Below are 49,468 nucleotides of genomic sequence, written 5' to 3'. Positions count from 1 at the left end.
GCTGTGCTTGTCCGGGGGACGACCCCCGGGCCCCCGGCCGGGTGGGTGTTGAGCTAGCCGTTGGCCAGCGCCACCACCCGGTCCAGCGCCCCGTTGCTGTGCTTGTCCGGGGGACGACCCCCGGGCCCCCGGCCGGGTGGGTGTTGAGCTAGCCGTTGGCCAGCGCCACCACCCGGTCCAGCGCCCCGTTGAACTTGTCGTGGTCCCCGACGGTCGGGCCGGAGGAGGTGTACTGCCACATCGTGTAGTACGACCAGCCCGCCGGGAGCGTCCCCGGGTCCGAGGCGTAGCGGGCGATCCACAGAGGGTTGTTCACGGCGAAGCCGCCGTAGTTGCCGGTGCACTGGGTCCACCAGCTGGTGGCCGTGTAGATCACGGCGTCCCGGCCCGTCCGCGCCTTGTAGGTGTTCAGGAAGTCGGCGATCCAGCCGACCATCGCGCTGGTGGACTTGCCGTAGCAGGCGGCGCCGTACGGGTTCCACTCGATGTCGAGCGCCCCGGGCAGGGTCTTGCCGTCGCGGGACCAGCCGCCGCCGTGGTCGACGAAGTAGTTCGCCTGGGTGGCGCCGCTCGTGGTGTCCGGGGTCGCGAAGTGGTACGCGCCGCGGATCATGCCGACGTTGTACGAGCCGTTGTACTGCTGCGCGAAGTAGGGGTTCGTGTAGTACGTGCCCTCCGTGGCCTTGGTGTAGGCCCAGCGGACGCCGCTGTTCCACAGGGTGCTCCAGGCGACGTTGCCCTGGTAGCCGGAGACGTCGACGCCCTCGGTCTGGGTGACGTCACCGGTGGAGGGGGTGCCGTGCTGTCCGTCGTGGGCGAGGACTCCCATGCCCATGTACGCCGAACCACGGCTGGGGGTGCTCGCCGCCTGGGCAGTGGCGAGGGGAAGGGCCAGGGAGAGCGCCGCGAGCAGGGCGGTGACGAGGCCGGCGAGCGGACGTGGGTGGGGGGAACCGGGTCTGTGCACGCGCATGACGTGCCTCCGAGGAGTGAGGTGGGGGACCGTGAAGTGACCGCTGATCCACTGGCGTGGGCATGTCATTGATTGCCTGCTAAAGAAGCTACGCACGTAGATGACGGCGTGGGAAGGGGGTCCGGAGGCTGCCGTTGGTCTACGCCTGCGAAATACTTACGGAGCTGCGGCAATGGCGGCGTTTGACAGAAACTTTCAGGACAGCGAAACCGATCAGGGGTGCTGACGTGCACGAGGACGGAAACGGCGACGGACATCGGGTCACCGACCAGGTGACGCCGAGTGGTGCAGACCAGGAATTCCTGGCGCTGGAGCGCGAGTTGACCGTGCTGCTCAGGCGTGCCCGGGCAAACCAGGGCGAGATGGCCCGCGAGGTCCACCCCGACCTGGAGTCCTCCGCGTACGGCCTGCTCATCCGCCTCGACGAACTCGGCGGCCAGCGCGCCACCGAACTCGCGGCCTACATCGGCGTCGGCAAGGCCACCATGTCCCGCCAGCTGCGCGCCTTGGAGGAGCTGGGCCTGATCGCCCGCGAGCCCGACCCCGCCGACGGCCGCGCCTGGCTGGTGACCCTGACCGACGAGGGCCGCGGCCGCGTCGGCAAGGTCCGCGAGGCCCGCCGCGCCCGCTACGTCAGCCAGCTGGCCCACTGGGACCGCCACGAGGTGGCCGAACTGGCCCGGCTGCTGCAGCAGTTGAACACCGGCATGGAGAAGTAGCCGGCGCTCCGGACGGAGCCCGGAGCTCGACCGCTCCGGGCGGACGAGGGGAATGGTCGGACAGGCCTCAGAGCTCGACGTACACCGCCGTCGCGTCGTCGTGCGTCTTGCTGCGGCCGAGGAACGCCCGCTCCTCCCGGTCCGCCGACTCCAGCTCCCGTACCCGGTCGACCAGGGAGCGGGTGCCCTCCTTGGCGACGAGGCCGAACAGGGTCGTCCAGTCGCCCTCGTGGAACTTCTCCGCCCAGCGCGTCGCACCGTCCGTCAGGGCGGCCAGGGCCCGCACCTCGTGGCGGGGGAGGGTGCCGGTGACCGCGCGGGAGGCGACCGAGGGGTCGGCGGCGGCCGTGAAGAAGCCGCCCTCCTTGTTGCGCAGACGCGCGTCGATCAGGGCGTCGGTGGCCAGCGCGGAGCGGGGCAGCCGGTCGAGCCGGTCGTCCAGGACCGGGGTGACCGCGCCGTCGGGGGACTGCAGGAGCAGCGTGGAGTCGGACAGGACCAGGTACTCCACGGTCTCGGCGGACCAGCGGGTCAGGACCACCGTCGCCTGGGGGGTTCGCGGGTGAGAAAGCTCACAGGTGTGCGCGTGGGCCTCCGCGGTCCGGGCGATCGCCCGCGAGAGAATCTCCGGGAGCGTCAGATCTCGCCCGGAAACGGTCAGTTCGGTCAGCGCCCCGCCGAGCCGCGCCGTGAACCAGGGGACCGAATGCAGACACCCCGTCCCGTCCCGCGGCGGCGTCACTCCGTCCAGCAAGATCACACAACCCCCCTGACCGGACGCGGGTAGTCCGACTCCGGCGAAGTCCTCGTTGGGTCGGGTCGGGTCGCCGGCTTCCGAAACGAGATCAGTGCGCATTCGGCCAGTCTGCACGACCCCTTCACAGACTTCGCCAGAGGCTGGCAAGCACCGCCGAATTGACATGACCCCGCAGGCCAGGCGCCTGGTTTGGGGGTAAATGACGCACTCCGGGAAGGCGTGGTGGCGAATAGTGCCAAAGCCTGCCGCGCGCGTCCAACCGGCCCACCGCACAAGGGCCCTGCACGCGCCACAGGAACTTGCCCGTCAACTCCCCTCCGATGTTCACTCCTTCGGGTGGCGGGTCAGGTGATGCGCGACCACTGCCCACCGGCGCTGGGAGGGTCGGGAACCGTACGAACCGGGTGTACGCACCACTTGGTACCTGGGCCCTGTCGCAGATCACGGGGCGCCACCCGGGCCCTTGGGTAGACGAGTTCAGGAATGCGAGCACCGGTGCAGAAGAAGCGGCCTCGGCGCACAGGCAGGCAGACGGCCCCCGAGGGGGTCGCCGAGCAGACCCCCGTGGGCACCGGCCGCCCCACCCATGTGCGCACCCGGCTGATCGTGGCCGTGGCCGTGGTGGCCGCGGCCATCGCCGGAGCGGGGGCGCCCGCGCTGCTCACCGCCTCCCAGGACCTCGGCGACTCCCAGGAACTGGTGACGCTGGCCGCCCGCACCCAGGACGCGCTCGCGCTCGCCCACTCGCTCGCCGACGAACGCGACGAGGTCACCGCCTACATCGCCGCCGGCCGCCCCAAGGCCAAGGCGCCCTCCGAGCAGCGCAGCGCCCGCGTCGACCGCCAGGTCGACGACCTGCGCGCCGACACCGACACCCCGGCCTCGCTGCGCACCGACCTGGACGCCATCGCGGCCGTCCGGCGCGCCGCCCTCACCGGCAAGTCGAACGCGCTGCAGACCCACCAGGCGTACTCGGCCACCATCAGCGAACTGCACCGCCTCGCCGACGCCCTGGCCGACCAGCTGCCCCCGCGGGCCGGCTCCGGCGCCTACTCCCTCGCCGAACTGGACTCCGCCGTCCAGCAGTCCGCGGCCGCCCGCGGCCTGCTGCTGGCCGCGCTGAACATCCCGTCCACCACCCAGACGGTGATCAACCCCACCACCGGTCTGCCCACCACGACCACCACCACGAACGAGGCGGACCGCAAGCAGCGCGACGCGCTCACCGCCGCCGCCCAGCAGGCCCGCCTGCGCGCCGACGCGGCCCTCGCCGACTTCCGCGAGACCGCGCCCAAGGCGGCGGTGGCCTCGTACGACTCCACGGTCACCGGTCCCGAGGTCAACTCGGCGGAGAAGTACCTGGCCGCCCTCACCGACCAGCCGACGTTCACCGGCAGCGAGCCGACCACCAGCACCAAGAAGCTGGACGCGGCCCTGTCCGCCCGCGTCGACCTGATGCGGGGCGCCGAGTCGGCCCTCTACGACCACCGCACCAAGGACCTCGCGGGGCTCCGGGACGACGACGTCACCGCCCTGGAGATCCGCGTCGCCGTCCTCGGCGCCCTGATGCTGGTCGCCGTGGGCATCGCCACCGCCATGGCCCGCACCCTGACCCGCCCGCTGTCGGTCCTGCGCCGCGGCTCGGCCCGCCTGGCCGAGGCCGAGGACCCGGTCGCCCAGGAACCGATCAGCTTCACCGGCCGCAACGACGAGTTCGCCCAGGTCGTCCGCTCGGTCAACGCCCTGCACGCGCACGCGGTCGGCCTGCACGAGCAGACCGTCGCCGCGCACGAGCGGGTCACCACCCTGGAGACCGACCGCAAGCACCTGGTGGGCCAGCGGCAGAAGATGGCCGACGCCCGCGAGGAACTGCGCGCCGAGCTCGACGAGTCGGCCGCCCAGCTGGAGCGGCTGCGCGGCAGCATCGGCGGTACGTTCGTCAACCTCGCCCTGCGCACCCTGGGGCTGGTCGAGCGCCAGCTGGCGGTCATCGAGGGCCTGGAGGAGCGCGAACAGGACCCCGAGCGGCTCGCCACCCTCTTCAAGCTCGACCACTTCGCCACGGTCATGCGTCGCCACAGCGAGAACCTCCTGGTCCTCGCCGGCACCGAGCACGTCCAGCAGCACCACGGCCCGGTCCCGCTGGTGGACGTCGTACGGGCGGCGGTCAGCGAGATCGAACGCTACGAGCGCGTCCGCATCGCCGCCCTGCCCCCGCACGCCCATGTGGCGGGCTTCGCGGCCGACGACCTCTCCCACCTCCTCGCCGAACTCATGGAGAACGCCACCTCGTTCTCCCCGCCGGAGCTGCCCGTCGAGGTCTCCGGCTGGCTCCTCGAATCCGGCGAGGTCATGCTCTCCGTACAGGACGAGGGCATCGGCCTGGCGGGCGACCGGCTCGACCGCCTCAACGCCCGCCTCACCGACTTCGACCCCGCCTCGCCGTACGACCAGGAGGGCGACACCGGCCTCGGTCTCGGCCTGTACGTCGTGGCCCGCCTCGCCCACCGGCACGGCATCCGCGTTCAGCTGCGCGAGCAGAAGCAGGGCGGGGTGGCGGCGGTCGTCGTCCTGCCCCAGTCCCTCCTCGCCGAGGCCCCCGCGGCGGCGGTCCCGCCCCAGGCCGGACGCTCGGACACCACCCAGACCGTCTCCTTCCCCGGTGCCGACGCCGAGGCCAACTCCAACGTCCTGCACGCCCGCACGAAGAACCCGGACAAGGACAACACGGACCCGCTGGTGGCGCTGGCGGAGAAGCTCGCCCGCGAAGCGGAGGCCCTGGAGACCCACACCAGGCCGGAGCCCGGCGAGCCGACCACCGAGGAATCGGTGACCCGCCCGAAGCAGCCGGCAGAGACCTTCGCCGAAACAACGATGGAGCTACTGCTCCCGGACCCGGCGACGGACCCCGAGGCCCCCCACGCACCCGAGGCCGCCGAAGCCCCTGAGTCCCACGGCGTGCCGGCGGCTCATGACGTCCCTGAGGCCCACGGCGTGCCGGCGGCTCATGACGTCCCTGAGGCCCACGGCGTGCCCGCGGCCCCCCACGCCCCCGAGGCCCACGACGCACCCGCGGCCGCCGACGGCGAGCACGCCCCGCTGGGGCCACCCGCACCCGACGACGAAAGCCGCACGGGTGGTGCGGGTGGGAACGACGACGCCGAAGGCGAAGCCGAGGCGCTCACCAGCAAGGGCCTCCCCAAGCGCACACCCAGGATCACCTCGCCCACAGCCCCGCCCCGCCAGCGCAGCGGGGGCGTGGACGCCGAAGCCCTCCGCCGCAGACTCGGCGGCTTCCGCCAAGGAGCACAGGCCGGCTACAGGGACGTAGAGGCAGAGATGGCCGCACACACCGAACAAGCCACGGGGGGCACAGCCGAGGAGGCAAGCAGTTGACCGCGCCCAGTACCTACGGCCTGAGCAGTGAAGCCCGCAACCTGCACTGGCTGCTGACCAACCTGGTGGAGGAAGTACCCGGCATCCAGTCCGTCGCAGTCGTCTCCTCGGACGGCCTGCTCCTGCTCTCCTCCGACCCAGCCCGCACGGCCGAGTCCCGCCAGAAGAAGGCGGCGAAGGGCCCCCGAGGCTCCTCCGCCGACCTGGCAACCATCGTCTCCGGTATCGGCAGCCTCACCATCGGCGCCGCCAGTCTCCTGGAGTTCGGCGGCGTCAAGCACACGATGATCGCGATGGACGAGGGCAGCCTGTTCGTCATGTCGATCAGCGACGGCTCGCTGCTCGGCGTGCACGGTTCCGCGGAGTGCGACATGAGCGTGGTGGCGTACCACATGGCGCTCTTCGTCGGCCGCGCCGGCCACGTCCTGACCCCGGAGCTCCGCAGCGAGCTGAGGAAATCCCTGGAGGCCGAGTCGACGGGGAGCACCCGATGAGCGGCCCGGCCAAGAAGCATCAGCTCCCGGTCCGCGGCGGCGACCGCAAACCCGCCCGCGTCCGCCCCTACTCGCTCACCGGCGGCCGTACCCGCTTCGGCCACGTCCTCCTGGTGGAGACCTTCGTGGCCGCGCTGGAGGCCCCGGAGGAGCGCAAGGAACTGACGAACGGCTACCTCGCCACCCGGGTCATGCCGGAGATGCGGGCCATGGTCGAACTGTGCCGCCGTATGCGCACGGTGGCCGAGATCGCCGCGCTGCTGAAAATGCCGCTCGGTGTGGTCCGCGTCCTGCTGAGCGACCTCGCGGACCAGGGAAAGATCCGTGTGTACGGCACCGGAACGGGTCACGGCACCGGCCGCCCGGACCGCGCTCTGCTGGAAAGGGTGCTGAGTGGACTCCGCCGTCTCTGACGCCATCGGTGTCACCCCTCTCGTCGCCGGTTTCACCGAGCCCGACGAGGATCTGAAGGCCTGGCAGAAGGACCGGGACCGGGCCCCCGTCGCCACGAAGATCGTGGTCGCCGGTGGCTTCGGTGTCGGCAAGACCACGCTGGTCACGACCGTCTCGGAGATCACACCGCTGCAGACCGAGGCGCTGATGACCGAGGCGAGCGAGGGCACCGACGACCTCTCCGCCACGCCCGGCAAGCTGACCACCACGGTGGCCATGGACTACGGCCGCATCACGCTCGACGACGACCTGGTGCTCTACCTGTTCGGCACGCCGGGCCAGCAGCGGTTCTGGTTCATGTGGGACGACCTGGTGCGCGGCGCGATCGGCGCCGTCGTCCTGGCCGACACCCGCCGCCTGAAGGACTGTTTCCCCGCACTGGACTACTTCGAGAGCTGCGGACTGCCGTACGTCGTCGCGGTCAACCACTTCGACGACAGCGAGCTGTTCGAGCCGGAGGACGTACGCGAGGCGCTGACCATCCCCGCGCACATCCCTGTCATGATCATGGACGCGCGGCGCCGGATCTCGGTGATCGAGACCCTCCTGGCCCTGGTGGGCCACGCGCTGGACGAAACCCCCGAGTAGTCCCCAGCCCCGTAGGAGACACACCCGCATGCGGAAGATACTCGTCGTCGGAGCCGGCCAGTCCGGACTCCAGCTCGCCCTCGGTCTGCAGTCGCACGGCTACGAGGTCACCCTGATGTCGAACCGGACCGCGGACGAGATCCGCTCCGGCCGGGTCATGTCGACCCAGTGCATGTTCGACACGGCACTGCAGCACGAGCGCGATCTCCAGCTGAACTCCTGGGAGTCGCAGGCCCCGAGGATCGAAGGACTCGGCGTCTCGGTCGCGGCCCCCGGCTCGCACGACCCCGGTCCCACCCAGCGGGCGATCGACTGGGTGGGCAGGCTCGACGGGTACGCGCAGTCGGTCGACCAGCGGGTGAAGATGGCCGGCTGGATGGAGACCTTCGCCCAGCGCGGCGGCCAGCTGGTCATCCACGGCGCGGCCGTCGGCGACCTCGACTACTTCTCCCGCACCTACGACCTCGTCCTGGTCGCGGCGGGCAAGGGCGAGCTGGTCTCGATGTTCGCCCGCGACCCGGAGCGCTCCCCGTACAGCGAGCCGCAGCGCGCGCTGGCCGTCTCGTACGTCCACGGCCTCGGCCCGCGCCCGGAGCACCCGGAGTTCGACGCGGTCCGCTGCAACCTGGTCCCCGGGGTCGGCGAGCTGTTCATCATGCCGACGCTCACCACCTCCGGCCGGGCCGACATCCTGTTCTGGGAGGGCATACCCGGCGGCCCGCTCGACGTCTTCAACGGCGTCAAGGACCCGGCGGAGCACCTCTCCCTGACCCTGGAACTCATGGAGAAGTTCACTCCGTGGGAGTTCGCACGGGCCACGAAGGTCGAACTGACCGACGCCGGAGGCACGTTGGCGGGCCGGTACGCCCCGACCGTACGCAACCCCATCGGCCGGCTGCCCTCCGGCGGTCTGGTCCTCGGCGTGGCCGACGTGGTCGTCGCCAACGACCCGATCACGGGACAGGGCTCCAACTCCGCGTCCAAGTGCGCGGCCGCGTACCTCGCCTCGATCCTGGAGCGGGAGGACAAGCCGTTCGACGAGGAGTGGATGCGCGGCACGTTCGACCGGTACTGGACCACCGCCCAGCACGTCACCAAGTGGACCAACACCATGCTGGCGCCGCCGCCGGAGCACGTCCTGAACCTCATCGGTGCGGCTGGACAGCTGCAGCCGGTGGCGAATCGATTCGCCAACGCGTTCGACGATCCGGCCGACTTCGAGAACTTCTTCTACGAGCCGGAGAAGACCGAGGCCTACCTGGCCTCGGTCGCCGGGGACTGAGCGGGAGAGTCGTCAGGGCGTACGGCACCGAGTACCGGATTGGAAGCCAAGGGGGAGACCTCGACCTTCTCGCCCGGTCTTGGTGCCTGTACGACCTTCCCGTCCCCCACGTACATCGCCACGTGCGTCGCCTCCGGGAAGTAGACCACCAGGTCGCCCGGGCGCAGATCGGTCAGCGGGACTCTCTTCAGGCGGGCCCACTGTTCCTGGCTGGTGCGGGGGATGGGGGTGCCCGCGTGGTCCCAGGCCTGGGAGGTGAGGCCCGAGCAGTCGTACGACTTCGGGCCCGCCGCTCCCCACTGGTACGGCTTGCCGAGCTGGTCCATGGCGTAGCGGACCGCCCGCTCGCCCTCGGCCGAGGAAGGGGTCGCGGCCTTGCCGAGGGCGCCCGAGGTCACGAGCTTGTCCTGGGCTTGTGCCACTCCCTGCTGTTCCAACCGGGCGATCGCGCTCAGCTGCTGCGGAGTGAGGGAGGCGAGGAGCCGTTCGACGTCGGCCAGCCTGGTCGTCACGTCGTCGCGCTGCTTCTTCTGCCGCGCGGCGAGGGTCTGCTGGGTGTCCAGGGCCTTGCGGGCGGCCCTGGCCAGTGCGTCCTTCTTCTTCGCGGTGCCGGCCAGCCGGTCCACCGTCTCGGCGCGCTCACGGGCCAGCTGCCCGATCACATGGCCCTCGTCCAGCGCGTGCTGCGGGTCGGGGGCGAGCAGCAGGCGGACGTAGGGGGAGAGGTCGCTGCGGTTCTGGTACTGCTCCCGGGCCAGACGTCCGGCGTCGATCCGGCTGCCCTGCAGGGCGAGCCGGGCCCGGGCCAGTTCGCCGTCGAGGCGGTCCACCTCGGCCTGCTGCTTCTTGAGCTGCTCCGCCGTGGCGTTGTAGGTCTCGGTGGCCTGTTCGGTCTGCCGATACAGCTGCTGAAGGTCCGTCAGCAGCTCGGAGACGGGCCGCTGCGGGTCGGGCGCGGCCACCGCCGCCACGGGCGCGAGGACGGCCTGGGCCGCCACCGCGGCCGTACAGGCCAGGCGTAGAAGCACTCCTGACACGTCATCACCTCCGGTGTGGACGGGTGGACTTTCCACCCGTCGCCGCACGGCGATAATCAGACATGTGGGGAGATATGTGTGCCCTGCCTACGCGGTTCGGCGCAACCCTGTCACCCGGACGCGTCATCCGGCTTGCCGGACGGCCTTTCGTCCGGCTTGGACCAGGGCCACCTGACCTTGCCCCCCGGTTTCCCCGCCCCCTCTTCACCTTCGGCGGCGTACTGGTACTTCCACCCCTGCACCATGCCGAGCTTCTTGCTGTGCCCCCTCGGTACGCGGCGGTACACGAGCACGGTCGGCGGGCCGCCGGCCGCGTCCGGAACCGGGATGCGGTACGTCTTCGGGGGGTGGCCGGTCATGCCCAGCAGCACGGGCAGTACGCGCCCGTCCATGGGGCCGCCCTCGAAGGGGGTGTCCTGACTCTTCACGGCTTCAGTCTCGGTCATCCTCGGCGAGCGCGCCGACGAGGTCCGCCGTCTGCGGGTCACGTCCCGCGGTCACCGTGAGGATGGCCACGAACTGCTCGACCAGCCAGTCGCGCAGCTCCTCGACCGGGGGCTGCTTGCCCTCGTCCAGCCAGATCAGGGAGGCCGCCTCCACCGCCGTGATCCACATCCGGACGGTCATGCGCAGGCGCGGGCCCGGGGCGGAGACGCCGAGGTGGCTGAAGATGTGCTCGGCGGCGGCCCGGCGCACCCCGTCCACGATGGCGGTCGTCCGGGACGTCTCCACCACGCTGCCGCCCTGGAGCAGCGCGCTGAAGCCGGTGTCGTGTTCGTCCACGAAGGTCAGATAGCGGTCGAGGGCCCGGGACAGCCGTGGCATCAGAGGGCCGTGCAGGGGCTCGTCGAAGCACAGCTGCAGCTCCTCGGCCGCCGATCTGAGCGCGGCCTCGTACAGCTGCTGTTTCCCTCCGGGGAAGTACCGGTACACGAGCGGACGGGAGACCCCGGCCGCCTCCGCCACGTCATCGAGCGAGACGTCCTCGGGGGCGCGCTGCGCGAAGAGCGAGAGGGCGGCGTCGAGGAGCTGACTGCGGCGTTCCTCGACGCTGAGGCGGCGATAGGCGGGGGTGGCTGCCGGCGGGGTCATGCTCCGCAGCGTAGTCGCTCCGCTCGGAGGGCCCGTTTCTGTCTGCGGGTCCGTTGTGGCTGGTCGCGCCCACGCGGCTCGGCCGCATACCGACGCAGCGCCGCGCCCCGGGGTCCGGACGCCCCGGCTATGCCAGCAAGCCCGACGACCTCCACAGACGCCGCCCGACCCCCCGCAGCACCCCGATGTCGTCCAGGAAGTCCGTCAGCCTCTTCGCGCCCGTCTGCATGACCTCCCGCCGATGCCCACTCGCCTTCACCTGCGCCATCGCCTCCCGCTTGTCCAGGCCGACGTTCGTGTAGACCTCGGGATTGATGAAGGCGACCGAGAAGACCCGCGCGAACTCGCCGGACGTGACCCGGGTGAACTCCTGGGACCACTTGGGAGCCGTCAGCATCTGGCGGCGCAGCTCCTCGCGGGCGTAGCGGACGTGCCGGGCCTCCTCGACCACGTGGATCCGCGTGACACCCCGGACCAGCGGCTGCACCCGCTCGTCCGGGAACGTCAGCCGCTGCATCCAGTCCAGCACCTCCTCGCCGAGCAGCGTGGCCGTGAAGGAACCGGGGGTCGTGGAGATGGTCTTGAAGACGCGGCCGAGGTTCTGGTGCGCCCGGCTCACCGGGTACCAGGGGGCGTCGCCCCGCGCGATCAGCCGCGCGAACATCTTCGAGTGCCGGCACTCGTCCTCGATCTCGGTGAGGGCGTACCGGACGTGCGCGCTCGTCGCCGCCTTGTCGTAGATGTGCCGGACGAGCAGCTGCATGAGGATGATCTCGAACCAGATGCCGAGCGAGGCCAGCGCCGCGGCCTCGTGCTGGGAGAGCAGGATCCGCTGCTCCTCGCTCATCCGCTGCCACATCGGCGTGCCGTACAGCGAGAGAAGCTCCGGCGGCCAGAACCACTTGCCCTCCTCGAAGGGCGCGTCCCAGTCCAGCTCCTTGTCCGGGTCGAAGGAGTGCTTGGCGGAAGAGACGAGCAGCCGCTCGGCCACCTGTTCGCGGTCTTTGAGCAGGCCGAGCGCGTCGCGCAGCCCGTCGAGCGCGTCCGCTTCCGTCAGGGTCGTCATGGCTCTTTCACCTCGTTACCCGGGGTACGTCGTCCGCCTCTTATGAGACTGCCTGTCAGCAAGGCCGTCAATCCCCTGCGCATGACTTGTTGACTCGGCGTCTACGTGTGAGCCTGCGAGGTATGCCGACGCATGACCTGTACACGAACAACCCCGGAGACCCCCTCTGGCAGGTGCCCGCCAGTGGTGCGGCCCGGTTCAGCTGGGAGTACGACGAGGGCCGGGACCGCCTGCTCGCCCTGTACCAGAAGGGCAAGGACAAGCAGTGGGACGGACAGACCCGCATCGACTGGGACCTGGAGGTCGATCCGTACGACCCGCTCGGCACCCCCGAGGAGTCGATGTCGCTGTACGGCACCCCGTACTGGGCCAAGCTCTCCGACAGGGACAAGGGTGAGCTGCGCCAGCACTACGCGTCCTGGCAGTTCAGCCAGTTCCTGCACGGCGAGCAGGGCGCGATGATCTGCGCGGCGCGGATCGTGGAGTCGGTGCCGGACATGGACGCCAAGTTCTACTCGGCGACCCAGACGATGGACGAGGCCCGGCACGCCGAGATCTACGCCCGATTCCTGCACGAGAAGATCGGGATGGTCTACCCGATCAACGACAACCTCCAGTCGCTGCTCGGCGACACCCTCCGCGACAGCCGCTGGGACATGCCCTACCTCGGGATGCAGGTCCTCATCGAGGGGCTCGCCCTCGCCGCCTTCGGCATGATCCGGGACACGACCAACAAGCCTCTGCCCAAGCAGATCCTGGCCTACATCATGCAGGACGAGGCCCGGCACGTGGCCTTCGGACGCATGGCCCTGCGCGACTACTACAAGCAGCTCACGGACGCCGAGCTGCGCGAGCGCGAGGAGTTCGTCATCGAGGGCTGCTATCTGATGCGCGACCGGCTGCGCGGCATCGAGGTGCTGGAGAACTTCGGCATCGCCAGGGCCGAGGCCGAGCGGATCAGCGCGGACTCCGAGTTCCTGCAGCTCTTCCGCCGCCTCCTGTTCAGCCGCATCGTGCCCTGCGTCAAGGACATCGGCCTGTGGGGCAAGCGGCTCCAGCAGGCCTATGTCGACATGGGGGTGTTCGAGATGGGCGACTCCAACCTGGACCTGCTGATGGCCCAGGACGAGGAGATCGCCGAGCAACTGGACGCGGAGCGCTTCGCCGCGGAGGAGCGGGAGCGGGTCGCCGAGGTGCGGGACGCGATCGAGTCGGGGGCGGGCGAGGTCTGACCCGCTCGCACGGTGCAGTAGCGTTCTGGCGTGTCCATGCCTCCGCCGCCGCAGCAGCCCCAGTACCCGTACCAGCCCCAGCACCCGTACGGGCAGCAGCCGCCGCAGGCCCCGCCGCCTCCGGGGCCGTACGGCTCCCCGTACCCCCAGCAGCAGCCGTACCCCCAGCAGCAGCCGTACCCTCCGCAGCCCTACCCGCAGCAGCCGTACCCCGGCTGGGGCGTGCCGCCGATGGGTCCGCCTCCCAAGAAGCGCGGGCCCGGTCTGGCGCTGGGGATCATAGGCGGGGTCATCGGTCTGGCCGTGCTCGGCAGCCTCGGAGGAGTCGGGGCGGTGCTCGGGACCGACTTCCCCGCGGCCGAGAACAAGCTCACCCTGCCCCACGAGCTGGTGGACGGGAAGTACGTCCTCGCCGACGACCTCTCCGACAGCGAGGGACAGAAGGTCGAGGACGAGGCCGACGGCGCCTATGACGCCAAGGACGTCCACGCCCTGGTCGGCCGCTACAGCCCGGGCGGCGACGACTCCAAGGGCATGCTGCTGGTGTCGAGCATGTACGGCCGGTTCAAGAACGAGGACGACGTTCGCAGCAACTTGCTCAAGGGGGCCAGTGAGACCGACGGCGTGACGGTGGTCGAAGCCGCAAAGGACGTCACCCCGTCCGGCTCGGACGTCACCATCAGCTGTGAGGTGCTCACCCAGAAGCAGTCGCTGGTGACGATCACCTACCCGGTCTGCGCCTGGGCGGACGGCAACACGGCGGCCGTGGTCGGCGAGGTCGGCCTGCAGCGGAAGGACTCCGCCGACGTGGACCTCGACGCCGCCGCCCGGAACACCGTCAAGGTCCGCGACGAGATGATCAAGCCGATCGACTGACCGCCGCCTCCTGTGCGGGGAACGACGTTCGCAGCGTGAAGGCGTACGGTGTCGGGCCGTGCACCCTCAGGTGCAGCAGTCGTTCCTCCGCCTCGGCCACGGTCGGGCGGTGGCCGGCGGGAACCCACCACAGGGTGGTCATCGCCTCCGAGACACGCTCGAACCATTCCCGGCGCCGGGCCAGCAACTCCCGGTGCTGTCCCTGGTACATGAACGCGGTCAGCGCGTCGGTGTCCCGCCACACCGACATGTTGATGATCAGCCACTCGTCGCCGAGGACGGGGATGTCGGTCGCGTTGCCGGAGTCGCTCTCCAGCCGCCAGACGAACCCCTCCGCGGCGTCCGCCACGGCGTTCACCGGGTCGAGCGCGTCGACGAAGTCCTTCAATTCGGGAGAGTCCAACGGGAACTTGAGGCGGGCGATGTTGACCTGGGCGAGTTCGCGGGTGACCGGCGCATGCGTCATGACCGAACGGTAGGTCGGCCACCACGGGTCGCGGTACCCCCCGTCTCACAGGCCGAGAACCGCCCGCATCACCTCCCGGGCGATCGGTGCCGCGTCCCCGCCGCCGCTGATCTCGCCCCGGTCCGCCGAGGCGTCCTCGACCACCACCGCGACCGCGACCCTCGGTTCCAGGTCGTCGTCGGCCTGCGCCCAGGAGACGAACCAGGCGTACGGCACACCGGAGTTGCCGACGCCGTGCTGGGCGGTGCCGGTCTTGCCGCCGACCACGGCCCCGGGAATGGCCGCGTTGGTGCCGGTGCCGTCCGTGACCACGTCGGTCATCAGCTTCCTCAGCTGTACGGCCGTGGACGGACGCATCACCTGCCGGTCGGGCCGCATCCCGCCGCCGCTGAGCGTCTCGCCGCCGTGGCGGGTGGTCCGTTCGACCAGGTACGGCGTGCGCAGCCGGCCGCCGTTGGCCACGGCCGCCGCGACCATCGCCATCTGCAGCGGGGTCGCCCGGGTGTTGTACTGCCCGATCGAGGACAGCGCGAGCTGCGCCTTGTCCACATGGGTGTCGAAGGTACTGGGGGCGGCCTCGAAGGGGACGCGCAGCCGGGTGTCGTTGAAGCCGAACGCCTGGGCCGTGGCCGACATGTCCGCCACCCCGACGTCCACGGCCAGCTTGGCGAACACCGTGTTGCACGACCACTCGAAGGCCTCCCGCAGCGAGGCGTCCGCGCAGCCGTCGCCCTCGTTGGTCAGCCGGGTCCTGGTCCCGGGCAGCCGGTAGGGGTCGGGGGAGTCGGTGGACGCGTCCAGGTCCGTGACCACACCCGCGTCCAGCGCCGCCGCCGCGGTGACCACCTTGAACGTCGACCCCGGCGGATAGGTCTGCCGTACCGCCCGGTTGAGCATCGGCTTCTCCGGGTCGTGGTTGAGCCGCGCCCACGCCGAGGCCGTCGCCTCGCTGTTGCCGGACAGCTCGGCGGGGTCGTACGACGGGGTCGACACCAGCGCCAGGATCCGGCCCGTGGTCGGCTCGATCGCGGCCACCGCGCCCCGCCGCCCGTGCAGCCCCTGGTACGCCGCCTGCTGCGCCTCCCGGTCGACGGTGGTGACGACGTCCCCGCCCGGACTGGACCCCCGCGTCACGTCGTTCCACAGCGGGAACGGCGACAGCATCGGGTCCGTGCCGGAGAGCACCCCGTCCTCCGTGTGCTCCAGGAACGTGCTGCCGTACATCTGCGAGGCGAAGCCGGTGACCGGCGCGTACAACGGGCCGTCCCGGTAGGAGCGTTCGTAGCGCAGCTGCTCGCCGGTGTCGTGGGAGCCGGTGACCGGCTCACCGCCGACCAGGATGTCGCCGCGCGGCTGCTGGTAACGGGCGATCGTGGGGCGGCGGTTGGCCGGGTTGGCGTCGTAGGAGCCCGCCTGGACCACCTGCACCCGGGCGGCGTTGACGAGCAGGGCCGCCAGCAGCAGGGCGCAGAACGCCCAGGCGTGCCGGATGTACCGGGCCATCGGCCGGCCGTTGCCGTACTCGGTCACGGGGCCTCCTGCCCGTCGTACTGGCTGCGGGCCGAGTCGCTCACCCGGATCAGCAGGGCCACGATCGCCCAGTTGGTGACCACCGAGGAGCCGCCCTGGGCGAGGAACGGCATCGCCATGCCGGTCAGCGGGATCAGGCCGGTGACCCCGCCCGCGATCACGAACACCTGGAGCGCGACGATCGAGGCGAGGCCGACCGCGAGGAGCCGGCCGAACGGCTCGCGCAGGGCGAGGCCCGCCCGGTAGCCGCGCTCCACGAGCAGGGCGTAGAGCAGGAAGATCGCCGCGAGACCGGCGAGGCCCAGTTCCTCGCCCGCCGTCGCCAGGATGAAGTCCGACTTGGTGGCGAAGCCGATGAGGATGGAGTGGCCGGCCCCGAGCCCGGTGCCGAGGACTCCGCCGGCCGCGAAGGCGAACAGGGACTGCGCGAGCTGGTTGGGGCCCTGCCCGGCCTCGATGGTGGCGAAGGGGTGCAGCCAGTCCTCGATCCGGCCGTTCACATGCGGCTCGAAGCGGCTGACGGCGAAGGCGCCGAGCACGGCGAGCACCAGACCGACCGCGAGCCAGCCGGTGCGGCCGGTGGCGACGTACAGCAGGACCACGAACAGCCCGAAGAACAGCAGCGAGGTCCCGAGGTCGCGCTCCAGCACCAGCACCCCGACGCTCAGCAGCCAGATCGTCACGATCGGCCCGAGCACCCGCCCGGTCGGGAACTGCAGCCGCCACAGCCGGCGGCCCGTGTAGGCGAGCGCGTTGCGGTTGGCGGCCAGGTAGGCGGCGAAGAACACCGCGAGCAGGACCTTGGCGAACTCGCTCGGCTGGATGGAGAATCCGGCGATCCGGATCCAGATGCGGGCACCGTTGACCGCCGGGAAGAGGATCGGCAGCAGGAGGAGAGCCAGGGCCGCGACCACGCAGACGTACGCGTAGCGCTGGAGCACCCGGTGGTCGCGCAGCATCAGCACGACGACGATGAACAGACCCACCCCGAGCGTGGACCACACCAGCTGGGTGGGGGCGGCCCGGTGGCCCGGCGTCTCCAGGTCGAGCCGGTAGATCAGCACCAGGCCGAGGCCGTTGAGCAGCACGCCGATGGGCAGCAGCAGGGGGTCGGCGTACGGCGCCCGGATCCGGACCGCGAGATGCGCGAACAGGGCGAGCACACCGAGCCCGGCGCCGTAACCGGCGGCACCCGGCGGGACGGTACCGGTCCTCGCCAGGCCCACGGCGCAGTAGCCGTACACGGACAGCAGGACGGCCAGCACGATCAGGGCCAGTTCGATGCCACGGCGTCGGGGAAGGCGTACGGCGGGGGCGGGTGTCCGCGGCGCCGCCATGGCTGTTCCGGCCTTGGTCATGTCCGGAACCTACCCAAACGGGGCGTGTTGTGTGCCGTTTGCCTGAGTTGTCGGTATCAGCGTGGCGCCAGGAGGACCCTCGTTCGGGCGCCCGCCACATGGGGCCGCCTACCGGAGGTACAGCGTGGCCACCGCCCCTCCGCCCACCGCGTTGCCGAAGAACAACCGCGCCCCCAGAACCTCCGCCTGCCCCACCGCGATGGTCAGCCCGAGCCCATGCCCCTTGGCCCCACCCTCCGTACGGAACCGCTGCGGCCCATGAGCCACCAGGTACTCCGGATACCCGCCCCCGTGATCCCGCACGGTCACCACGGGCCCGTCCACGGTCAGAACCACCGGAGGTGCCCCGTGCTTGTGCGCGTTGGTCACCAGATTCCCCAGCACCCGCTCCAGGCGCCGCCGGTCCGTCTCCACCCGGGCGTCCCGCACGATCCGCACCTCGGTGTCCGTCCCCGAGGCGCGCACCACCCGCCCGGCCAGCGTGCCCAGCTCCTCGGTGTCCACCTCCAGCTTCTCCCGCCCGGTGTCCAGCCGGGAGATCTCCAGCAGGTCCTCGGTGAGCGTGCGCAGCGCCGCCACCCGGTCCCGGACCAGCTCGGTCGGCCGGCCCGGCGGCAGCAGCTCGGCCGCCGCGTGCAGCCCGGTCAGCGGGGTGCGCAGCTCATGGGCCACGTCCGCGGTGAACCGCTGCTCGCTCAGCAGCTTGCTCTGCAGCGAGGAGGCCATGGAGTCCAGCGCGGCCGCCACCGCGGCCACCTCGTCCTGGGGGCGTGAGGGGTCCTTCGTCCGGGGGTCGTTCACGCGGGCGTCCAGATCGCCCGCGCTGATCCGCCGGGCCACCTGTGCGGTGCCGTGCAGCCGCCGCGTCACCCGGGTCACCGCGAACGCGCCGACCAGCAGCGTCGCCCCGATCGCCAGCGCCGACGACCACAGGATGGACCGGTCGAGCCCGGCGATCGTACGGGCCTGCTGCGAGTAGTCGACCTCCACCGCGAGCGCCCGGTGGCCGCCCGCGGGCCCCGCCGCCCACATGGTCGGCCGCCCCAGGTGCGAGGAGACCATCGTGCCGCGCTCCCCGGCCACGGCGAGCGCCCGCAGCCGTTCGGGGAGCCCCCCGGGGTCCACCCCGGCACCCGGCAGCAGCGCGTCCCCGGCCTGGTACGCCTCGGTGGCGTCCTGCAGCCGGGACAGCGCGAGGTCGCGGGCCTGGCCGACGGTCTGGTTGGTCACCGACACATGCACCAGGACGCCGAGCAGCGCGGCCAGCGCGCAGCACATCGCCGCGATGAACGCGGCCGACTTCACCGCGAGCGTCCCGGCCCACTGGGGCAGCGCGGGCCTCATCCCGCGCTCACCGGCGGGGTGGTGCCGGCGGACGGTGAGGGCGCGTGGCTGTGCCGGCCCTTGCCGGTGCGCAGGAACTCGTCCCGGGAGAACACCATGGCCCGCTGGTCCGGGTCCCAGGCCCAGGTGGTGCGGTACTCGTACCCGGAGATCCCGGCCGGGGAGCGGACGATCACCGCCCGGCCGGCCAGCTCGACGCCGATGATCGCGTCGTTGTCGGCCAGCACCTGCACCAGCTTGTGCTTCTCCACCGTGTAGACCCGCACCGCCGTCTGGTTGGTCGGGTACAGCCGGAAGCCGAGCGTCAGGTCGGCCCGGCCGTCCCCGGTGAGATCCCGGTAGTAAGCCTTGAGCAGCGGGCACCGCGCCCGGTCCCCGCCCGCGTCGCACTCCTTCATCCGCTCGACGGTCGCGTGGTACGCCCCCTTCGACCCGTAGTCGTCCGGATGCGCGGCCATCTCGGCCCGTACGACGTCCACCGGATCGACCTTGCGGATGTCGTCGCCCGGCACCTCGACGCCCGTGACCGTCTCGGTGCTCCCCTCGTCGTAGGGGTAGGCCGGGCTGGACGCCGGCCGGAGGTCCGGCCAGAGCTTCGCCGGGCTCACCGCGGTCGGGGTCACCCCGGCGGCCTCCAGACCGCCCCGGTCGCCGCAGGCCGCCGCCGTCGCCGACAGCAGGGCGACGACGGCCGCGGTGAGGGCGGTGCGCGCGATGCGACGGGCTGACACGGGGCTCCTGTGGATTCGGGGACGAGAGCTGCCCCGTACACCCTATTTGTAGGGAAGTCCTTTTTGTGCACTCGGGGCGGTGCTGGGGGAGAGGCTACTCGGCCAGTTCCTCCAGCAGTCGGGCGGTGGCCAGTCCCGCGCGCAGGTACTCCACGAACAGGTGGTTGTGCAGCGCCCAAGGGGAGCGCCGGGCGCGGATCAGCTCGATCGCCTCCTCGGTGCTGCGACCCCGCCGGACCAGGGTGTGCGCGACGACCAGGCCCGAGCGGTTGTAGCCGTGGTAGCAGCGGACCAGCACCGAGCGGCCGGTGTCCAGCGCCTCGTGCGCCGCCCGCGCCAGCCGTATCACTCCTGCGAGCTGCGTGCCGTCGAGCGGTCCGTCCGGTATCGGCCACACATGATGTTCGGTCCCGGGGCCGGGGCCGTACCCCGGCAGCCTCAGGAGCGACTGCACGACGTCGAACTGATCGCGCACGACGGCGGACTCCAGCCGCCCGGAACGGCCCCGGAACTCGTGCCCGCCCATCCACAGGCCGGGCTCTATCTCGCTCCAGGGGCTCTCCGGAGCCGGTACGTCGGGCTGCTCTCCGCGGGTTCGCAACGGCGCCTCCCCAACTCCCCCTCACAGGGCCGCTCTCCAAGGTAACCGGGTTCTTGCGTGGGAGCACCCCGCCTGTTCCCATGGTCGAGGGGTGATGGCGCATGAGCGGACTGCGCGTGGTGCCGACCTGGCGGCACGGCCACGAACGGCTGTACGTCTGCGGCCCGGACGGAGGGAACATCGCCTGGTACGACCGTGCGACCGGCCGGGTGAACCTGATCGCCGAGGACCGCGAGGCGGATGTCCTGGAGGCCCTGGAGCCGTTCCTGGCCGGCCAGGTGACCGTGGGCCCGCCCCCGGTGCCCACTCCCGCGGAACTGGCCCGGCTGACCCTGCACCCGGACGACGACCTGGCGCCCAACCGCCCCGGCGAGGCCCTCCTCGTCGCTCTCGACCGGGACCCCGGCCCCGCCCACCGGCTCCGCCCGGACCCGCGCCGACGCGCCCTGACCGCGGAGCAGGCCGTCGGCGACGCCCTGGACCAGCTGGAAGGAGCGGGCTGGCACGCTCTGCACTCCGTCCCGCTCCCGGGCGGCGACCGCATCCACCACCTGCTCATAGGCCCCGGCGGCCTCTACGTCGTCCATGCCCTGTACGCCCGTAAACAGCGGGTCCAGGCGACCGACCCGATGATCACCCTGGGCCGCCACGACCCCGAGCCCCTGCTCCGCCACCTCCGCGCCACCACCGACCGCGCATCCTGTGCCCTCACCGCCGAGGTCCGCCCCGTCCTGGCCCTGGTGGACCCCGCCGACCTGCGCATCACGGCCCCACCTCGCGGCATCCGCGTCCTCCGGCACACCGACCTGGCGACACTGGCCGGCCTGGGCGGCCTGGGCGGAGTACTGAAGCCGGCGGACGTGGAGGCACTGCACGCGATGGCACGGGATCGGGGGACGTGGGGGAGGGTGTAGGAGGGGCGAACCCGTCAGCCCCGGCCCGGAAGAAGCCGGCAGCCCCCAGCAGGGGTCACAGGGGGGCGCAGTCCCCTCGGCGGGACGGGTGGGGGCGGCGGGGGCGAGAACTCCTCCTCAGGGCAGTACCGCCGACCGCCCGGAATCCAGCAGCGGCGCCAGCAGATCCCCATGGTCCTGCAGGCGCGGGGCGATGTCTCCGGCCACGAACTCCAGCTGCCCCGCCGCCCGGCACTCCGCGACCTCCTCCCACGTCACCGGCGCCGACACCGACGGAACCCGCCGCGCCCGCAGCGTGTACGGCGCCGCCGTGGTCTTGCGCCCCGCGTTCTGGCTCCAGTCCACGAACACCTTCCCCGGCCGCAGGCTCCGCGTCATCCGGTGCACCACCAGCCGCGGCATGGCCCGCTCCGCCTCCACCGCGAGTGCCTTCGCGTACTCACTCGCCCGCTCGGGCGAGCCCCCGCGCACGCCCGCCAGAACGTGCAGCCCCTTCGACCCGGCCGTCTTGGCATACGCCTCGATCCCGTCCGCCGCCAGCCGCTCCCGCAGCCACAGCGCGACCTCGCAGCAGTGCACGATCGTCGCGGGCGCCCCGGGATCCAGGTCGAACACCAGCCGGTCGGCCTCGTCCGGCGACTGCACCAGCCACTGGTGCGTGTGGAACTCGGCGACCAGGTTGGCCGCCCACACCAGACTCGCCAGGTCCTGCACGACCACCATCCGGGCCGGCCCCTCCGACCGCGGGACCTCGGCGGTCGTGACCCACTCGGGCGTACCCGGCGGCACGTTCTTGGTGAAGAACACCTGCCCGTCCGGCCCGTCCGGATAGCGCAGGAAGGACAGCGCGCGGTCGCGCAGATGCGGCAGCAGCGCCTCGGCGCTGGTCACGTAGTAGTGCACCAGCTCCCCCTTGGTGAAGCCGGTCTCCGGATACAGCACCTTCTCCAGGTTGCTGAGCGCGACCCGTCGCCCCTCCACGTCGGTGATGGGCGTCATAGGATGACCATTCCAGGCATACAGCCACGTAATACCAGAAACCGGAAGGAAGGGTGCTGCACGTGCGATCCATATGGAACGGCGCCATCTCCTTCGGTCTCGTCAGCATCCCGATCAAGCTGGTGAACGCCACCGAGAGCCACTCGATCTCCTTCCGCCAGATCCACACCGAGGACAACGGCCGCATCCGCTACCGCAAGGTGTGCGAACTGGAGGACCGCGAGGTCAGCCAGGCCGAGATCGGCAAGGGGTACGAGGACGCGGACGGCACGATCATCCCGATCAGCGACGAGGACCTCTCCCACCTCCCGATCCCGACCGCCCGCACGATCGAGATCGTCGCCTTCGTGCCGGCCGACCGGATCGACCCGCTCCAGATGGACGCGGCCTACTACCTCGCCGCCGGCGGAGCCCCCGCCGCCAAGCCGTACACCCTCCTGCGCGAGGCCCTCAAGCGCAGCGACAAGGTCGCCATCGCCAAGTACGCGCTGCGCGGCCGCGAACGCCTGGGCATGCTGCGCGTGGTCGGCGACGCCATCGCCATGCACGGCCTGCTCTGGCCGGACGAGGTGCGCGCCCCCGAAGGCGTCGCCCCGGACGTGGGCGTCACCGTCCGCGACAAGGAACTGGACCTCGCGGACGCCCTGATGGACACCCTCGGCGAGGTCGAGCTGGAGGACCTGCACGACGAGTACCGCGAGGCGCTGGAGGAGGTCATCGCGGCGAAGGCGGCCGGCGAGACCCCGCCCGAGGCCCAAGAGCCCGCCGCCGGCGGCAAGGTGCTCGACCTGATGGCGGCCCTGGAGAAGAGCGTGCGCGCGGCCCGGGAGTGCCGGGGCGAGGCACCGGCCCCGACCGAGGAGGCCGCGGTCAGGCCCCTCGCCCGCGACCGGGCCACCCCGAAGGAGACGGGCGGCAAGAAGTCGACCTCCACGGCGGCGAAGAAGACGGCCGCGAAGAAGAAGACGGCGGCGGCGAGGAAGTCGACGGCGAAGACGGCCGCCGCGAAGACCACCGCAGCGAAGACGACGTCCAAGTCCACGGCGAAGACGGCGAAGACGGCGAAGACCGCGAAGACGGCGTCCACGGCCAAGACGACGGCGAAGAAGACCCCGGCCAAGAAGACGGCGTCCCGCAAGCGCTCGGCCTGACCGCGCCGTCCGGATGCGGCCCGGAGCCCGATCGCCGGCCATGAGAGACGTTGCTACTCAGGGGGGTGGACCGACCCGCTGGGAGCGTGACGATGCCGACCGGTGACCGACCGTCCGCGGCCGCCTGGCGCAACCTGGTGATGGCCGGCCACCCTCGGCTTCACCCTCACCTTCCGGGCCTGGAACCTGACCGTTCCCCCCGCGGCCCACTCGAGGCACGGCCGACGGCTGAAGATGACCCCCTGATTCCCTCCCCGAGGCGGGACGACTCGGGCACGATGAGGGGGTGACATACATGGTGACCGTGGCCATGGCCCCTCCCAAGGGCGCTCCGGAACTCGACGCGCTCCAGCGGGAGGGCGTCATCTTCCTGCTGAGGAAGGGGTTCGACTCGCTCGAGGCGGTCGAGGGGCCCGACGGCATGGAGATCGAGCTGATGGACGACGTCATCGCCGCCCATCCCGGAGGGGTCCTGCTGAAGCTCTTCGTGGACGCACCGGCCCTGGAGTTCGCGGAGGACGCCGCTCGTGAGGTCGTGGCGGAACTCCTGGAACGCACCGAACCGCTCGCCGACTGGCAGATCACCCGGTGCGCGGTGGAGCTGAACTCCGAGCTGCTCCAGGAGAGCCTCGACGCGGCCGACGGCCCCGACGCCCCGCCGTCCGACCCGGCGGAACGCGCCCGACGCCACCGGGCCGCCGAGCCCGCCCCGGCCCAGGGCCGTCTCGACCCGGCCGAGGTCGAGGCCATGCGCTCCAGACTCCGCGCCCTGGCGCCCCTGCTGGCGGCCTTCCCCCTCGACTGCTTCGGCTACTCCGAGGATCCCGAGGAGCGGACCGTCGGCCGGGAGGCGGCGGAGATCGCGGCCGGCGCCCTCGTGTTCGCCATCGACCTCCTGGTGGACGAACTCTTCACCGACCTGGCGAGCCTGGAGGACGACGGTCCGACCGTGGCCGAGAGCGACGCCACCTTCATGCTCCTGGACGACCTGCCCCCGCAGTTCGCCGACGAGTACACCGTCCTGTTCGCCCGCCGCCTCACCGTCACGGCGGTGACCCTGACCGCCCGCCTCACCCAGCCGCACCCCGCCCGTCCGACCTGCATCGCGGAAGAACTCCTCCTCAGATTCCTCCTCACCCAGGCCGAGGTGACGGCCGACCTCTACGACCTCCTCACCGAGGAGGTCGGCGCGGCCCTGGAGGCCTTCGCCGACAGCGTCGAAGGGGACCTCACCGAGGACGACCTGGACATCGACCCCACCGGAGCGGGTGACTGGTTCACCCCCTACGACGACGAGGGATTCGTCCACCCGTACGCCGCGAACGACGACGAGGAGTCGTTGCAGGGACCCAGCGCGCGATAGGCGCCGACCGGAAGGGATCAGCTCCGTCGCAGCAGTCGGACTCCTCTCCCACCTCGATGCCTTCGCGTGCGACGCCGTCCCCGCGGGGCCGGTCAGCTCCGCGCCCTCGGAGAGGACCGAGCAGCCGACCCGGGCATCGCCGATGTCTCAGGCCGCGTTACGCCACACCCGCACGTCCAGATCGGCGTACGTCGTCCCGGACGAACCCCGGAACGTCACCAGCCCCACATGTCCGGTCCCGCTGATCACGCACATCTGCTGGCCGACGGTGAGGTCCTTGATCCAGATGTAGCTCTTGTAGCCGGTCGCCGCCTTGCACACGTCCAGGCTTCCCTGCCGCCCCACGGGCAGCAGGGCGAGCGAGCTGCCGGAGGTGGTGCCGGGGGCGAGGAGCGCGCCCGAGGAGTAGACGGCGTAGGTCAGATCCTCGTCGGAGGTGCCGGTGTCCGCCTTGGACCGCACCGGGGTGTCCGCCAGGTACAGGTCGTGGCTCTTGGTCATCCGGATCCCCGCGTACGTCACCGGGACCGGCGCCTTCGGAGCCGCGGGCTTGCTCGCCGCGGTGCTCGGCGGAGCCGAGGACACGGTCCGCGTGGGCGTCGGGGGTCCCGAAGGACTGGGCGGCACAGCGGACTTGGTGGCCTTCGCCTTCTTCGAGGCCTTGGCGGACGGGGAGCCGGACGACGACGGCGAGGGCGCAGCGGTCGAGGCCGAGTGCGACGCGGTCACTTCCCGGGCCTGCGCACCGCCCTTGTCACCGTTCCCCGGAACGAACAGCGAGGTGACGGCCGCCCCACAGGCGACGAGTACGACGGCGGCCACGGACAACAGCCAGACGCGCCCCTTGCGACCCTTGCCGCCCGCGGCCACCGGCGCCGTCTGCGCGTCGGCCGGGACCTGCGGCTGCGGCCCGCCGACCGGAGCGTACGCCCCCGGCGCCATGACGAAGGGCCCGGGCAGCGCGGCGTGCGACGGAGGGGTGGGGGCGTAGGCTGCAGGTGGCCCGAACGCGCCGGGACCTGCGGAGGGGAAGGCGCCAGGAGCACCGGGAGCTTGGGGAGCAACGGGACCGCCGGCTGCCCCGAAAGCGCCCGCGGGGGGAGGGGCCTGAGCCGCCGTGCTACCCGTATCCACCACCCGCGCCCGGGCCTGATCGGCATCCGCGGCCCGAGCCTCGATTCCCGCGGCCAACCCGCCCGGCAGCCACGCCCCGGACGCGTACCGAGCCTCGTCACCGCGGTAGGCCTGGATCTCCTGGACGGAGCGGATGACCTCCTCGACGGTGGGCCGCTCGGCGGCGGGCTTGCGCAGACACCGGGCCACGAGATCCTGAATCTCGGCCGGTACGCGGCTGAGATCGGGCTCCGCGTGCACCACCCGGTACAGCACCGCGTGCGGATCCCCGTCCCCGAACGCGGCACCGCCCGTCGCCGCGAACACGGCGGTCTGCCCCAGCGCGAACACGTCGGCCGCGGGGGCGGCCTCCGCACCGAGCACCTGCTCCGGCGCCATGTACGCGACGGTGCCCAGAGCCGTACCGCTCTGGGTCAGTGACGTGGCGTCAGCTGCCCGTGCCACACCGAAGTCGATGACGCGCGGGCCGTCGGAGGCGAGCAGCACGTTCGACGGCTTGAGGTCCCGGTGCACGATGCCTTCGCGGTGCACGGCCTGCAGTGCCTCCGCGACACCGGCGATCAGCCGCAGCACGGTGTCGACGGGCAACGGCCCGTGATCGCGTACCGCCTCGGACAGGGAGGGCCCGGGCACGTAGGCGGTCGCGCACCACGGCATGGCCCCCTCGGTGTCGCTGTCCACGACGGGAGCGGTGTAGATCCCGTGGACCCGGCTCGCCGCGGCCACCTCGGCCTGGAACCGCTTGCGGAACTCGGCGTTCTCGGCCAGTTCGGGCCGGATCACCTTGACCGCGACGGCCCGTCCGCCCGGGGTGTGCGAGAGATAGACCCGCCCCATGCCGCCGGCCCCGAGCCGGGCCACCAGCCGGTAGCCGCCCACGGTCCGCGGATCGCCGTCCTCCAACGGCTCGAAACTCCCCGCATCGGGCCCACCGTTACTCAACACGCCCCACCCCACACCGAGATCCGCTCCGTCGGGCCCCATTGCATCACGGGCCCCATACGGCTTGTCCCGGCACCGGGGCGGATGTTCTGGCGGCGCCTCGGGGCTTCTGCGACCGCTTCTCCCGCACGTTGTGTGGCTCGTCCTTCGACTGCCGGAATCGGCAGTGGATCGTCAGACTTCGATGACTGTGGCTCGTCGGCCGCACAGCGCGGTGAGGCGCAGGAGCCGACCCGGAGCGATTCGACGATCTTGAGCTGTGGCACCGCCCGCGCCGGCACGAGATCACGATCAGCAACTCATATCAGCCCCGCGACCAGCGGTTTCGCACTGCTCCTATTTCCGCATGACGACGGGCTCATGACGGCGCAGAAGTCGGGTGACGGCGTAACCGAACACGGCCGAGAACACGACGAGTACGCCCATGTTCCGCAGCCAGGCAGCTGCAGTGTGGTGGAAGAACGGGTCGGCTTTGTCGGGGGCGACACGGACAAGGTCGACAGTTGAGGCCATGGCGGCCAGAGCCCAGCGGGAGGGCACGAGCCAGGTGAGTTGGTCGAGCACGGGGACACCGTGCAGTTTCAGCAGGGCGCCGCAGAACACGACCTGGACGATGGCGAGGAGGACCAGCAGCGGCATGGTCACCTCCTCCTTCTTCACCAGGGCAGAGACGAGGAGCCCGAGCATCATGGAGGTGAAGGCCAGCAGGGCCACGGCCAGGATGATCTCCACGAGCGGAGCCGTGAACACTCCGTGGCCGCCGGGCGCGTTCAAGTCGACACTGGCCAGGGCCACCAGGGTGAGCACGACGGCCTGCAGTACCGTGACGGAGCCGAGGACGATGACCTTGGACATCACGTATGCCGATCTGGACAGCCCGACGGCTCTTTCTCTCTGGTAGATCACGCGCTCTTTGACCAGTTCGCGTACCGCGTTGGCGGCTCCCGTCAGGACGGCGCCGACACAGAGAATGAGCAGCGTGGTCGTCGCCGTCTCCTGGCCCAGACGACCTTTGGCGAGCGCGAGGGCCAGCGCTCCCATCACGAACGGCAGCGCGATCATGATGGCTACAAAGGTCCGGTCGGCGCTGAGCGCGACCGCATAGCGCCGCACCAGCGTCCTCAGTTGCGCTGTCCAGGTCTGGGGGCGCGGAGCCGGGCCGTTCGCCTGCCCTGCGTCGGATCGGGGTGCGCTCGGCCGCACACCGGCAGCCTCGACGTATTGGTGGTGCTGGGGCGAGCGCCGGTATTCTCCGGCCCAGTCCCGGTCGCGGTCGGCCTCGAACGCCTCGAACGCTTCCGGCCACTCGGAGAAGCCGAAATAACGCAAGGCGTCCTCGGGCGGCCCGTAATAGGCGGTCTTGCCGCCGGGGGCGAGGACGAGCAGCCAGTCGCAGACCTGGAGGCTGAGCACGCTGTGGGTGACCACGATGACCGTTCGTCCGTCGTCGGCGAGACCCCGCAGCATCTCCATCAGGGACCGGTCCATGCCCGGGTCGAGTCCAGAGGTCGGCTCGTCGAGGAAGAGCAGCGACGGCTTGGTCAGCAGTTCCAGAGCCACGCTCACCCGTTTGCGCTGGCCGCCTGAGAGGCGATGCAGAGGCTGCTCGGTCTGCTCGTGCAGGCCGAGTTCTCGGATGACCTCCCCGACCCGCTCCTCCCGTTCAGCCGGGGTCGTGTCCTGGGGGAAGCGCAGTTCCGCGGCGTAGCCCAGAGCCTGGCGCACGGTCAGTTGGATGTGCAGGATGTCGTCCTGCGGTACGACACCGATGCGCTGGCGCAGCTCCGCATAGTGGCGGTAGAGGTCGCGGCCGTCGTACAGGACGGTGCCGTGATCGGCGGGGTGCAGCCCGGACAGCGCGTTCAGGAGGGTGGACTTGCCCGAGCCGCTCGGGCCGATCACTGCGAGCAGGCACTTCACGCCGACGGGAAAGGAAACGCCGGCGATCAGCGTTTTGCGGCCGCCATCGACCGACACGGTCAGATCGTGAACATTGAGGGACACCTCACCGGAATCGACGTACTCCCGGAGCTGATCGCCGATCAGACTGAACGCAGAGTGGCCGATGCCGACGATGTCTCCCTCGACGACGAAGGCAGATCTGACCAGTGCCCCAGCGGGCCACCACAGCGGCCGAGTCGGCTAAGCGCTGGCACTCTATGTACTCCTAGTGCACCTGTTCCACGTGTGGAGTGGCCCCGGACTGGGCGCGGACAGGGACAGCCATGGAGCAGTCACCTGCTCATGAGGGCGATGCACGACTGCTTGCCGGACGGTATCGGTTGGTCGAGCAGCTCGGCCACGGGGGCATGGGCACGGTCTGGCGAGCTCACGACGAGTTGCTCGACCGCGAAGTCGCGGTGAAGGAAGTAATCGTAAGCGGTCTGACACCAGAGGATCAGTCCGTCCTGCATGCTCGGATGCAGCAGGAGGCTCGGGCCGCGGCTCGAATCAGACATCCAAACGTGATCACCGTATTCGATGTGCTGCAGGAGGGTGGCAGGCCCTGGATCGTCATGGAATTGATCGACGGCCAGTCCCTCGCGGACATCATCGCCACCGAGGGAACCCTGCTGCCGCGGGATGCCGCAAGGATCGGGACAGCGGTACTGGCTGCCTTGGACAGGGCCCATCAGCTCGGGATTCTGCATCGCGACGTCAAACCGGCCAACGTCATGCTGGAGCGAAGCGGCAGGGTCGTGCTCACCGACTTCGGCATCGCTCTCTTCGAAGGTTCCTCCGGGCTCACCCGTACCGGAGACATCGTGGGTTCTCCCGACTACCTCGCCCCAGAACGCGCTGCGGGCCACCGGCCGGGTCCGCCCTCAGACCTGTGGTCCCTGGGCGCGACCCTGTACGCCGCAGTCGAGGGCCAGTCGCCTTTCCGGCGCACCTCCACCCTGAGCACGCTGCAGGCCGTGATCTCGGACCCGCTGCCCGAACCGCGTCACGCGGGCCCTCTTGCCCCGGTCATCGAGGCGCTGCTGCGCAAGGACCCGGATGCGCGGCCCACGGCAAGCCGGGCGCAGCACATGCTGGAGGACGTGGCAGCCGGAGTGGCAGCCGCCCCACAAGAAACATATTCCGCCACCCAAGTGGTTCGTCCCGAGGGGGCGGAATCCGCAGGTGAAGCGCCCGCCGACCAGTCCACGAGGCCGGCGCAATCGATACCCGTGCCGCCGTACGACGGCAGGCTTCCAGAAGACCGGGGACCGGGTGCCCCTCCGCCGGGCACAGCACCGACGGCCAGGGGCTCGCCCCCTCCGGATGCCCCGGACACCGGTCGCTGTCGCCGCAGGAGGCTGCTGGTCGTACTCGCTGCTGTACTGGCGACAGTTCTGATCGGCGGTCTGGTGTGGGCACTCACCACCGAGAACGGAACAACGTCGAGGTCGCATTCCACGACGCCGACCGTCACCCGGACTCTCCCGAGGCAGCCTACGGAACAGTCCCCGAGGGTCACGCCGACGTCTGAAAACCCCCCATGGACTACCGGCAACTCCCCATCGGCCACGGCGAGTTCTCCATCAACAACGGCGAGTTCTCCATCGACCACGGCGAGTTCCCCATCAACGACGGCGAGTTCCCCATCGTCGTCGACGAGCTCCACGGCGTCTACGCCACCGGCCGTGAAGAGCCCCGGCAGCACAGTGAAGTCGTATTTCGACGCTATCAACGCCGGTGATTACAGGCGGGCTTGGGAACTCGGCGGAAAGAACATTCAGGGCGGGTCCTATGAGTCCTTCGAGAAATCCTTCGAAGGCACGGCCAACGAATCGGTCACTATCAAATCCGTCAATGGTGAGACGGTGGAGGTCGAGCTGGATGCCACCCAGACGGACGGAACCCACCGTCACTTCGCAGGCACATACACAGTGCGCGACGGTGTCATTGTCGCGGCTGCCATCCATAGGCAATGAGTAGCCGCGGTTACTGATGAGGGGACGTCAGCACCCGGGGGGCGGCTCAGGAGAGTCGGACACCAGGGAGACCGCGATCGCCTTCTCCTTCCGCCGGCACTTCTTCATCGGTGGCGGGCTGTCCAGGCCCCTGTGCAGCTGGGAAAGCAGGCGACAGTGGCGCTGCATCGCCGTCCAGATGCGGTAGAGATGCCGGATCGCTGCAATATCGGCGTGGTCCTTTGGTCTGGCAGCAGCGATCTTCCACCGCAGAATGTCGCCAAGCCGCATGAAGGGGACGCCGTCGATGACATCGGCGTCGCCGATCAGCCGGTCAGTCGACCAGCCTGGGGTCCAGCGGTCCATGATTTCGATGGAAGCCGTCGGATGGACAACCCTCAGGCCGTATCCCGAGACCGTCGGCTCCGGAGCTCCCAGGGCAAGGGCCCGCTTCCAAGCCTCACCTCGCGCGAGAACGTCCAGGTCCCCCATGCGAGCACGTAGGCCGCGGACGTAGAGGGCGGCAGATCCGCACACCACGTACTCGCCGCGTGGCAGTTTCAGGGCGGCTAATTCTCCAGCCGGACTTCTGTATTTTTGCTGGTCAACGGCCTGGCGGTGGGGAGTGTAGCGGGGGTGTGGCCTGCGCGGGACGGTCTTGGGTCGGCCGTCCACCCAACGTGTGCCCGCGCCGCATGTAATAACAACGCTGCGAGCAGTCCGTTGTTGTGATCCACGATGTACCGACGAACGCCTGGGACCTGGAACTCGAAGAACTCTTCCTGCAGACCGGAGTCCGCTTCTGCCGTGTGGAAGCACGGCGGCGGATGCGGGACTACGTCCGCGGCCTGCTCGGCCCGGTTGGCCGCAAGAACAGCTGGCAGCTCGCCGAGTACGCCGGCCACACCACCCCACACGGCCTGCAGCACCTGCTCTCCCACAGCCGCTGGGACGCCGACGGCCTGCGTGACGACCTCCAGGCATACGTGGCCGAACAACTCGGCCACGCAGACGGCGTGTTGATGCTCGACGACACCGGCTTCGTGAAGAAGGGCACCACCTCCGCCGGAGTGCAGCGCCAGTACTCCGGCACCGCCGGACGGACCGAGAACTGCCAGATCGGCGTGTTCGCCGCCTACGCCACCAGCCGCGGACACGCCCTGGTCGACCGCGAGCTCTACCTGCCCAAGTCCTGGACAGACGACCGGGAACGCTGCCAAGCGGCCCGCATCCCCGACGAGCGCACCTTCGCCACCAAGGGCGACCTCGCCCGAGGCATGATCCTGCGAGCCCTGGCCTCCCCGCTCCCCATCGCCTGGGTCACCGCGGATTCCGCCTACGGACAGGACTCGCACTTCCGGCGATTCCTCGAAGACCACAGCCTCTCCTACGTGGTCGCCGTGCCCAAGTCCCAGCCCGTCCACGGCCCGCGCATCGACCACGTCCTCGCCCAGGCCCCGCCCGGGGCATGGCAGCGTCTGTCGGCGGGCCCGGGAGCCAATGGCGAACGTTTCTATGACTGGGCCGCCGCCCGTCTGCCCGCAGTGCGGGAGTTCGACGGTGACGAGCCGGCCCGGCAGCGGTGGATGCTGGCCCGCCGCAGCATCAGCAAGCCCGACGAGATCGCCTACTACCTCGCCTGCGCCCCGCTGGAGGCCACCGTCGCCGACCTGGTCCGCATCGCCGGATGCCGCTGGAAGATCGAGGAGTGCTTCCAGAGTGCGAAGAACGAGTGCGGCCTGGACCAGTACGAGGTCCGTCGCTACGTGGGCTGGTATCGGCACATCACGCTCGCCATGCTGGCCCACGTGTTCCTCGCGGTGATGGCCGTGCAGAAGCGCGAAAAGGGGGCGACGAGGCCGACACACCCGACCTCGTGGCCCTCACACCAGCCGAAATCCGTCGTCTGCTGGCAGCTGAACCCCGTCGCCGTCCTGCACGCTGCGACCACGCGGTGAAGTGGTCCCGATGGCGACGTCGCCACAAGCACGTGCCCGGCGTTGTCATTACATGCGGCGCGGGCACACGTTGGGTGGACGGCCGACCCAAGACCGTCCCGCGCAGGCCACACCCCCGCTACACTCCCCACCGCCAGACCGTTGACCAGCAAAAATACAGAAGTCCGGCTGGAGTACTAAGGCAGCGAAGAGGCCATCCGTATCGCTCAGGAGCACACGTTCTCCAAGGAAGTGAGGCCGTGCTGCGCCGCTGGTCCGGCGACAGCAGGTGACGCCAGCATGTTGTACGCCAAGGCCCTGGTCGTTGTCATGCGTACGAGCCGCACCTTCGAGCTTCGGGCATGGGTTCGCTCCGGATTGCACCGGTGGATCGAGTGGTCCGATGGAGAGTGACCGTCCACAGCGTGTCGGGTACCAGTCGCGATGCGCGACCGTCCTCGTGAGCCCCGGCGTGCCGGACGCCGGGATCGCGCATACGCCAGTGGGCCGGGCCACCTCCGTGACTCGGCCCACTTCCATGGCCCGGCCCGCCGCGCCGACGGGGATGCGAGAGTCGCGTTCCTGGCGTTGTGGCCACGCCCCCGTCAGCAGGCGGGGCTGCCGGACACCTGGGACGCCGCAAGCAGCACGGGTGCGGGCGCCGTGCGGGCGACGTGGAGCCGGCGGCTCAGGTGCAGGACCACCCACGCGTACAGCGCCAGCGCGACCGCTCCGGCCACCAGTAGTTGCCAGGAGCCGTCCGCGGCGGTGCGGTGGTCGGCGACGCCGCCCGCGGTGGTGGCGGCGAGGAGCATGAGGACCAGGTTGGTGCCCACGTGGTAGGCGACGGCCGCCTCCAGGCCACCGGTACGGATCACGAGGAAACTCAGGACGAGACTGAACAGGATCAGGTCGGCGAAGCCCCACGGGGTACCCAGTCCGTGAGCCACGGCGAAGAGCAGAGCGCCGATGACACTGCCGGCCCAGGGGGTGCGCAGGTAGCAGCCGAAGACCTGGGGGATCCAGCCGCGGAAGACGTACTCCTCGGCAGCGGCCTGGAGCGGCACCAGCAGGACGAACACCGTGGCGGAGGCCAGGAACGCCGGCCAGCCCACCCATGCGTCGGACGCCGAGCCGTCCACGCCGGACCCGAACATGAGGGTGAGGGCGGCCGCCAGGATGATCAGGAGCACTGCCGCGGCCACGGCCATCCCCAGACAGACCAGCAGCCAACGCCAGCGCACCCGGCCGGTCACCGAGGACAGGCTGCCGGCTGGCCGGCGCTGCACCAGGCGTGCGGCGAGCAGCACCATCGGGAGCATGAGCGCCAACATGAGCAACAAGGTGGCGGCGTCCCACAGAGGATCGGTGAACAGCACGTGCCCGGGACCGCCCAGCTCGACTCCGGCCAGCGCGGCTGCCGCGCCCAGTATGAAGCCCAGCGGGAACAGGGACAGCCACCAGCCCACCGCGGCGACCAGCGTGGCGACCAGTGGCTGCCACCAGCGGTACCGCTCGGTCCGCGCCAACCGGTCGTAGGACGATCCGACCGACGCGGCGAACACGTGCGAGTCCTGCGCAGGGGCCGGGCTGCCGTCACGTTCCATCGTTTCGCCCGGTACATGATTCTGCGTGCTCATGGGATTCCACCTCGATCTCGAAGGTCTTGCGGGGCCGCTGCCCTTTGCTTCGATGCGGCCGTGGAACCAGGAGACAGGGGGTGGGAGATATCCGTCATGCCACACAAACACGTAACTTGACAGGAGATACGCCGTTCGTTAGGTGAGTGGAAGAGGGAATCGGCCGGGGGGTGATCGACAGCTGACATGGGCGATGAGACCGGACGATGTTCACCTCGGGGTGTTGCGCAGGGGAAGCTGGACGACGGCGTCTCCGGAAGGCGGGTCCGTCGCTTACTGATCCCGTAGTGGTCTGTGGTCTGCCGACACCGAATGACAGATCTGGTTATCCCGGCGGCGGGCATATAGGTAGAGACGCGGGGACCTCGCGCAACGGCCGAGCGAGCGGAACACGGAAGCCCGATCTCCAGGAGGCGCGGAAATGACGGAGCCGGAAGCCACGGAGACCGATTTCAGGAAGTCGAGTGGTGTACCTGGTGTCCGGCTCACGGATGCACTGGAAGCCATCGGTGCTGCCGCCTACGTCGTTGATGAGCAGGGCCGCATCGTCGCCGTCAACAGCCTTGCCGAGCGTCTGCTGGGTCGTTCCGCCGAAGAGCTCGTCGGCCAGGATGCCCACGAGCTGCTGCACCGCGGGCCACAGGGCCAGCCGCTCCCTACCAGCCAGTGCAGCATGCGGCAGGCGTTCCATGCCAGGCGCCCAGCCCAGACCGATAGGGACTACTTCGCGCGTGCCGACGGAACCCTCCTGCTCATTTCGTGGCTCATTGCGCCCTGCGGCACCGGCGGCCCGGATGCTGGATCACTCGTGATCTTCCACGCCTCAGAGCAAGCCCACGACACTGGTGCGCGCTCGGAACAGACCGCCGATCGGCTGAGCGAATTCGAACGACTGGCCTTGCTGGCTGAAACCACCAGCCAGCTGACCTCCACATTTGTTGTGAACGAAGCCCTAGACCGGTTGGTGTCCCTGGTTCTGCCCCGACTGGCGGACTGGGTCGTCATCGACCTGATCACCGAACGCGACGAGGTGTGGCGCACCGCCGTGTTCCACGCTGAAGGGAACACCCTGGTGCAGCACGAGGACTTGCAGGGGCCTATGCCGCCGGTCCCGGCAGAGTCCCCGATGCCCCTGTCCCGGGCTCTGCGCGGCGTCGCCTCTGCCCTGGCCGGACCCGAGACCTACCAGGGCGCTCCGGATTCCGGGATCGCCGCGGAGCAGCGTCGACTGTTCGAGGCCACTGGCATGCACTCCGCGGCAATCGTGCCCCTGCGCGGCACCCGCGATGTCCTTGGGGCCCTTACCTTGGGGCGCGCCAAGAAACCGGGGCACTTCACCGGGGCCGACCTCACCCTGCTGGAGGACATCGCTCGCCGAGCCGGCATTGCCCTGGACAACGCTCGGCTCTACCAGCGCCAGCGTAAGGTCGCCGAGACCATGCAAAACCATCTGCTGCCGCAGATGCCACGCGTTCCTGGCTTGGAGATGACTGTCCGCTACCTGGCCGCACCCGACGCCTCGCAGGTCGGCGGCGACTGGTACGACGCCTTCACTCTTCCAGACGGCGCCACCGCCCTGGCCGTCGGCGATGTCGTCGGCCACGACCTGGAGGCCGCGGCCGGTATGGCCCAGCTGCGCAACATGCTCCGCGCGTACGGCTGGTCCCAGCAAGAACCCCCCAGCCGGGTCGTCGAGCGGATCGATGAGGCGATCATGCCCATCACCGACGTCAGCATGGCCACCCTCATCTTTGCCCGGGTGACCAAAACAGACGAGGGGCACTGGCAGATGTCCTGGACCAACGCAGGCCACCCCCCGCCCCTGCTCATCACCCGCGACGGCCTGGCCCATTACCTCACCGGTGGCCACGGCCTGCTGCTGGGAACCGGAGTCCGCACTTCCCGCTCCGATGCCACCGCCGTGCTGCCGCCTGGGTCCACTCTGCTGCTGTACACCGACGGCCTCATCGAGGCCCCCGGCCATACCCTCGATGACGGCCTCAACCGGCTCCGCCGACACGCCGCTGCCCTCGCGCACCGGCCGCTGTCCTCCTTCACCGACCAACTCCTTCGCCGCGTCCAGCCGCCCGGCATCGACGACGTCGCCCTCCTCGTCGTTCGAATACCGAGCAAGACTCACGAGGAAACCGATTGAAGCAGCGGCCTGGGCCGTGGTCTTCTGCTTGAGGCGTTCGTAGGGTGTCTGGCCGCCGGGGGGCGATGGTAGTTGTAGGACCGAAGCCCTGGCAGACTTCCTCCATACCTACAACCACCACCGCTGCCACGCCGCACTCGGCGGCCACCCACCGATCAGCCGTGTGAACAACGCTTCAGGTCAATACACCTAGGGCCTTGGGCGCCAGGTGTCTGGCGTCTTGCCTGATTCCGTTTGCCGCTTGGTACGCACCACCTCTCCGGCGGTGCCCGCCAGCAAGCCCACCGCCAGCAGCCCGATGACGATCGAACCCTGTCGGATTCCGTCGGCGTCACGTCCGTCGAGGTACGCGAGGCGGACCTCGGTGGGTCGCGCCGGGTTGTAGACGACGGGTATGCGCGTTCCTGGCTTCGCATCAGTTGCTGAGCCGACCGCGACATTGACTTCCGCCTGCACGGGGCCAGACGGTGTACCAAAGCGCACGGTCACGGCGGTCGCCCAGCCTTCCTCCGACCGGCTGGTGATCTCGACCACGGTTGCGTCGGTCCTGTGGCCGTGGTGCCGGAGGTTCGCCAGCATCTGATACTCCTGACCAGCTTTCCATCCCATGACTCCGGCAATGGTGGCGGCCATCAGGAAACCCCCGGCGGCCAAACGGGCTTTGGCCCAGCGGGGGGCCAACAGCCACGATTCCGGACCGAGCCGCAGCAGCCCCGCCACGAGCCGGCCCGGCGAAGGAATCTGGCCGGCCCCGCGATGAGCCCGGCCCCGGCGGCGTACCAGCAGCCAGGAGACACCGTTCGCTGCAGCCAGCGCCACCGCCCAGCCGAGAACGTAGAGCCACAACGGCCCAAGCGGCCCGAATGCCATCCACACCACGATGGCCACGACGACTGCCAGCGGGCCCCAGGTAAAGGGAGTGACGTACTCCTCCCGGCCGCTGCTCAGCCCGGACTTGCGCTCATCCATCTGCGCCTCCACACCCGTTACGAGATGAGACTTATCGGCTGCTGCGCTGGTTGTAGTGGTGTCTGGCCGCCCTGCGCCAGATGCCTCGTCCGTTACGGGCTTCACCTGCGCCGATGCCCCAAGATCCCGCCCACAGCTCTTCCACGGCCCCCGACACAGGGCCGCTTCCGGCGGCACAGCGCTGCACAGACGCGAAGACCCCGGCCTCAGGGTTTCGCTGGTGACGGGGTCTTTGGGCACCTCATGCCGGGTGCCGCGGCGGGGGACTCGGGGCATGGGGGCGGGGGGAACCGCTGGTCGGCACTGGTGAGCTGGTGATCCAGATGGTCGTTCCCGGTGAATCGAGTGGGCACGTAGGCGATCGGTGCTCCGGCCGCAGCGTGCGGAGCCGCCCCTCGCGATCCTCTGCCGCTCCTCGGTGCTGCCGGCAGAGCCACCGGGTGGTGAAGCGTGACCCCACCCCCGCGCCACCTCACTTGTCCCCACCGTCACCATGCAGCGGCGGCGGAGATCGAAGTCCTCGAACTGGTCGATGCGGCCACGACCGACGGCCCAAGCGGGGCGAGCCAGCGACATATGCGTCGTCGGCATTGTCGTTGGTGGGTCGGGCCACTCGGCTTGATGGGCATACAGATCGCGGGTGGCCAAGACCGGGCGAACCAGCGGGCCCTGGTTGAAGCGGGGCCAGTGCAAGCTGACGGGACATCGGCCGGTAATCGGTTCCGTGAAGATGAGGCGCGACCTCGCCCCCTGGCCCTGTGTCTGGTCTGTGTTGCCAAGTCGCCAGCCCCTGGCTTTAGTTATATGAAAATATGATCGCCATGCGGAATGGTCATGGAGCTCAGCCGATCATTGGGATCGACGCAGAGGCAGGCGGTCACGGCGGAAGGCACTTGTCGAGGCACGAGGACAGCCGCACGGACGACCTTCCTGCCCCCCTCCACCGTCCGTCGCGGACAGCCTGCTTCGTGATGGTCCACGTCGGCCAATCGTCCGCAACTCAGCGCAACCTGCAGTACGGGATCGAAACCCGGTCGTGGGGGTTCCCTCTGTGGAGGCCCGAGTACCGGTCTGCGCGCCCACGCTTCGCCGTGTTGGCCACGGGAGTGGGGCCGCGCGTACCACTCGACGTATGGAGTACCAAGAGGATCACTCTGTACCTGTTCGAAGTACGTGAGAACTTCTACGAGGCAAAGGCTCCTCACTGGCCGGACGAGGAAGCCGAGAGCGCCATCAAGTACCCGGTGCGCTTCGGTATCGAGCCGTTGGCTGTACTCCACGATGTCCGTCTCGATGAGGACGGGTCGCTGGGGATCGCCGCCAGTGACGCCATACGTGTTTCAGGGACTCAACGAGGCATGGGCATTCTCGTCGACATGGATCCGCAGCCGTTGCTCGATGCGGCCGGGATCCTGGCGAGCTGGTCCGAACAGCAGACAGTGGCACTGAACCGCACGCCCGGCTTCACCGCGGAGCAGGTGAAGCCGCCCAAGCCACCGAAGCGGCCCTCCAACGGAGCGGGCTTCGTCTCCGACCCCAAGAAGCGCAAGGCCATCGAACTGCACGCGGAGGACATGGCGGTCGCGCACTACGAGCGAGAGGGCTGGACAGTTGAACGCCTTGGCAAGCCGTACGACCTCCACTGCGTGCGTGGCGGGGAAGAGCGCCGCGTTGAGGTGAAGGGGACAACGGGAGCAGCCACAAGCGTCGACCTGACGATCAACGAGGTCGAGCATGCTCAGGACCCGCAGAACACCGTGGACCTGTTTGTCGTCAGCGACATCAAGGTGGACATGCGGACCGACAGCTACACGGCGAGTGGCGGCAGGGTGTTGCACCTCCATGACTGGGCGCCGGCTGAGGAGGACCTGAGGCCGCGGAGCTTCGAGTATCGCCTGCCGCTCGCCTGACTGCCCAGATGCACCTCAGGGGTTCCCGGAGCCTCCGCCAACCCCCTTGCCTTCGAGTCCACCGCCCTCATGGAGATGGTCCGTGCCTCTTCTTCGCATGTCCGCACGTGCCCTGTTCGACCAGTGCAGCGACAGAGCGCTCTTCGAGCGGCTCGCCCAGAAGTACCGCTCCGTACTCTCCCAGAACCCGTCGCCCAGTGAACGCCACTCGTGGGAGAACAGCCTCCCGGCCCTTGCAGAGGTTCTGTGTGACGCGGGGCTTGATGACATCGAGGTGCTGATCGAGCACCGATTACCCCTTACCAGCCTGCGCGCAGACGTTATCCTTGCCGGCTCCCACCCCACGACGGGCAGACCGTCCTACGTCATCGTAGAGCTCAAGCAGTGGAGCGAAGCGCGCCTCGTTCCCGGCACTGACAATTTATGTCTAGTGCCGAGAATGGGCAATCGACCGGTTCTGCATCCCGTGGCCCAGGTACGTCGCTACTGCGACTATCTGCAGGACTTCACCAATGTGCTGAGTGATCAGGAGGACGCCGTCGCGGGCGTGGCCTATCTGCACTACGCAGCCGATCACAATGTCAGCGAACTATTAAGATATCCCGACGCGAGGGCGCAACTCTTCACGGATACATCCCGCGGCGAACTAATCAAGTATCTGCAGGCCCGCCTTTCTGCCCTGGACGGCTCGCCCGAGGGTGACTCTCTTCTGGCCAGCCCCCAGGCTCCCGGCCGTCAACTAATGCGTGCCGCTGCTGCGGAGATAATCGACGGCGGTGCGTTCATCCTGATGGATGAGCAAGAGGTGGCGGCTCGTTTGGTGAAGCGGGCAGCGGACCTGTCGCGGCAGTCGGACCAAAAGGAAGTCCTAGTGATATCCGGGGGTCCTGGTTCGGGTAAGAGCATCATCGCGCTGCACCTCATGGGACACCTCGGGAGGAACGGGCGAAGTGTCGTCCACGCAACCGGATCCAAGTCCTTCACCACCACTCTCCGGCACGTCGTCGGCACTAGAAACGACCGTATTCCAAAGCTCTTCCGTTATTTCTTCGACTTCGCAAATGGAGAACGAAACGAGCTGGATGTCTTGATCTGCGACGAAGCCCATCGCATTCGCCAGCGGTCGTCGGGGCAGGGCGCGTACACCGGGCATCGGAGCGGTCGAAGTCAAGTGGAGGAACTCATCGACGCAGCCAGGGTTCCTGTTTTCCTCCTCGACGAGCATCAGGTCGTGAGGCCAGGGGAGATGGGAAGCGTCAAGACCATTGACGACGCGGCTCACGCGCGTGGGTGCATCGTTCGCCATGTCGATCTCAACAGCCAGTTCCGGTGCGGCGGGAGCCGTGCCTACGAATACTGGGTCCTCCGTCTCCTCGGCCTTGAGCCCGGTGGTCCGATTCAATGGCAGTCCGAGGAAAATTTCGAGTTGCTCGTCGTCGAATCGCCTCAAAGAATGGAGAGCTGTCTCCGAAGTCGACAAGAATCTGGCTACACTTCTCGCATGACGGCGGGATTCTGCTGGCAGTGGAGCGACCCGCGAATTGACGGCAGCTTGGTCGACGACGTGGTCATTGGGGCATGGCGCAGGCCCTGGAACCTCAGAGGTGAGCGAGCTGTAGGTGGGGCGCCCGTATCCTCTCTCTGGGCCACTGATCCGTCAGGCTTCGAGCAGATCGGGTGCATCTATACGGCCCAGGGATTCGAGTACGCCTGGAATGGAGTGATCTTCGGTCCCGACCTGGTGTGGCGCAGAAATGGGTGGCGTGCTGTTCGTGGAGGGAGCAAGGACCACACAGTGAAAAAGGCGAAACCGGAAGCGTTCGACTCTCTCATACGAAACACTTACAAAGTGCTACTCACGCGTGGACTGGCCGGAACCGTACTGTACTCAACCGATCCCGAGACCCGGGCCATGCTGGGTAGCCTGGTTCCCACTGGGATCGAGCAGGGTCCGTGAGTGAGCAGCCCTTCGCCAACTACTCGATTCGCCGTGGCTTCCGAGGAACCGGACGACGCCTACCTGCTCAACGTCCTGGCACACAACTGGCGGCGGGGGCGGTCGGCGGCGGAGCTGTTCCGGGCCGCCGAGCCGACCTCGGTGCCGACGGTTCTCGTTCCCGCGCAGCAACAGCCCGCCGCCCCAGCCGTGAGCGAGCAGTGAAGAAACACGGATCCGGCCTGTCGGCGGGGCGCGGTAACGTCGACCAGGGGCCCCCGAGCTGTTGATCGAGATGTCTGACGTCTCAACCACGCTGCTCGGGGCCTCGTTGGTCATCTATCCTGCCGCACTCGACCTGCCCCATGCACTCGTGGAGTGGGTGACCATGCTCGTCGTCACCCGCGAGGCTGACCGGCGCTGCAAGCTCCGCCCATCTCAACGCGCGATGGTGGCACTGGTGTACCTGCGCGAACACACCACCCTGGCGAAGATCGCTGCCGCGTTCGGGGTCAGCGAATCCACCGCCCACGCCTACACCAGCGCGGTCATCCACCTGCTCGCCGAACGTGCGCCGGATCTGCTGAAGGTCCTGCGCGAGGCCGATGAGGACTTCGTCCTGCTGGACGGCACGCTCGCCGAGTGCGACCGGGTCGGAGACGGACGGGCCGACTACTCCCACAAGCACCGCCGGCACGGGGTGAACGTGCAGGTGGTCACCGATCCGGACGGCCGGCTGCTGTGGCTCTCGCCCGCGATGCCGGGCCGAACTCACGGCCTGACCGCGGCCCGTACCCCACCGGATCATCCGCATCTGCGAGCGCCAGGGCGTCCCCATCCTGGCCGACTTCGCCTACCAGGGCGGCGGCCCCTGGGTGACCACGGGCATCAAACGCCGGCCCCTGCAGGAACTCACCCTCACCGAGAAGACCGTCAACCGGGCCCTGGCCGCGGCACGGGCACCGGTCGAACGCGGCGTCGCGCGCCTGAAGTCCTGGCGGATCTTCCGCAGATCCCGATGCAGCCGAAACCGCATGACGTCAATCGCCAAAGCCGTCCTCACCCTGGAGCGGCAACGCTGAAGAAGCTCAATGAGCCAGATGCACGTAGCGCCGGGGACTGCCGTAACTGTTGACGCACAGATGTCAACTTCCATGCCCGCACAGCGGGCAGAACACCTCCCTGGGGGTCACCAAAATGACCGAGAAGGAGGCTGAAGCGCAGAAGCTCAGGCAGTGTGGGAGATGCAAGTCATAGGCCGGTGGGTCGACGGGGGCAGGAGTCGGGCCCACAGTCCGCGGCCACCTGCTCGAGCGTCACGCCCGGGCCGCGGTTCCTCGCGACCCGCACAACGTCCTCGCGGAACTCCTCGGGATAAGGCTTGGACACAGCGACATCCTTCCCACCCACCCTACAGGGCAAGCCAGTTCAGATGTCACCCGATCGTGCCGCAGCCCCCTCCCCGGAGGTCATGCATCGTCGCTACGCGGGCTGCATCGACGACAGCGAGGCGGAGAACAACCAGAGGATTGAGAGGGCTATGGGTTGGGGAGGTGACGATGGATGACTGCCCAGAGATGTCATGAGTAGAGCTGAGCGGTCTCCTTGGGGGCCGCTCAGTTGTGATGCGTCGACTGGTGCACTCCGCCGGATTGGTCGCATTCGCCGCTGTAGAGTTACCTCAGGCAACCTGGCTGTGCAGTTCAACTTTCGCGGCTCGGACGAATATTACTTCTTCGTCATCGAAACGATGAGCAGCATCGATGTACCTGCTGCTGAGCATTGGAGGACGGGGCGAGTGCCCCTCGAGGAGTGCCTCGAACTCGTCGTATTCGAGGGCATTGGGCGGCAGGGCGCTCCTGGCCTCACGGCAGGACCGTTCTGCTGCTCGGGCTTCCTGAGTCTCGTGTTCGCCCAGGTCAGCGGAATCAGAAGCGGCCGCCGAGTGGAGACGGCGCAGATCGGAAAGCGCCTGCATGAGCCTTTCAGCAGGGGCCCTCACGACCGGTGGCTGATCATTCAGCATTCTGTAGAGCTTTCCCAACGCTCTCTCGAAGGTGGCCTGCTCACCTAGGTAGATCGCCATCAACTGAGCAGCATTGGTCATCCCTGCGGCAGGCGCAGCTACGTCATCGGGGCCCTCTAGTTCGACGATCGTTTGAGCTGCCTTGAGTGCCGCTAGAGAATCGTCAATAGTGGTCTTCCCGGCTCTGATGCTCTCCAGTGGGAGTTCTTCCGCGTTGTCCGCGGCAAATCGCTCCCCCGCCTCCACTACGCGATGCGCGGTCAGCAGGAAGGAGGCGTAAGCATCCCGCTGGATGCCACGACGCCACTGCATATGAGTGGCGTGTGTTTCGGCGCGGACAGCGTCCAATGCTGCACGGTAGGAAGACTGGGCTTGAGCCAAACCCGCCTCACTGGTGGCCTCTGCAGTGCGCAAGGCGGCTTTCATCTGCCATCGGCCTATGAGCACTGTGGTGGGTATCCCGATCAGCGCCACTCCAGCTGCGGAGAGCGCGCCTATCCCCTCAAGATCCATGCCCGTCATGGTGCCGCAACCCAGGGACGCAACCCGACCGCGAGGCCTAGCCACGCAAGCCGCGGTCATGTCCCCACACGCCCCTCACACGAGACCAGCGCGCAACAACGACGAAGAGCGGGACCCAGTGAGACAGGGTCCCGCTCTCTCATGTCGGCATCCGCCCTGGTCAGCGCTTGATCTCTACTGTTCCTAGGCGAGTGCCCCCGGCAGGATTCGAACCTGCGCACACGGCTCCGGAGGCCGTTTTCACCTCCGCCTTTCACGCAGGTCACGGGTTTATGGATGGCAGATGGGACGCGACTCGTCCACAGATAGTCCACGGCGGTCAGTGTGCTGCCAGGGGCCGCGGCTCACAACCCAACCCGTCTCTCCAGGCTGCGGCGTTGCCGACACATCCAACTATGCGGGGGTTTGCCAGGCGAGCAATTCAGCCTACATATGGACCAGTTGTCCGATAGCCTGATCACCGTTTGGTCGCCGTCTCCCGCATTCGGGAGCTGACATGTGTCGTCGTCGCCCCCACTGGGGTGCTGACACAAGAGGAGAATCCTTGTCCGGTAAGGACTACAGCTACGACATCCCGGACCACCCGATTGAGTACATCAAGGTGGACCCGATGACTATCAAGTTCGACCCCCGCGCGCAGCGCAACCTCAACAAGGCCCGTGCGCAGGCCATCGCTGAGAAGCTGGTCCCCACCGCCCTCGGGACGCCGATCCTCTCGCAGCGCGAGGATGGTCTGTACGCGGTGGACGGCATGCACCGCGTCTACGCCTGCCAGCTCATCCGGACCGGGAAGGTCTCGGTCTCGGAGGAGGTTCGCGAGGCTGTCGAGACCATCACCTGCGAGGTCCACTCCGACCTCTCGATGGCCAACGAGGCGTCGCTGTTCATCATCAAGAACAAGGAGTCCTCGAAGGTCGGCCCGAACGACGAGTTCAGGATTGGTGTGCTGGCGGGGCACCCGCTCTTCGTAGACACCAACACCGTCCTGGAGAAGCACCAGCTCAAGGTTGGCAGCAGCTCCACCAACGGTGTGCGCGGTATCAAGGGAATCCTCAGCATCGTCACGGAGCATGGCCCCGAGATCCTGGACCGGTCGCTCACCATCGCCGAGGACGCCTGGGGCCGCACCCCCGACACCTGGCACTCCGTCACCATCGGAGGTATCGCCACGGTGATCTCCAGGCACCCCGACGTGGTCAAGCCCTCGGAGTTGGCGCAGAAGCTCAAGCGTCAGGGCGACCCCATGTCCTTCAGGAGCAAGATCCAGATCGCCGCCACCAACAACAACACCCGTGCCGATGGCACCAAGGGGCGCCTCAAGGCCGCTCACTTGGCGGTGGCCTCCGCCTGGAACGCGAATCGCCGCGTCAACCGCATCCCCGTCCCGAACATCTTCGAGTAGCCCCGGCGCACACGGTGCCCCACCTTCTCACCTGGGGGCGGGGCACCTGGCATTCTTCTGCCCAAGCTGCTCATGGTCGTCGGCTTGATTGTGCGGTGTAGTCGCGGTGTTAGCGGAGTTAGGTACTCATGTGCTTGACCGCCTGCCAACCTCCTGTGATGCGTCTCATGGTGCTGTGGCGGGAAGCTGAGCGTGGCGCGTGCGATGGTAGGCGAGGTATTCGCGGCCGATTTGGTGGTTTGTGCCCTCGCGGAGTCGTTCTCGGTGGGATCCGCCAGTGCGGCTGGTGATCGTCAAATCGTCGCCAATGGTCAGCATGCCGAGGTCAAAGAGCACGTGGTGGTTGGGACACAAGCACAAAACGTTGGCCGTGATGTCGGGGCCGGCATGGGGGCGGCCAAGAGGCTTGATGTGGGCGGCTTCGGCGTAGGCCCCGGTTGGGGTAGCCAAACGAATATCGCAGACCTGGCAGGTGTAGTCATGGGCGCGCTTGACGAAGTCCGCGACCGCGGTGCTACGTACGATGCGCTGGGTGGTGATCCTGGTACGTGTCGGGGCTTGTTGTCCCTCCGGCTGACGCGGTGCCGGCATGGTCGGCTGTGGTGCCACCGCTGTCTGGGGAAGCTGGGTGAGCCGGTAGCGCCAGACCAGATAGCCGGAGCGTCCGCGCTCGGACCAATAGTCCTCGACGCGGAACAGTCCGTCGTAGCGCAATCCAGTCGTTGGTGAGTACTCTGGCTCGCCGCCGGCTCCACGCACTACGCGCACTGGTGCCCCAGTGGTCAGACTCGTGACCAAGGCAGCATTTCCACGGATGAGTTCCTGGTCACGGACCTGTCGGCCGGTGTCGGGGTCACGTCCGCCTTGGCCGGTGTAGACGATCACATCACCGTAGTCCTCGTCGTCCTCGTAACCACCCGAGACCACGATGGATTCCGCGCCCTGTTCCGCGGTGCCGCAGATGCCCGCCTGGTTGGGGCGATGAACAAGCGCGGCTGCTAGCGCTCGTCGGTCTGCAAAGGGCTGGCCCACGTCTACGCCAGGCACAGCTCCGAACCCGTCGAAAACTGGGTCGGTCAGTCGGCAGTCCCGCAACAGCAGTGAGGGATCTTCACCGTCGAAGAAGCAGAGCAGAAGCGCGTCAACCACTCTTTGGCGCGCCGCTGGATCCGCAGCCGTGATGGCGTAGACCTCATTGCGCAAGCCACCGCGTGGGTTCTGCGTAGTGAGCCACTGCCGTAGCTTTGAACCACGCGCCTGCGGCACCTCGCCGCTCACACCGTCAAGCTCCCACAGCGGGGATCGACTGAGGGCCACGAACGGGTACTCCGGCGAGGGATCCGAACCCGGGCGGCCGTACTTGCTCAACAGATGGCGCAACTCCCTGCGCGCATCGGCCCATGGCACCAACCGCGGGTGCCCGGCCGCGGCACGCCCGAGCCCCCACAGCAGCGTGATCGGCTGATGCCGCGCCGGCAGCCCCGTGGAATGATCCACCCGCAGCGCCTCAACCGCAGCACAGAGCTCCTCCACGCCGTCTTGCTGCAGCACAACGCCCCCTTCTGGTCGTGATCAAATAACGCTGAGTCTGACTGTAGAGGGCACTAACGACACTACGACTGCTCCCCATAGCTCGGGGTAGACGAAAAGATCGGATCCGCCGGAACCCCATCCGACGGCCTATGAGCTGATCGGCAGTTCCCGGGCCCGCTCACGTGCTTGGGCCCGTATCTCTTTCAGGCGGCCGTGGAACGCGTTGTGGCGGTTCTGGTCGAGGTTCAGCGGGAGGTCGAGCTCGGTGATGAGCTGTGACTCCAAGGCCCACGGCCCCTTCTGCTCGACCCAGCACACTCGCGCGTTGTCCGCCATCCACTGGCTCAAGGCGGCTTCGCCGGCCTTGCCGAAGGTCATCCGCTTACCGCTGCCCACACGACGCAGCTCAAGTCCGAGCAGGCACCCAAGGGTGAGCCGCAGGGTCGAGCCGGCCGCATTGCCCCGGTAGTGGTAGCGCACTCGCTTGCGCAGGTTCTGGGTACTGGTCCGGTTCGCCATGTACCGCGGGGCTATACCGACGTAGAGCAGGCGCCCGGCGTCCAAGTCCGGGTGGGGCCGTTCCTTGAAATGCCACCCGTAGACCCCTGCGGTTGCAGGGACAGGGCTCGGGCGCGCCAAGACCTCCTGCGCTGACCACAACCGGTCGGGACTGACGAGAGCGGTAGCTTCCACGGAACCTCCAGGCGTGCCACGGCTGATCGTCGCAGGCTACTGGTCGACGCTGACAGAAGGTTTCTCGACTGCGCAGCTTCGTGACATCACTTGGATTCCTGCCACCTCCCCGGCCCACGGTGTCCCGGTACCACCAGCGGCGGGCCGATCAGTGCGGCCGGGGTGCCGGCTTCGGCGCACTCGCCACTCACTTGTGATCAGTGACACACAACAGGGTTCTCCGCCTGTCATACTTGCCTACTCTGTGACATTCATCGTGACGTTGCGCAGCTAGGGGGCGGGATGGCAGCGCCGGGTGTGGGGCCGAGGTTCAGCGGGCAGTCGGACCTACTTCGCGTGAGTGCGTCAGATGTGCAAGGGCTGCCTCATGGATGTGGCTTGCATGGAGCGCTGAAGGTGCGTCCCAAGCTCAAGCCAACAGACTGGGCGCGCAGACGGGACGACGCGCAGATATTTGTGCTCGGTATTGTCCGCGACGTAAGCCTGAGGCTGCACGATCCTCTGAGATCTTCCGACTGGGAAGCACTTAATAGGCTGGTGCAGATCGAGTTGGCTCAGTATCAGTTGCACGCAGGAGACAAAAATTACATAGTCCACGCTATTGAGAATTACCTCAACTGCCACGAGTTGTCAGAATCTGAACTGGGGATTCTCAGGCTCCGAGTGTGTGACCCAATGGTTGTCCCAGACGCCAGTGTCCCGTCAAATCAGCTGACAGTCTGGGCACCCGTATACGACAGCGAATCTGGCGTCCGAGAAGTTCGTAAGCTCCGTTTCGGTCAGGCTCGCCCAGTAGCAAAGGATGTTGAGAACTGGGCGATCACGGCGGCGCACATTGCGGGGCTGTTTCGGCCGCGAGGGCATGTGGAGCGGATTCGCGTTGTGGAAGTTGGCCTTGGCGACGGATCCATGGAGACCCTTTTCGATGGCAGCCCTTCTATGGCAGAGTCGCTGTATGCCGCTAAGGTCTTTCCGGTAGTGAGTAAGATCGTCACATCGAATAGGCCAACTCCGGGGAATAGCTGCGGGCGATGCAAAATTGCAGGGTGCTGCTCTTCCCTGGAGAAGCTTGACGGGTTTCTTGGACAGCCCCATAAAGGGCTAGCTACCCGCTCAGTCAGTGCGCGTGACCTAGAGGTCTACGAAAAGTGCCCCGCCCAATGGTACCTGACTTCCAATAACTTGCCGTCGGGATCGAGTGCGCCCCCTTCCTCGGAGCGGGGCAGAGTTATTCATGAGTGGCTGGCTCGAGCTCACATGAGCGCACGTAAGTGTGATCCAAGTGATCTCGATGCAATTGACGAAAACTTTCCTCCTGGTCTCGATGAAGGTGATTACCTGGACTCGCGTGAATATGTTACGCAACATGCTGCTATATGCCCGCTTGGAGAAGGGGCGCGAGTAATCGGGAGTGAGGTATCGGTATACGGATATGACGCGCAGGCGGATGTTGTAGTTGTCAGCAAGCCTGACTTGCTGTACGTGGATTCTGATGACACTTTCGTGATCAGAGAAACCAAGACGACTACCTTGAGTCTGCCGGGGGATGCACAGGAAGCATTTGACAGGTTCTTCGCTGTGCCTTGGCTTCTTAACTTGATCGGTAGTGGGTACCGGGGCCCCTACAAGAGCAACAAAGCGCGGCTTGAGCTGGAAGTTCTAGCTTCAGAGGACAGTCGTGTGTTCTCTTGGGATCTTGGCGATGCCCGACTACTGCGCATGGCAAAGGCCGAAGTGCGCCTGCGCGCCAAGAAGTGGCATCGGGATACGACCTGGAATAGCGCTCCTGGCGAGCACTGCCGGTGGTGTCCCGTCCGTAGCTGGTGTTCCGATGCGACCGCGGATGAGGCCGATGATGACCAGCTTCGCATCCCGTGACTCCTTCGGCAGTCCAGAGCGTCTGGTGAGCCGGAGGCGTGTGCATCCACTCGGTGCGGCGGCTACCCTAGGAACGATGCTCTGACGCCTCGTCGGCGCACATCGGAAGTCGCCGGAGGGGGAGTTGGACGATCTGGAGCGCCCCTCTCCGAAGGGGATGGCCCTTCGGCGGCCGAGCCTCCAGCCGAGGACGCAGGCGCGTGTCCGCACCTCAACTTCCCCTGCTCCGCCGCGGCGCCATGTGGATGTGTTCCGGGCATGGGCGGACACAGGGCTGCTCTGCGCGCTCGCTCGCAGGCCGGTCCTGTTCGACAAGATCTTGGATCTCTACGGGGCATCTCTCGTGGTAACTCAGGCAGTTGCCGCGGAGATCAGGCGGCTCTCGAGGACATCAGAAGCGCAGCGTACGCCCCAGACGCGATTGTTGTGCAGCGGTGCCGATACCGTCGTCCGATACCTCGACGATGGGC

42 protein-coding genes and 3 pseudogenes (1 of these 45 running past the window's edge) are annotated in these 49,468 nt (G+C 68.5%); 23 read left to right on the top strand and 22 right to left on the bottom strand.

The window, feature by feature from the left end; translation table 11 throughout:
• Positions 1-148: 148 nt before the first annotated feature.
• The gene (locus ACWC5O_RS13810; RefSeq protein WP_450580883.1) at positions 149-973 is read right to left on the bottom strand and encodes a lysozyme; all 825 of its coding nucleotides are present in this window, start codon (positions 971-973) and stop codon (positions 149-151) included.
• Positions 974-1,200: 227 nt separating this feature from the next.
• Between ACWC5O_RS13810 and ACWC5O_RS13805 the strand changes: the two genes are divergently transcribed.
• Positions 1,201-1,692 carry a MarR family winged helix-turn-helix transcriptional regulator gene (locus ACWC5O_RS13805; protein ID WP_450580882.1) on the top strand — a complete coding sequence of 164 codons (492 nt, stop codon included), beginning with the start codon at positions 1,201-1,203 and terminating at the stop codon, positions 1,690-1,692.
• Between the two features lie 67 nt (positions 1,693-1,759).
• Here ACWC5O_RS13805 and ACWC5O_RS13800 read toward each other — a convergent pair whose 3' ends face one another.
• A complete protein-coding gene (locus ACWC5O_RS13800; RefSeq protein ID WP_450580881.1) occupies positions 1,760-2,548 on the bottom strand; it encodes a hypothetical protein in 789 nt (262 codons plus the stop codon).
• Positions 2,549-2,944: 396 nt separating this feature from the next.
• Here ACWC5O_RS13800 and ACWC5O_RS13795 point away from each other — a divergent pair, with 396 nt between their 5' ends.
• From ACWC5O_RS13795 to ACWC5O_RS13775, 5 genes are read left to right on the top strand one after another with little or no spacing between them, the layout of a single operon-like run.
• Complete coding sequence (locus ACWC5O_RS13795) at positions 2,945-5,845, top strand: nitrate- and nitrite sensing domain-containing protein (protein ID WP_450780972.1); 2,901 nt, start codon at positions 2,945-2,947, stop codon at positions 5,843-5,845.
• On the top strand, positions 5,842-6,339 hold the full coding sequence (locus ACWC5O_RS13790; protein WP_450580879.1) for a roadblock/LC7 domain-containing protein: 498 nt from the start codon (positions 5,842-5,844) through the stop codon (positions 6,337-6,339). The genes ACWC5O_RS13795 and ACWC5O_RS13790 overlap by 4 nt, the downstream gene beginning before the upstream one ends.
• Positions 6,336-6,752 carry a DUF742 domain-containing protein gene (locus tag ACWC5O_RS13785; protein WP_450580878.1) on the top strand — a complete coding sequence of 139 codons (417 nt, stop codon included), beginning with the start codon at positions 6,336-6,338 and terminating at the stop codon, positions 6,750-6,752. The genes ACWC5O_RS13790 and ACWC5O_RS13785 overlap by 4 nt, the downstream gene beginning before the upstream one ends.
• The gene (locus ACWC5O_RS13780; RefSeq protein ID WP_450580877.1) at positions 6,733-7,380 is read left to right on the top strand and encodes a GTP-binding protein; all 648 of its coding nucleotides are present in this window, start codon (positions 6,733-6,735) and stop codon (positions 7,378-7,380) included. Before ACWC5O_RS13785 ends, ACWC5O_RS13780 begins: the two co-directional genes overlap by 20 nt.
• 28 nt (positions 7,381-7,408) lie before the next feature.
• The gene (locus tag ACWC5O_RS13775; RefSeq protein ID WP_450580876.1) at positions 7,409-8,662 is read left to right on the top strand and encodes a styrene monooxygenase/indole monooxygenase family protein; all 1,254 of its coding nucleotides are present in this window, start codon (positions 7,409-7,411) and stop codon (positions 8,660-8,662) included.
• Here ACWC5O_RS13775 and ACWC5O_RS13770 read toward each other — a convergent pair.
• The 4 genes from ACWC5O_RS13770 to ACWC5O_RS13755 all read right to left on the bottom strand — a co-directional run bounded on the left by ACWC5O_RS13770 (position 8,635) and on the right by ACWC5O_RS13755 (position 11,857).
• Complete coding sequence (locus tag ACWC5O_RS13770) at positions 8,635-9,699, bottom strand: NlpC/P60 family protein (RefSeq protein ID WP_450580875.1); 1,065 nt, start codon at positions 9,697-9,699, stop codon at positions 8,635-8,637. The two genes, ACWC5O_RS13775 and ACWC5O_RS13770, sit on opposite strands and share 28 nt — an antisense overlap.
• Before the next feature lie 110 nt (positions 9,700-9,809).
• Positions 9,810-10,127: a hypothetical protein gene (locus tag ACWC5O_RS13765; RefSeq protein WP_450580874.1), complete on the bottom strand. Its 318-nt coding sequence runs from the start codon at positions 10,125-10,127 to the stop codon at positions 9,810-9,812.
• Positions 10,128-10,131: 4 nt separating this feature from the next.
• Positions 10,132-10,791, bottom strand: a complete 660-nt coding sequence (locus tag ACWC5O_RS13760; RefSeq protein WP_450580873.1) for a TetR/AcrR family transcriptional regulator — start codon at positions 10,789-10,791, stop codon at positions 10,132-10,134.
• Between the two features lie 127 nt (positions 10,792-10,918).
• A complete protein-coding gene (locus ACWC5O_RS13755; RefSeq protein ID WP_450580872.1) occupies positions 10,919-11,857 on the bottom strand; it encodes an AurF N-oxygenase family protein in 939 nt (312 codons plus the stop codon).
• Between the two features lie 122 nt (positions 11,858-11,979).
• Here ACWC5O_RS13755 and ACWC5O_RS13750 point away from each other — a divergent pair, with 122 nt between their 5' ends.
• Positions 11,980-13,089: a ferritin-like domain-containing protein gene (locus ACWC5O_RS13750; protein WP_450580871.1), complete on the top strand. Its 1,110-nt coding sequence runs from the start codon at positions 11,980-11,982 to the stop codon at positions 13,087-13,089.
• Between the two features lie 36 nt (positions 13,090-13,125).
• Positions 13,126-13,965, top strand: coding sequence for a hypothetical protein (locus ACWC5O_RS13745; protein WP_450581099.1), 840 nt, complete (start codon positions 13,126-13,128; stop codon positions 13,963-13,965).
• Here ACWC5O_RS13745 and ACWC5O_RS13740 read toward each other — a convergent pair.
• From ACWC5O_RS13740 to ACWC5O_RS13715, 6 genes are all read right to left on the bottom strand, one after another.
• Positions 13,949-14,431, bottom strand: a complete 483-nt coding sequence (locus ACWC5O_RS13740; protein WP_450580870.1) for a DUF3291 domain-containing protein — start codon at positions 14,429-14,431, stop codon at positions 13,949-13,951. The genes ACWC5O_RS13745 and ACWC5O_RS13740 overlap by 17 nt on opposite strands.
• Before the next feature lie 45 nt (positions 14,432-14,476).
• Positions 14,477-15,934, bottom strand: a complete 1,458-nt coding sequence (locus ACWC5O_RS13735; RefSeq protein WP_450581098.1) for a penicillin-binding transpeptidase domain-containing protein — start codon at positions 15,932-15,934, stop codon at positions 14,477-14,479.
• A 23-nt stretch (positions 15,935-15,957) separates the two neighbouring features.
• Positions 15,958-17,319, bottom strand: coding sequence for an FtsW/RodA/SpoVE family cell cycle protein (locus ACWC5O_RS13730; RefSeq protein ID WP_450580869.1), 1,362 nt, complete (start codon positions 17,317-17,319; stop codon positions 15,958-15,960).
• 108 nt (positions 17,320-17,427) lie between these two features.
• Entirely contained in the window at positions 17,428-18,663 is a 1,236-nt protein-coding gene (locus ACWC5O_RS13725; RefSeq protein ID WP_450580868.1) for an ATP-binding protein, read from the bottom strand.
• Positions 18,660-19,394, bottom strand: coding sequence for a hypothetical protein (locus ACWC5O_RS13720; protein WP_450580867.1), 735 nt, complete (start codon positions 19,392-19,394; stop codon positions 18,660-18,662). Before ACWC5O_RS13720 ends, ACWC5O_RS13725 begins: the two co-directional genes overlap by 4 nt.
• Positions 19,395-19,488: 94 nt before the next feature.
• Complete coding sequence (locus ACWC5O_RS13715) at positions 19,489-19,995, bottom strand: protein-tyrosine phosphatase family protein (RefSeq protein ID WP_450580866.1); 507 nt, start codon at positions 19,993-19,995, stop codon at positions 19,489-19,491.
• Between the two features lie 101 nt (positions 19,996-20,096).
• Here ACWC5O_RS13715 and ACWC5O_RS13710 point away from each other — a divergent pair, with 101 nt between their 5' ends.
• Positions 20,097-20,909 (top strand): nuclease-related domain-containing protein, encoded by an 813-nt coding sequence (locus ACWC5O_RS13710; RefSeq protein WP_450580865.1) that lies wholly within the window; start codon positions 20,097-20,099, stop codon positions 20,907-20,909.
• A 117-nt stretch (positions 20,910-21,026) separates the two neighbouring features.
• Here the strand turns inward: ACWC5O_RS13710 and ligD are convergent, their stop codons facing one another.
• A complete protein-coding gene (gene ligD, locus ACWC5O_RS13705; RefSeq protein ID WP_450580864.1) occupies positions 21,027-21,908 on the bottom strand; it encodes a non-homologous end-joining DNA ligase in 882 nt (293 codons plus the stop codon).
• A 62-nt stretch (positions 21,909-21,970) separates the two neighbouring features.
• On the opposite strand from ligD, the gene ku reads away from it, so the two are divergent.
• On the top strand, positions 21,971-23,059 hold the full coding sequence (gene ku / locus ACWC5O_RS13700; protein WP_450580863.1) for a non-homologous end joining protein Ku: 1,089 nt from the start codon (positions 21,971-21,973) through the stop codon (positions 23,057-23,059).
• A gap of 295 nt (positions 23,060-23,354) precedes the next feature.
• Positions 23,355-24,422 (top strand): hypothetical protein, encoded by a 1,068-nt coding sequence (locus tag ACWC5O_RS13695; RefSeq protein WP_450581097.1) that lies wholly within the window; start codon positions 23,355-23,357, stop codon positions 24,420-24,422.
• 147 nt (positions 24,423-24,569) lie between these two features.
• Here the strand turns inward: ACWC5O_RS13695 and ACWC5O_RS13690 are convergent, their stop codons facing one another.
• Both ACWC5O_RS13690 and ACWC5O_RS13685 read right to left on the bottom strand, forming a co-directional pair.
• Entirely contained in the window at positions 24,570-26,498 is a 1,929-nt protein-coding gene (locus ACWC5O_RS13690) for a serine/threonine-protein kinase (protein ID WP_450580862.1), read from the bottom strand.
• Positions 26,499-26,834: 336 nt separating this feature from the next.
• On the bottom strand, positions 26,835-28,475 hold the full coding sequence (locus tag ACWC5O_RS13685; RefSeq protein WP_450580861.1) for an ATP-binding cassette domain-containing protein: 1,641 nt from the start codon (positions 28,473-28,475) through the stop codon (positions 26,835-26,837).
• 248 nt (positions 28,476-28,723) lie between these two features.
• Between ACWC5O_RS13685 and ACWC5O_RS13680 the strand changes: the two are divergent.
• The 3 genes and pseudogenes from ACWC5O_RS13680 to ACWC5O_RS13670 form a co-directional block, all read left to right on the top strand.
• Positions 28,724-29,470, top strand: a pseudogene (locus tag ACWC5O_RS13680) (serine/threonine-protein kinase); the annotation flags it as partial.
• Between the two features lie 512 nt (positions 29,471-29,982).
• On the top strand, positions 29,983-30,183 hold the full coding sequence (locus ACWC5O_RS13675; RefSeq protein WP_450581109.1) for a hypothetical protein: 201 nt from the start codon (positions 29,983-29,985) through the stop codon (positions 30,181-30,183).
• A complete protein-coding gene (locus tag ACWC5O_RS13670; RefSeq protein ID WP_450581108.1) occupies positions 30,128-30,418 on the top strand; it encodes a hypothetical protein in 291 nt (96 codons plus the stop codon). The genes ACWC5O_RS13675 and ACWC5O_RS13670 overlap by 56 nt, the downstream gene beginning before the upstream one ends.
• A gap of 27 nt (positions 30,419-30,445) precedes the next feature.
• Here the strand turns inward: ACWC5O_RS13670 and ACWC5O_RS13665 are convergent, their stop codons facing one another.
• Positions 30,446-30,763: a hypothetical protein gene (locus tag ACWC5O_RS13665; protein ID WP_450580860.1), complete on the bottom strand. Its 318-nt coding sequence runs from the start codon at positions 30,761-30,763 to the stop codon at positions 30,446-30,448.
• 362 nt (positions 30,764-31,125) lie between these two features.
• On the opposite strand from ACWC5O_RS13665, the gene ACWC5O_RS13660 reads away from it, so the two are divergent.
• On the top strand, positions 31,126-32,355 hold the full coding sequence (locus tag ACWC5O_RS13660; RefSeq protein ID WP_450580859.1) for an IS701 family transposase: 1,230 nt from the start codon (positions 31,126-31,128) through the stop codon (positions 32,353-32,355).
• 584 nt (positions 32,356-32,939) lie between these two features.
• Here ACWC5O_RS13660 and ACWC5O_RS13655 read toward each other — a convergent pair.
• On the bottom strand, positions 32,940-33,974 hold the full coding sequence (locus tag ACWC5O_RS13655) for a CPBP family intramembrane glutamic endopeptidase (protein ID WP_450580858.1): 1,035 nt from the start codon (positions 33,972-33,974) through the stop codon (positions 32,940-32,942).
• A gap of 421 nt (positions 33,975-34,395) precedes the next feature.
• On the opposite strand from ACWC5O_RS13655, the gene ACWC5O_RS13650 reads away from it, so the two are divergent.
• The gene (locus ACWC5O_RS13650; protein ID WP_450580857.1) at positions 34,396-36,129 is read left to right on the top strand and encodes a SpoIIE family protein phosphatase; all 1,734 of its coding nucleotides are present in this window, start codon (positions 34,396-34,398) and stop codon (positions 36,127-36,129) included.
• 76 nt (positions 36,130-36,205) lie between these two features.
• Positions 36,206-36,322 (top strand): annotated as a pseudogene (locus tag ACWC5O_RS13645) (IS481 family transposase); the annotation flags it as partial.
• On the opposite strand, the gene ACWC5O_RS13640 reads toward ACWC5O_RS13645, so the two are convergent.
• Positions 36,319-37,098, bottom strand: a complete 780-nt coding sequence (locus ACWC5O_RS13640) for a DUF3592 domain-containing protein (protein WP_450580856.1) — start codon at positions 37,096-37,098, stop codon at positions 36,319-36,321. The pseudogene ACWC5O_RS13645 and the gene ACWC5O_RS13640 sit on opposite strands and share 4 nt — an antisense overlap.
• A gap of 1,091 nt (positions 37,099-38,189) precedes the next feature.
• Between ACWC5O_RS13640 and ACWC5O_RS13635 the strand changes: the two genes are divergently transcribed.
• The 4 genes and pseudogenes from ACWC5O_RS13635 (at position 38,190) to ACWC5O_RS13620 (ending at position 42,026) form a co-directional block, all read left to right on the top strand.
• Positions 38,190-39,008 carry a protein NO VEIN domain-containing protein gene (locus ACWC5O_RS13635; protein ID WP_450581096.1) on the top strand — a complete coding sequence of 273 codons (819 nt, stop codon included), beginning with the start codon at positions 38,190-38,192 and terminating at the stop codon, positions 39,006-39,008.
• Positions 39,009-39,105: 97 nt separating this feature from the next.
• A complete protein-coding gene (locus ACWC5O_RS13630; RefSeq protein WP_450580855.1) occupies positions 39,106-40,965 on the top strand; it encodes a DNA/RNA helicase domain-containing protein in 1,860 nt (619 codons plus the stop codon).
• A gap of 33 nt (positions 40,966-40,998) precedes the next feature.
• Positions 40,999-41,169, top strand: a complete 171-nt coding sequence (locus ACWC5O_RS13625) for a hypothetical protein (protein WP_450580854.1) — start codon at positions 40,999-41,001, stop codon at positions 41,167-41,169.
• A gap of 106 nt (positions 41,170-41,275) precedes the next feature.
• A pseudogene (locus tag ACWC5O_RS13620) lies at positions 41,276-42,026 on the top strand (transposase family protein).
• A 599-nt stretch (positions 42,027-42,625) separates the two neighbouring features.
• Here the strand turns inward: ACWC5O_RS13620 and ACWC5O_RS13615 are convergent.
• Complete coding sequence (locus ACWC5O_RS13615; protein WP_450580853.1) at positions 42,626-43,483, bottom strand: hypothetical protein; 858 nt, start codon at positions 43,481-43,483, stop codon at positions 42,626-42,628.
• 553 nt (positions 43,484-44,036) lie between these two features.
• Here ACWC5O_RS13615 and ACWC5O_RS13610 point away from each other — a divergent pair.
• On the top strand, positions 44,037-44,894 hold the full coding sequence (locus ACWC5O_RS13610; protein ID WP_450580852.1) for a DUF6551 family protein: 858 nt from the start codon (positions 44,037-44,039) through the stop codon (positions 44,892-44,894).
• 165 nt (positions 44,895-45,059) lie between these two features.
• Here ACWC5O_RS13610 and ACWC5O_RS13605 read toward each other — a convergent pair whose 3' ends face one another.
• On the bottom strand, positions 45,060-46,445 hold the full coding sequence (locus ACWC5O_RS13605) for a YDG/SRA domain-containing protein (protein ID WP_450580851.1): 1,386 nt from the start codon (positions 46,443-46,445) through the stop codon (positions 45,060-45,062).
• A 129-nt stretch (positions 46,446-46,574) separates the two neighbouring features.
• Positions 46,575-46,946: a GIY-YIG nuclease family protein gene (locus tag ACWC5O_RS13600; protein WP_450580850.1), complete on the bottom strand. Its 372-nt coding sequence runs from the start codon at positions 46,944-46,946 to the stop codon at positions 46,575-46,577.
• Between the two features lie 456 nt (positions 46,947-47,402).
• Here ACWC5O_RS13600 and ACWC5O_RS13595 point away from each other — a divergent pair, with 456 nt between their 5' ends.
• Positions 47,403-48,998 carry a PD-(D/E)XK nuclease family protein gene (locus tag ACWC5O_RS13595; protein ID WP_450580849.1) on the top strand — a complete coding sequence of 532 codons (1,596 nt, stop codon included), beginning with the start codon at positions 47,403-47,405 and terminating at the stop codon, positions 48,996-48,998.
• A gap of 391 nt (positions 48,999-49,389) precedes the next feature.
• Here ACWC5O_RS13595 and ACWC5O_RS13590 read toward each other — a convergent pair whose 3' ends face one another.
• Positions 49,390-49,468: the final stretch of a hypothetical protein gene (locus tag ACWC5O_RS13590; protein ID WP_450580848.1), read on the bottom strand. 389 nt of this gene lie beyond the right edge of the window; 79 of the gene's 468 nt are visible here — the last part of the coding sequence; its start codon lies beyond the right edge, outside the window — the gene reads right to left on this strand; it ends in the stop codon at positions 49,390-49,392.

Source organism: Streptomyces sp. NPDC001450, from assembly GCF_053597295.1.
Note: the sequence above shows the minus strand (reverse complement) of the source record. Positions and strands in the feature narration are given on the sequence as shown.

What these genes read in the sequence shown, in the direction of transcription:
- ACWC5O_RS13810 (WP_450580883.1), bottom strand. Translation starts at nt 973, where the DNA reads ATGCGCGTGCACAGACCCGGTTCCCCCCACCCACGTCCGCTCGCCGGC.
- ACWC5O_RS13800 (WP_450580881.1), bottom strand. Translation starts at nt 2,548, where the DNA reads ATGCGCACTGATCTCGTTTCGGAAGCCGGCGACCCGACCCGACCCAAC.
- ACWC5O_RS13785 (WP_450580878.1), top strand. Translation starts at nt 6,336, where the DNA reads ATGAGCGGCCCGGCCAAGAAGCATCAGCTCCCGGTCCGCGGCGGCGAC.
- ACWC5O_RS13775 (WP_450580876.1), top strand. Translation starts at nt 7,409, where the DNA reads ATGCGGAAGATACTCGTCGTCGGAGCCGGCCAGTCCGGACTCCAGCTC.
- ACWC5O_RS13760 (WP_450580873.1), bottom strand. Translation starts at nt 10,791, where the DNA reads ATGACCCCGCCGGCAGCCACCCCCGCCTATCGCCGCCTCAGCGTCGAG.
- ACWC5O_RS13755 (WP_450580872.1), bottom strand. Translation starts at nt 11,857, where the DNA reads ATGACGACCCTGACGGAAGCGGACGCGCTCGACGGGCTGCGCGACGCG.
- ACWC5O_RS13750 (WP_450580871.1), top strand. Translation starts at nt 11,980, where the DNA reads ATGCCGACGCATGACCTGTACACGAACAACCCCGGAGACCCCCTCTGG.
- ACWC5O_RS13745 (WP_450581099.1), top strand. Translation starts at nt 13,126, where the DNA reads ATGCCTCCGCCGCCGCAGCAGCCCCAGTACCCGTACCAGCCCCAGCAC.
- ACWC5O_RS13740 (WP_450580870.1), bottom strand. Translation starts at nt 14,431, where the DNA reads ATGACGCATGCGCCGGTCACCCGCGAACTCGCCCAGGTCAACATCGCC.
- ACWC5O_RS13735 (WP_450581098.1), bottom strand. Translation starts at nt 15,934, where the DNA reads ATGGCCCGGTACATCCGGCACGCCTGGGCGTTCTGCGCCCTGCTGCTG.
- ACWC5O_RS13730 (WP_450580869.1), bottom strand. Translation starts at nt 17,319, where the DNA reads ATGACCAAGGCCGGAACAGCCATGGCGGCGCCGCGGACACCCGCCCCC.
- ACWC5O_RS13725 (WP_450580868.1), bottom strand. Translation starts at nt 18,663, where the DNA reads ATGAGGCCCGCGCTGCCCCAGTGGGCCGGGACGCTCGCGGTGAAGTCG.
- ACWC5O_RS13710 (WP_450580865.1), top strand. Translation starts at nt 20,097, where the DNA reads ATGAGCGGACTGCGCGTGGTGCCGACCTGGCGGCACGGCCACGAACGG.
- ligD (WP_450580864.1), bottom strand. Translation starts at nt 21,908, where the DNA reads ATGACGCCCATCACCGACGTGGAGGGGCGACGGGTCGCGCTCAGCAAC.
- ACWC5O_RS13695 (WP_450581097.1), top strand. Translation starts at nt 23,355, where the DNA reads ATGGTGACCGTGGCCATGGCCCCTCCCAAGGGCGCTCCGGAACTCGAC.
- ACWC5O_RS13675 (WP_450581109.1), top strand. Translation starts at nt 29,983, where the DNA reads ATGGACTACCGGCAACTCCCCATCGGCCACGGCGAGTTCTCCATCAAC.
- ACWC5O_RS13665 (WP_450580860.1), bottom strand. Translation starts at nt 30,763, where the DNA reads ATGGACCGCTGGACCCCAGGCTGGTCGACTGACCGGCTGATCGGCGAC.
- ACWC5O_RS13655 (WP_450580858.1), bottom strand. Translation starts at nt 33,974, where the DNA reads ATGAGCACGCAGAATCATGTACCGGGCGAAACGATGGAACGTGACGGC.
- ACWC5O_RS13650 (WP_450580857.1), top strand. Translation starts at nt 34,396, where the DNA reads ATGACGGAGCCGGAAGCCACGGAGACCGATTTCAGGAAGTCGAGTGGT.
- ACWC5O_RS13640 (WP_450580856.1), bottom strand. Translation starts at nt 37,098, where the DNA reads ATGGATGAGCGCAAGTCCGGGCTGAGCAGCGGCCGGGAGGAGTACGTC.
- ACWC5O_RS13630 (WP_450580855.1), top strand. Translation starts at nt 39,106, where the DNA reads ATGTCCGCACGTGCCCTGTTCGACCAGTGCAGCGACAGAGCGCTCTTC.
- ACWC5O_RS13615 (WP_450580853.1), bottom strand. Translation starts at nt 43,483, where the DNA reads ATGGATCTTGAGGGGATAGGCGCGCTCTCCGCAGCTGGAGTGGCGCTG.
- ACWC5O_RS13600 (WP_450580850.1), bottom strand. Translation starts at nt 46,946, where the DNA reads ATGGCGAACCGGACCAGTACCCAGAACCTGCGCAAGCGAGTGCGCTAC.
- ACWC5O_RS13595 (WP_450580849.1), top strand. Translation starts at nt 47,403, where the DNA reads ATGGCAGCGCCGGGTGTGGGGCCGAGGTTCAGCGGGCAGTCGGACCTA.